The organism is Pseudomonas sp. DTU12.3 (genome assembly GCF_004124275.1).
GTDB classification, from domain to species: Bacteria; Pseudomonadota; Gammaproteobacteria; order Pseudomonadales; family Pseudomonadaceae; genus Aquipseudomonas; species Aquipseudomonas helmanticensis.
On sequence record NZ_CP027218.1, the window covers coordinates 932551 to 990221 of the forward strand.

General features: G+C 59.0%; 41 protein-coding genes and 1 pseudogene (2 of these 42 only partly in view). 20 read left to right on the forward strand and 22 right to left on the reverse strand.

The features are described 5' to 3' along the window. From C2E19_RS04175 to cbiE, 9 genes are all read right to left on the reverse strand, one after another. Nucleotides 1-1257, reverse strand: the 5' portion of a protein-coding gene (locus C2E19_RS04175) for a PepSY domain-containing protein (protein WP_129388459.1). It extends 111 nt beyond the left edge of the window; 1257 of the gene's 1368 nt are visible here — the first part of the coding sequence; it begins with the start codon at nucleotides 1255-1257; the stop codon falls past the left edge of the window. A gap of 101 nt (nucleotides 1258-1358) precedes the next feature. Continuing rightward, on the reverse strand, nucleotides 1359-3479 hold the full coding sequence (locus C2E19_RS04180; protein WP_129388462.1) for a TonB-dependent copper receptor: 2121 nt from the start codon (nucleotides 3477-3479) through the stop codon (nucleotides 1359-1361). An 84-nt stretch (nucleotides 3480-3563) separates the two neighbouring features. Continuing rightward, complete coding sequence (locus C2E19_RS04185; protein WP_129388465.1) at nucleotides 3564-4010, reverse strand: DUF2946 domain-containing protein; 447 nt, start codon at nucleotides 4008-4010, stop codon at nucleotides 3564-3566. A gap of 21 nt (nucleotides 4011-4031) precedes the next feature. Next, entirely contained in the window at nucleotides 4032-4511 is a 480-nt protein-coding gene (locus tag C2E19_RS04190; protein WP_129388468.1) for a copper chaperone PCu(A)C, read from the reverse strand. A 48-nt stretch (nucleotides 4512-4559) separates the two neighbouring features. Next, nucleotides 4560-4958, reverse strand: a complete 399-nt coding sequence (locus C2E19_RS04195) for a DUF2946 domain-containing protein (protein WP_129388471.1) — start codon at nucleotides 4956-4958, stop codon at nucleotides 4560-4562. Between the two features lie 97 nt (nucleotides 4959-5055). After that, nucleotides 5056-5346, reverse strand: coding sequence for an addiction module antidote protein (locus C2E19_RS04200; RefSeq protein ID WP_077570750.1), 291 nt, complete (start codon nucleotides 5344-5346; stop codon nucleotides 5056-5058). A gap of 340 nt (nucleotides 5347-5686) precedes the next feature. After that, on the reverse strand, nucleotides 5687-6415 hold the full coding sequence (locus tag C2E19_RS04205) for a cobalt-precorrin-6A reductase (RefSeq protein ID WP_129388474.1): 729 nt from the start codon (nucleotides 6413-6415) through the stop codon (nucleotides 5687-5689). Continuing rightward, nucleotides 6412-7509: a cobalt-precorrin-5B (C(1))-methyltransferase gene (locus tag C2E19_RS04210; protein WP_129388476.1), complete on the reverse strand. Its 1098-nt coding sequence runs from the start codon at nucleotides 7507-7509 to the stop codon at nucleotides 6412-6414. Before C2E19_RS04210 ends, C2E19_RS04205 begins: the two co-directional genes overlap by 4 nt. Then, entirely contained in the window at nucleotides 7502-8713 is a 1212-nt protein-coding gene (cbiE, locus tag C2E19_RS04215) for a precorrin-6y C5,15-methyltransferase (decarboxylating) subunit CbiE (RefSeq protein WP_129388479.1), read from the reverse strand. The genes C2E19_RS04210 and cbiE overlap by 8 nt, the downstream gene beginning before the upstream one ends. On the opposite strand from cbiE, the gene C2E19_RS04220 reads away from it, so the two are divergent. The 8 genes from C2E19_RS04220 to C2E19_RS04255 all read left to right on the forward strand — a co-directional run bounded on the left by C2E19_RS04220 (nucleotide 8712) and on the right by C2E19_RS04255 (nucleotide 28791). Beyond that, entirely contained in the window at nucleotides 8712-8927 is a 216-nt protein-coding gene (locus C2E19_RS04220; protein WP_129388481.1) for a hypothetical protein, read from the forward strand. The genes cbiE and C2E19_RS04220 overlap by 2 nt on opposite strands. A gap of 57 nt (nucleotides 8928-8984) precedes the next feature. Continuing rightward, complete coding sequence (locus tag C2E19_RS04225) at nucleotides 8985-9623, forward strand: hypothetical protein (protein WP_129388484.1); 639 nt, start codon at nucleotides 8985-8987, stop codon at nucleotides 9621-9623. A 159-nt stretch (nucleotides 9624-9782) separates the two neighbouring features. Then, complete coding sequence (cobG, locus tag C2E19_RS04230) at nucleotides 9783-11081, forward strand: precorrin-3B synthase (RefSeq protein ID WP_305955848.1); 1299 nt, start codon at nucleotides 9783-9785, stop codon at nucleotides 11079-11081. Then, nucleotides 11074-11700, forward strand: coding sequence for a precorrin-8X methylmutase (locus C2E19_RS04235; RefSeq protein ID WP_064388739.1), 627 nt, complete (start codon nucleotides 11074-11076; stop codon nucleotides 11698-11700). The genes cobG and C2E19_RS04235 overlap by 8 nt, the downstream gene beginning before the upstream one ends. After that, complete coding sequence (locus C2E19_RS04240) at nucleotides 11697-12431, forward strand: precorrin-2 C(20)-methyltransferase (RefSeq protein WP_372238459.1); 735 nt, start codon at nucleotides 11697-11699, stop codon at nucleotides 12429-12431. The genes C2E19_RS04235 and C2E19_RS04240 overlap by 4 nt, the downstream gene beginning before the upstream one ends. Next, nucleotides 12431-14131, forward strand: a complete 1701-nt coding sequence (gene cobJ, locus C2E19_RS04245; RefSeq protein WP_129388490.1) for a precorrin-3B C(17)-methyltransferase — start codon at nucleotides 12431-12433, stop codon at nucleotides 14129-14131. Before C2E19_RS04240 ends, cobJ begins: the two co-directional genes overlap by 1 nt. 407 nt (nucleotides 14132-14538) lie before the next feature. Further along, on the forward strand, nucleotides 14539-21615 hold the full coding sequence (locus tag C2E19_RS04250) for a TcdA/TcdB pore-forming domain-containing protein (protein ID WP_129388493.1): 7077 nt from the start codon (nucleotides 14539-14541) through the stop codon (nucleotides 21613-21615). A 171-nt stretch (nucleotides 21616-21786) separates the two neighbouring features. After that, nucleotides 21787-28791: a TcdA/TcdB pore-forming domain-containing protein gene (locus tag C2E19_RS04255; protein ID WP_129388496.1), complete on the forward strand. Its 7005-nt coding sequence runs from the start codon at nucleotides 21787-21789 to the stop codon at nucleotides 28789-28791. Between the two features lie 72 nt (nucleotides 28792-28863). On the opposite strand, the gene C2E19_RS04260 is transcribed toward C2E19_RS04255, so the two are convergent. Beyond that, a complete protein-coding gene (locus C2E19_RS04260; RefSeq protein ID WP_064388829.1) occupies nucleotides 28864-29460 on the reverse strand; it encodes a MarC family protein in 597 nt (198 codons plus the stop codon). 264 nt (nucleotides 29461-29724) lie between these two features. Here C2E19_RS04260 and C2E19_RS04265 point away from each other — a divergent pair, with 264 nt between their 5' ends. Together C2E19_RS04265 and C2E19_RS04270 are read left to right on the forward strand one after the other, a co-directional pair. Beyond that, entirely contained in the window at nucleotides 29725-30528 is an 804-nt protein-coding gene (locus tag C2E19_RS04265) for a hypothetical protein (RefSeq protein ID WP_129388498.1), read from the forward strand. 80 nt (nucleotides 30529-30608) lie between these two features. Then, complete coding sequence (locus tag C2E19_RS04270; protein WP_129388501.1) at nucleotides 30609-31328, forward strand: hypothetical protein; 720 nt, start codon at nucleotides 30609-30611, stop codon at nucleotides 31326-31328. Here C2E19_RS04270 and C2E19_RS04275 read toward each other — a convergent pair whose 3' ends face one another. From C2E19_RS04275 to gcbA, 12 genes and pseudogenes are all read right to left on the reverse strand, one after another. After that, nucleotides 31329-34106: a hybrid sensor histidine kinase/response regulator gene (locus C2E19_RS04275; protein ID WP_129388503.1), complete on the reverse strand. Its 2778-nt coding sequence runs from the start codon at nucleotides 34104-34106 to the stop codon at nucleotides 31329-31331. Between the two features lie 99 nt (nucleotides 34107-34205). Then, entirely contained in the window at nucleotides 34206-35501 is a 1296-nt protein-coding gene (gene purD / locus C2E19_RS04280) for a phosphoribosylamine--glycine ligase (protein ID WP_129388506.1), read from the reverse strand. Between the two features lie 154 nt (nucleotides 35502-35655). Beyond that, a complete protein-coding gene (purH, locus tag C2E19_RS04285) occupies nucleotides 35656-37263 on the reverse strand; it encodes a bifunctional phosphoribosylaminoimidazolecarboxamide formyltransferase/IMP cyclohydrolase (protein WP_129388509.1) in 1608 nt (535 codons plus the stop codon). Between the two features lie 83 nt (nucleotides 37264-37346). After that, entirely contained in the window at nucleotides 37347-37667 is a 321-nt protein-coding gene (gene fis / locus C2E19_RS04290) for a DNA-binding transcriptional regulator Fis (RefSeq protein WP_002555375.1), read from the reverse strand. Beyond that, nucleotides 37664-38674, reverse strand: a complete 1011-nt coding sequence (gene dusB, locus C2E19_RS04295) for a tRNA dihydrouridine synthase DusB (protein WP_129388513.1) — start codon at nucleotides 38672-38674, stop codon at nucleotides 37664-37666. Before dusB ends, fis begins: the two co-directional genes overlap by 4 nt. 185 nt (nucleotides 38675-38859) lie before the next feature. Further along, complete coding sequence (locus tag C2E19_RS04300; RefSeq protein WP_129388516.1) at nucleotides 38860-40137, reverse strand: DUF3426 domain-containing protein; 1278 nt, start codon at nucleotides 40135-40137, stop codon at nucleotides 38860-38862. A gap of 30 nt (nucleotides 40138-40167) precedes the next feature. Next, the gene (prmA, locus tag C2E19_RS04305) at nucleotides 40168-41046 is read right to left on the reverse strand and encodes a 50S ribosomal protein L11 methyltransferase (protein WP_129388519.1); all 879 of its coding nucleotides are present in this window, start codon (nucleotides 41044-41046) and stop codon (nucleotides 40168-40170) included. A 282-nt stretch (nucleotides 41047-41328) separates the two neighbouring features. Continuing rightward, nucleotides 41329-42687: an acetyl-CoA carboxylase biotin carboxylase subunit gene (gene accC / locus C2E19_RS04310; RefSeq protein WP_129388522.1), complete on the reverse strand. Its 1359-nt coding sequence runs from the start codon at nucleotides 42685-42687 to the stop codon at nucleotides 41329-41331. Nucleotides 42688-42704: 17 nt separating this feature from the next. Next, nucleotides 42705-43163, reverse strand: coding sequence for an acetyl-CoA carboxylase biotin carboxyl carrier protein (gene accB, locus C2E19_RS04315; RefSeq protein ID WP_129388525.1), 459 nt, complete (start codon nucleotides 43161-43163; stop codon nucleotides 42705-42707). 48 nt (nucleotides 43164-43211) lie between these two features. Then, nucleotides 43212-43664, reverse strand: coding sequence for a type II 3-dehydroquinate dehydratase (aroQ, locus tag C2E19_RS04320; RefSeq protein ID WP_129388528.1), 453 nt, complete (start codon nucleotides 43662-43664; stop codon nucleotides 43212-43214). Between the two features lie 261 nt (nucleotides 43665-43925). Next, a pseudogene (locus C2E19_RS29355) lies at nucleotides 43926-44432 on the reverse strand (methyl-accepting chemotaxis protein); the annotation flags it as partial. Nucleotides 44433-45923: 1491 nt separating this feature from the next. Further along, entirely contained in the window at nucleotides 45924-47594 is a 1671-nt protein-coding gene (gcbA, locus tag C2E19_RS04330) for a diguanylate cyclase GcbA (protein ID WP_129388534.1), read from the reverse strand. Between the two features lie 325 nt (nucleotides 47595-47919). On the opposite strand from gcbA, the gene C2E19_RS04335 reads away from it, so the two are divergent. The 10 genes from C2E19_RS04335 to C2E19_RS04380 form a co-directional block, all read left to right on the forward strand. Beyond that, nucleotides 47920-49068 (forward strand): DUF2515 family protein, encoded by a 1149-nt coding sequence (locus C2E19_RS04335; protein WP_129388537.1) that lies wholly within the window; start codon nucleotides 47920-47922, stop codon nucleotides 49066-49068. Beyond that, complete coding sequence (locus tag C2E19_RS04340) at nucleotides 49065-49829, forward strand: hypothetical protein (RefSeq protein ID WP_174823923.1); 765 nt, start codon at nucleotides 49065-49067, stop codon at nucleotides 49827-49829. The genes C2E19_RS04335 and C2E19_RS04340 overlap by 4 nt, the downstream gene beginning before the upstream one ends. Continuing rightward, a complete protein-coding gene (locus tag C2E19_RS04345) occupies nucleotides 49829-50632 on the forward strand; it encodes a hypothetical protein (RefSeq protein WP_174823924.1) in 804 nt (267 codons plus the stop codon). Before C2E19_RS04340 ends, C2E19_RS04345 begins: the two co-directional genes overlap by 1 nt. Then, entirely contained in the window at nucleotides 50526-51032 is a 507-nt protein-coding gene (locus tag C2E19_RS04350) for an Hcp family type VI secretion system effector (protein WP_129388540.1), read from the forward strand. Before C2E19_RS04345 ends, C2E19_RS04350 begins: the two co-directional genes overlap by 107 nt. Next, complete coding sequence (locus C2E19_RS04355; RefSeq protein WP_129388543.1) at nucleotides 51029-51505, forward strand: hypothetical protein; 477 nt, start codon at nucleotides 51029-51031, stop codon at nucleotides 51503-51505. The genes C2E19_RS04350 and C2E19_RS04355 overlap by 4 nt, the downstream gene beginning before the upstream one ends. Before the next feature lie 139 nt (nucleotides 51506-51644). After that, nucleotides 51645-52712: a DUF2333 family protein gene (locus C2E19_RS04360; RefSeq protein WP_064388778.1), complete on the forward strand. Its 1068-nt coding sequence runs from the start codon at nucleotides 51645-51647 to the stop codon at nucleotides 52710-52712. Between the two features lie 3 nt (nucleotides 52713-52715). Next, the gene (locus C2E19_RS04365; protein ID WP_129388546.1) at nucleotides 52716-53273 is read left to right on the forward strand and encodes an NUDIX hydrolase; all 558 of its coding nucleotides are present in this window, start codon (nucleotides 52716-52718) and stop codon (nucleotides 53271-53273) included. A gap of 331 nt (nucleotides 53274-53604) precedes the next feature. Further along, nucleotides 53605-53976, forward strand: coding sequence for a translation initiation factor Sui1 (locus tag C2E19_RS04370; protein WP_007914613.1), 372 nt, complete (start codon nucleotides 53605-53607; stop codon nucleotides 53974-53976). A 219-nt stretch (nucleotides 53977-54195) separates the two neighbouring features. Next, a complete protein-coding gene (speA, locus tag C2E19_RS04375) occupies nucleotides 54196-56109 on the forward strand; it encodes an arginine decarboxylase (protein ID WP_129388549.1) in 1914 nt (637 codons plus the stop codon). Between the two features lie 234 nt (nucleotides 56110-56343). Continuing rightward, nucleotides 56344-57671, forward strand: the 5' portion of a protein-coding gene (locus C2E19_RS04380; protein ID WP_129388552.1) for a type VI secretion system Vgr family protein. It continues 22 nt past the right edge of the window; the window shows 1328 of its 1350 coding nt (coding positions 1-1328); it begins with the start codon at nucleotides 56344-56346; its stop codon lies beyond the right edge, outside the window.

Here is a 57671-nt window from a genome sequence, read left to right on the forward strand (position 1 = left end):
GATCACCACGCCGGTTTTCCACTTCGGCAGATCATGGCGCAGCGGCGGCACGCCGAACTTGCCCTGTGGTCGGCGCTTCCACCAGATCACCACGCCGCTGACAGCACTGAGCAGAATCATCAGGCAGATCAGCAGCACGACGATCTGGTTGAAGGTGCCGAACATCTTGCCTTCGTGGAGCATCACGCCAATTTCCGTAGCGCGAGCAACGACACCGTACTGCTCGAAACGCACATCGGCGAGGACCTTGCCGGTGTACTGATCGACGTGCAGGGTCGCATCGTTGCGCGGGTCATCGGCGAACACGGCGATGGTGAACACACCGGTGGCGGTGGTCGGCAGGGTGATGCTGTAGCCGGGTTCGACCTTGCGCCCCGTAGCGATGTTCTGCACGTTTTGCAGGCTGATGATTGGTGCTGCCGGGCCTGCATTGGCGCCGCCGTGGGCCATGTGCTCGGCGTGATCGCCGGACATCGGCATCGGCGTGTTTTCCATCGCCCATGGCACGGTCTGGCGGGTGGCGCTGTTAAGGGTTCGCGCTTCGACGTCAGAGGTCGGTACGTTGTCCCACATCGCCGCCGGGAAGACGTTCCACACTTGCGCGTATTGCTTGCCCCAGAAACCGGTCCAGGTCATGCCGCTGAGCAACATCACCAGCAGCAATGTCGCGCCCCAGAACCCGGTGACTGCGTGCAGATCCCGCCACAGCACGCGGCCACGACTGTTCAGCCGCGGCCACAGAATGCCGGCGGCCTGGCCGCGCGGCCACCACAGGAACAGCCCGGACACCACCAGCACCACGCCCCAGCCGGCGGCCATTTCGATCAGACGGTCACCGACAGTGCCGATCATCAGTTCGCCGTGGATGGCGCGGGCGATGGCTTGCAGGTTCTGCTTGGCATCCTGCTCGCCGAGGATGTCGCCGTGGTACGGATCGACAAATACGTTGAGTTCGTGGCCGGCGTTTTTCACCACGAATTGCGCGCTGCGTTCCGCATTGACCGGCGGCAGGTATTGCGTGACCTGACCTTGTGGATAAGCGCTTTTTACCCGTTGCAGCAAGTCATCGGCCGAGACGGTGTGATGACCGGCGGGGACGTTGAGCAGGCTGCTGTACATCAGTGAATCGAGCTGCGGTTTGAACAGGTAAATGATGCCGGTCAGGGCCAGCATCACCATGAAGGGGGCGACGAATAGACCGGCGTAAAAATGCCAACGCCAGGCCAGGTTGTAGAAATTCGGTTTGGGCTGATTCATCACGTGTGCTCCGCTGGGCGAATTTTTTTAGATCAAGAGATCGCAGCCTTCGGCAGCTCCTACAGGGGTACATGCGGGCTGCGATCTTTTGACTTTTTTTGTTAGAAACTCATGTCTACCTTGGTCCAGAGCGTGCGCCCCGGTTCATTGATCGCTTGCGGGTCGTTGGCCGGGTAGCCGAATCCGGCGTTGCCCGCCAGGTTCAGGTGTTCGGCGTAAGCCTTGCCGAACAGGTTGTCGACGCCGCTGCTGACCTTCCAGTTCTTGTTGATCCGATAGGCACCGTTGAGGGAGAACACGCCGAAGCCCGAACTCTTGTCGTAATCCTTGCCGACCACGTTGCCCTTGTTCTGGTCAATACGGTTTTGCGCGGCAACCACCCTCCACAGTGCGCCGGCGCTCCAGTTGTCTTCGCTGTAGGTCAGGCCGAAACGCGCATCCAGCGGCGGCATCTGCGGCAGAGCCGAACCGTCGCTGCTGTTCTTGCCCCAGGCGTAGGCCAGGGTCGCGTCGGCTTTCCAGTTGTCGGTGAGTCTGTATGCGGCACCGAGTTCACCGCCCATGATTCGCGCGTCGATGTTCTCCGCGCGCGAGGTGCTCATGCCCATCATTGCGGGCGTGTAGTCGAAGAGGATGTAATCGCGCACCACACCGATGTAACCCGAGGCCCAGGCTTCGAGGTCGGCGTTCTTGTAGTTCACGCCGAAATCGAACTGGGTAGTCTTTTCCGGTTTGATCGAATCGAACGCATTGACCGATCCGGCCGGGCCGGACTTGGGCGAAAACAATTCCCAGTAATCGGGGAAGCGCTGCGCGTGACCCAAACCTGCATAGAGCGTGGTCGGGCTGTCGGCGAGGTCATGCTCGTAGCGGATGAAGCCGCTCGGCAGAGTGTCGGCGCGGGTGTCGTCGGCGGTCGGGTTGGGGCGGGACATCATTCCCGAGCCGGTGGTTTGCCGGTAATCCTTGGCTGAAGCGCGGTCGACGCGGGCACCAGTGATCAGCCGGTCACGGTCGGCGGCATACCAGGTCATTTCGCTGAACACGCCGTAGTTATGGAAATCGGCGTCCTTGTTGTACGGCTGATCCTTGTAGGTGTCGATGCCCATGCCGCTGCGTTGACGGTGTTCGTTGGTCTGCGCGTCGAGGCCGGTGATCAGTTGGATATCGGCCCAACGCCAGGTCGCTTTGATCCGCGCGCCGAGGGTGCGGCGGTCGACGTTGGAGGCCATGGGGCCGGCCATCATGCCGGTGCCCGATGGCGTGCGCAGGGTGTAGTTGTCCATCACGTGGTCGGCGTAGTTGTAGTAGACCTGCGCTTCGAGTTTTTCCAGCACGTCAGTGATGTTGGATTTTTCGAAACGCAGGCCGAGGCTTTCACGCAGGAATTGCGAGCCGTCCATACCGCGCCCAGCGTAGCGTGCTTCGCCGTCGCCCTTGCCTGCGGTGAGTTCGATCAGGGTGTCGGCATCCGGCGTCCAGCCGACGGCGACGTCGCCGTTCCACTTGTCGTAGCGTGAGGCAACGATGTCGTTGTTGCCGTCGCGGTAATCGTCGGAATGCGCGGTGTTGCCGATCACGCGCACGTAACCCAACGGGCCACCGGCAGCAGCATCGACGACTTTGTCGAAGCGTCCGTGAGAACCAGCCAGTACGCTGGCGTTCACTCGAGTACCGAGTTCGCCGAAGCTTTCCGGCTCGCGATCGAACAGCACCGTGCCAGCTGATGCGCCCGGGCCGTAAAGCACGGTTTGCGGGCCTTTGATCACCGTGAGTTTGTCGTAGGTTTCCGGCGAGATGTACGAGGTCGGTGCGTCCATGCGGCCGGGGCAGGCACCGAGCATCATGCTGCCGTTGGTAAGGATGTTCAGACGTGAGCCGAACATGCCGCGCAGTACCGGATCGCCGTTGGTGCCGCCATTGCGCACCAGCGCAAAGCCCGGAATGGTCTTCAGATAATCACCGCCGTCACTGGCCGGCACCGGTTGGCGTGGGTCCTTGGGATTGGTGACGATGGTCAGCGGCGAGCTCGGCGCAATCGCGGTGATCACCGTCGGACTGAGTTCATCATTGTGGCCGGCGTGATCATCGGCCAGCACCAGCGGGGACAGCAGGACGCCGCAAAGGACGGCGGTAGCGTGCCTGAAACGAATCCGCGATTCGTTCAAAGCGAAGGATGCCGGGGCACAGCCCGAGCGTGGAACAGCAGAAAACCTGGACATGACAATTTCCATCAAACAGTCGTAAACGACACGGCCGGCAGCCTGAAGCTGTCTTCTCAACCGTGTGCAATCAAAGATGCGTGTTTACGTTGCGATGGGTGGGGCGCGGGTGCGGGCGCCGGGGAAGAAGGTCCGCCGGGCGTGGCCCAGGCGCGGCGAGGGTGGGGTGAAGGTGTTGACGTGGGTGATGCTGAATGTGGCGAAGTCGCCACCACCGGTCAGCGCCGGGCAGTTGAACAGCAGGCTGCAATAGCCGCACTTTTCCCATAGCACGTGGTGCGAAGACTGCGGCGGACAGTGTTCGGCGCTCGGTTTCGCGTCATGCCCGGAATGATCCATGCCCGGCATGTCCATCGACATGTCCATGCTCATCGGCATCGATGTCGAGGCGTGTTGATCCATCGGCATCGACTGAGAAATCAGCGGGCCGATGAAGATCATCAACATGGCGAACAGGGCGATCCAGCTGCCGCGGGTCAGGTGTTGAGTCTGACGGCGTTGCACGGATGGCCTGGCGCTCAGCGGGCGCATGGGCGGATTCTGCCGGAAGGCTTACTGAGCGTGCGCGTGGGCCTGCGTGGTTTCCGGCGGTTTCTTCTGCACCGCGACTTCGACGGTGACGTCACCGGCCTTCTCGAAATGCATCGTCAGCGGGAAGCGTTTGCCGTCGCTGAGCAGGCTGCGATCGGTCGGGTTGAGCAGCATCACGTGATAGGCCATCGGCGCAAACGTCACGTTGCCGCCGGCCGGGATTTCCACGCTCGGCACTTGCTGCATCTTCATCAGATCGCCCTGCATCACGTGTTCGTGCAATTGCGCTTCGGGGGCAATCGGCGAGTCGACGCTGAGCAGGCGGTCGGCGGTTTGGCCGGCGTTGTGAATGACGAAATAGGCGGCGACGGTTGGCGCATTCGGCGGCAATTCTTGCGACCACGGGTGGGCGATCTCAAGTTCGCCCGCCTTGTATTCGTGGGCATGGGCAAAGCACGCCGGCAACAGCAGCGCAGCGACGACGATGAGTTTGTTCAACATGGCAGTTCTCCAGAACGATTTGAAACGCAGGTCAATTGCGCGAACAAATCAAACCAGAGGCGAGGCGCGGGGATTGAGGCTTGGCCATTGCTGGCGCGGAGTGGGTGTTTGCAACGAGGCGGGCGCGACGCTGCGATTGCTTTCGTAGCGGGCGAAATACAACTGCGGCGAATGCCCCGGCAGCGCCACCAATGGTGCCGAGCCCGAGCAGCACCAGCAATGCTGCATGTTCGAATGCGTGTCGTTGTTCGGGGCTTTTTGCTCGGTGGCGCCTATGTTGATCGCCACCATCTTCGTCCCGCTGCCGGTGCAGAAACTGCTCCAGAGCAATTGTTCGGCCGGTGAATTGGCCGCCTGCGCCATCGCCCCGGTCATCGGCATGGCGAGCATGTTGAACAGCACTGCAAAGCAGGCGATCCAGGCAAATGCTAACCGATGTCGGTTCATGGGACAGATCCATTGGGTGGGCGATCAGGCGCGGCTATTTAGCCTGATCAGGGCCGATAAGTAAAAAAGCGTCGTGCGGTTTGGTGTCGCAGCGCGTTCACAGCGTTACAGCATGCAATCTCAAACCCAGAGCCTTCATGACTTTCATGATAGTTGCGAATTCAGGATTGCCAGTGCTACTCAGCGCCTTATATAAACTTTCGCGACCCAAGCCGGCATCACGCGCCACTTGTGTCATGCCTTGGGCTCGGGCGATGTCATTGAGCGCTGCACGGATCAGGACGCCGTCGCCTTCATCATCGTCAAAACAGGCGTCCAGATATGCCGCCATGTCCTCGGGAGTTTTGAGGTACTCGGCGGCGTCAAAACGAGCGAATTCTTCTGACATTGGATGTGTACGCCCTTGGAATCAAAGACGTTGAACGTAGAGGTGGACGCTGACTGCCGATATCAGTGATTCGTTAAGTTGTTGTGGGCAGTGTCCGGCGCGGTTGTAGGATTCAGGTCAGATATCCGGCCGAGCCCGTGACATTGTGGGAGCGAGCCTGCTCGCGAAAGCGGTGGGTCAGGCAATGATGTGCAGGCTGTGTCGACGTCTTCGCGAGCAGGCTCACTCCCACAGTGGAAGGTGGCGAACACATAGCCTGTATACGTCGCGAACCTTGTGGGAACGGCAGTGCGATGATTCGACTTGCCCGCGAAGGCGTCCGTGAGAACTGCGCTTGTTTTTAGATCAGATTAAGAGGCGCGAGGGCCATGAGGATTTCGTCGACCGAGGCAAACTCCCGATCAACCCCCGGCAACCCCGGTCGCTTCAACACAAGCACCGGCACCCCACGCTCGCGGGCCACTTGCAGCTTCGGCTCGGTCGCGGTGCTGCCGCTGTTTTTGCTGATCAACACATCGATCTGCCGCCGCTCGAACAGTGCGCGCTCATCCTCCAGCACAAACGGCCCGCGTGCGCCGATGACTTCGCAGCGTTCGTTGCCGGGATAAACATCGAGGGCGCGCAGGGTCCAGAACTGGTCTTCAGGGATTTCGTCGAGGTGTTGCAGCGGTTCGCGGCCAAGGGTGAAAAGCGGCCGGCGGAAAGGTTTGAGGGCAGTGATCAGTTCGGCCCAGTCGCTGACTTCGCGCCAGTCATCACCGAGCTGTGGCTGCCACGCCGGACGACGCAAGGCCCAGCAAGGGATGCCGCTCAGTCGCGCCGCGTTGGCGGCGTTCTGGCTGATCTGTGCGGCATAGGGATGCGTGGCATCAAGCAGCAGATCAATGCGTTCGTCGCGAATAAACTGCGCCAGACCGCCGGCGCCACCGTAACCACCGACACGCACCTGACAGGTCAGGTCGGTCGGCACTCGGCCCACACCGGCGAGGCTGTAGACATGTTGCGGCCCAAGCGTACGGGCGATCGCCAGTGCTTCCGTGACGCCGCCCAGCAGTAAAATGCGCTTCATGCAAAACCTCCGGCCTGCCCGACAATCCCGCCCTGACGATCAATCGCAAACACCTCGACCTGCACCTGCGCGGGCACCACGCTGCGGGCGAAATTCAGGGCATGGCGACAGACTTCATCGCCGAGCGCGATTCCCGCCGCACTGGCCATCGCCAATGCCTGCTGACTGGTATTGGCCTGACGAATGCCTTGCTGCAACGCCTCATCCGCGCCAATCGCCGCCGCCCATTCGGCCAACTGCGGCAAGTCGATACTCGAGTGCCGTGAATGCAGATCCATGTGCCCGGCCGCCAGTTTGCTGATCTTGCCGAAGCCACCGCACAGACTGAGTTTATCCACAGGCACTTTGCGCAGATGCTTGAGCACTGCGCCGACGAAGTCGCCCATCTCGATCAGGGCGATTTCCGGCAGGTCGTAGACCCGGCGCATGGTGTCTTCGCTGGCGTTGCCGGTGCAGGCGGCGATGTGCAGGTAACCGTTGGTTTTTGCCACATCGATGCCCTGATGGATCGAGGCAATGTACGCCGCGCAGGAGAACGGCCGGACGATGCCGCTGGTGCCGAGGATCGACAGGCCACCAAGAATGCCCAGTCGCGGGTTCATGGTTTTCAGTGCCAGCGCTTCGCCGCCCTCGACGTTGATCGTGACGTCGAAGCCGCCGCCATAGCCGGTTTCCTCGGCGAGCAGGTTCAGGTGATCGCAGATCATCTTGCGCGGCACCGGGTTGATCGCCGGTTCACCCACACCCAGTACCAGCCCGGGCCGGGTCACGGTGCCAACACCGGCACCGGCATTGAACCGGATTCCCGGTTCGCTCACCAGCCGCACCCGCGAGTACAGCAGGGCGCCGTGGGTCACATCGGGGTCGTCGCCGGCATCCTTGATGGTTCCGGCTTCGGCACCGTCGTCGGTCAGGCGGCAGAACTCCAGACGCATCTGCACCTGCTTGCCTTTGGGCAGGACGATCTGCACGGCATCGGCCGACAGTCCGCCGAGCAACAGGCGCGCTGCCGCAAGGCTGGTGGCGGTGGCGCAACTGCCGGTGGTCAGGCCGCTACGCAGGGGCGCGGGTTGTTCGGCGGTTTCGTCACGCATCGAGAGGTTTGACCAGATCGAGCAAGGTGATCGGCAGCGCCTGGCGCCAGGTGTCGAAATCGCCCAGCGGCTGGGCCTGAGCGATATGAATACGGGTCAGTTCGCCGCCATGGCGTTCGCGCCAATGCATCAGGGCGAGTTCGCTTTGCAGGGTCACGGCGTTGGCAATCAGGCGGCCCCCGGGCTTGAGCTGCTCCCAGCAGGTTTCAAATACACCTTCACGGGTCACGCCGCCGCCGATGAAGATCGCGTCCGGGCGCTCCAGCCCGGCGAGGGCCTGTGGCGCACGACCGCGAACCAGTTGCAGGCCGGGTACGCCCAGCGCGTCGCGGTTGTATTCGATCAACTGCTGGCGGCCGTCATCAGCTTCGATTGCCAGCGCTCGGCAACTGGGATGCGCACGCATCCATTCGATGCCGATCGAGCCGCAACCGCCGCCCACATCCCACAGCAATTCACCGGGTGTCGGCGCGAGGCGGGCGAGGGTGATCGCGCGCACATCGCGTTTGGTCAACTGGCCGTCGTGCTTGAATGCCGAGTCGGGCAATCCGGCAAGTCGCGACAGGCGCGGCGCCTGCACATCGGCCAGGCATTCGATGGCGATCACATTCAGATCGGCAATTGGCGGGTCGTTCCAGTGATTTGCGGTGCTGTCGATACGCCGTTCGGCTGCGCCGCCCAAGTGCTCCAGAACGCTGATGCGACTGCCGCCAAAACCGCGCTCGCGCAACAACGCCGCGACCGCCGCCGGACTCTGCCCGTCATTGCTTAGCAGCAACAGGCGCGCACCGCTGAACAGTTGCGCATTGAGCGCCGACAGCGGTCGGGCTACCAGCGACAGAGTCACGACTTCTTGCAACGGCCAGCCGAGGCGGGCTGCCGCCAGCGAGCAGGAAGATGGCGTTGGCAGAATCAGCATCTGCGCGCTCGGCACTTGCCGCGCAAGGTTCGCACCGACGCCGTAAAACATCGGATCGCCGCTGGCGAGCACACAGACAGCTTCGCCGCGCCTCTCCAGTACCGGGGCAAGGGAAAACGGGCTCGGCCACAATTCGCGTTCACCGCGAATGCACACCGGCAGCAGGTCCAGTTGACGTTGGCCGCCGATGATCCGCGAAGCATTCATCAGGGCGCGCCGGGCATTTTTGCCCAGGCCCTTGAAGCCGTCTTCACCGATTCCCACAACCGTCAGCCAGGGTGTCATGCCGTTCCTCAATCTCGTGCGCCCGTTCAAGCGGCGCATGATAGCGCGGCTTCTGTTGTCTGGTGCTGCTGCCTTGTCGCAGACGCTGGCAACGGTTGACATGCCATGTGGTAGAAACATGATTGGCAGAGCAAGCGTTTTTGTTATTTTGATATTTGATCAAGTTGCCCGTTACAACCAAAGCAAACTTGGTCAACCGATAGATGATTATTAAATGGATTAATACTTTGCACGCCATACGGGCGTCGCTCACTAGGATGAAAAAATAAACATGGATGATATAAAACATAATGCGACACTGGTCGGCGATATATTGCTGACTGGAAGCCAGGGGCAGAGTCACGAGGATTATCAGTTCGCGTTGAATTGTGCTTATTTGGCAAAACGTCAGGCGGATACCACTTACAACAGTGTGATCCAGCCAGGACGCTGGACCGATTATTTTACTGATGTGCTTTGGTCGCATGGCTGGAACCGCGACCATCAGCCGATCGAGCATGTTCAGACGCAGTTCAATGGCAGCGTGCGACAGGTCTGGTTTCAAATTGCATCGCCGCTGCTCAGTCGAGAGCAGGTGACTGGGGTTGACCAAGGGTTGGCGAAAATGGAACGTGACGTGGAGTTGCTGAAAAAGATCAAGGGCACCAGTGGCAAGCCTTTCGATTTCAAGGTCATACCGCTCAGCTATAACGCCAACGGCGATCTGGAACTGGTGATCAGCAATATCCGCTTCATCAAGTCGAGTCTCAACACCAGTTACTTTTTCTGGGACGTGTCGCAATCCATGACTCAGCTGGATGTTGTGGCGCGAAAGGTGGTGATCAGCCGCCGGGTCATGGACGCTCGCCGCCTGAGCGTGCGCAAGGCGCTGGATGGGCTCAAATTCAATTTCGACGCTATCCCGATCTGACTTGCACGGGGTAAAGCGCTTTTTATCCTGCGCCGTGCACCCCGGCGCAGTTTCCGACCGGCAGGCATTTTCATGCACTTGGGCAAAGCAGGCATAATGGCGACCTTTCGCCCACCACAGCGCTGCCAGCCAGACGGCCATCCCTTGAACGAACGCCTGATGTCCACCGCTCTACGCCCCTCGGCTTGTCCGGGGTTGCTGCGTATTGTCCAGGCGCTGGACGGCGGTATCTGCCGGATCAAGCTCAATGGTGGGTCGATCACTGCCGATCAGGCTGACGCGGTAGCCGATGCCGCCGAGCGTTTCGCCGGGGGTTTGATCGAGGCGACCAACCGCGCCAATCTGCAGATCCGCGGTATCGGCGAGCAGTCTGAGGCATTGATCGACAGCTTGCTGGCCGCCGGCCTCGGGCCGCAAACCGCGCAGGGCGACGATGTACGCAATCTGATGCTCAGCCCCAGTGCCGGGATCGATCGGCAGCAGCAATTCGATACCTGGTCACTGGCCGAACAGATTCTTGCGACCCTGCAATCTCACCCGCGGTTTCACCAGTTGAGCGCCAAGTTCGCCGTGCAACTCGATGGCGGTGAGGCATTGGCGATGCTCGAGCATCCGCATGACTTGTGGCTGTCGGCGTTCGAACGTGACGGTGAAGTATTGTTGGCGTTTGGTCTGGCCGGATGCCCGACCGACCGTGCAACTGGCGCCGTGCCCTTGGAAAACGGCCATGCTCTGGTCGTCGCGGTGCTGGAATTGTTCCTTGAACTGGCACGGCCGGAGCAGGCGCGCATGCGCCACTTGCTCGATGAAATGTCGACGCCAACGTTCCTCGAACATTTGCACAAACGCCTGCCGATAACCGCTTTGTGCGATTGGCAACGAACGCCCGCAATCGATGCTCTGCACATCGGTGTTCACCCGCAAGGCACGGTGGATCGGGTGTACGTCGGCGCGGTGCCAGCGCTCGGCCGTCTTGATCCGGCGATGCTTCACGGGGTGGCCCGACTGGCCCGTGAGTTCGGCGATGGCAGCCTGCGCTTCACACCTTGGCAAAGTGTGTTGCTACCGAACGTGAAGCACACCGACGCCGCGCAAGTGCTGCAGAAACTGGGACAATTGCAGTTGCGCACCGATCCGGACGAGGCGCTATCGCGGCTGATCGCCTGCACCGGATCCAGCGGCTGCGGCAAAGGCCTTGCCGATACCAAACACGACGCCCGGCTGTTGGCGACACTGTTGCCACAAGCGCAGGGCGTGCACCTGTCCGCATGCCCGCGCTCTTGCGCCGCTGCCCATCGCACACCGGTGACGTTGCTGGCGGTCAGCCCGGGCCACTACGACCTCTATTTTCGCGATGCAGCACTGCCGGGTTTCGGCGCGCTGCACGCACGCAACCTTACTATTGAAGCGGCCGCGACCCTGCTCGACGCCCGCTCACGGAGCCCCCTTGATGCTTGATTACATTCGCGACGGTCAGGAGATCTATCGCAACTCCTTCGCGATCATTCGCAGCGAGGCCAATCTGGCGCGCATTCCGGCCGATCTGGAAAAACTCGCAGTGCGGGTGATCCACGCCTGCGGCATGGTCGAGGCGGTCGACGGCCTGCAATTTTCCGCAGGTGCCGGCAAAGCCGGGCGCGATGCACTGGCCGCCGGTGCGCCGATCCTCTGTGATGCGCGGATGGTCTCTGAGGGCGTGACCCGTGCGCGCCTGCCGGCGAACAACGAGGTGATCTGCACCCTGCGCGACGACAGCGTGCCGGAACTGGCACGAGAGTTGGGCAACACCCGTTCTGCGGCGGCGCTGGAGCTATGGCGTCCGCACCTGGAAGGCAGCGTCGTGGTGATCGGCAACGCGCCGACCGCACTGTTTTATCTGCTCGAAATGCTCGACGCCGGCGCACCGAAGCCTGCGCTGATCCTCGGTTTCCCAGTGGGCTTTGTCGGCGCCGCCGAGTCGAAAGCGGCGCTGGCGGCAGATAGCCGTGGCGTACCTTTTGTGATCATGCAAGGTCGCCTTGGCGGCAGCGCCATGGCCGCCGCCGCAGTGAATGCCCTCGCCACGGAGATCGAATGATGCAGGCAAGAGGACGTTTGATCGGCCTTGGCGTCGGCCCCGGTGATCCCGAGCTGATTACCGTAAAGGCCCTGCGCCTGCTGCGTGAATCGCCGGTGGTCGCGTACTTCGTCGCCAAAGGCAAAAAGGGTAATGCCTTCGGCATCATCGAGGCGCACTTGCAGGACGCGCAAAATCTGCTGCCGCTGGTGTACCCGGTGACCACTGAAGTGCTGCCGGCACCGTTGTCCTACGAGCAGGTGATCAGTGATTTCTACGACGCCGCCGCCGAAGAGGTCGCGGCACATCTGGACGCCGGGCGCGATGTCGCAGTGATCTGTGAAGGCGATCCGTTCTTCTACGGTTCCTACATGTATTTGCACGACCGCCTCGCCACGCGTTACGAAGCGCAAGTGGTGCCGGGTGTGTGTTCGATGCTCGGTGGCGCGTCGGTGCTCGGTGCGCCGCTGGTGTATCGCAATCAGAGCCTGTCGGTGCTCTCCGGCGTGTTGCCGCATGACGATCTGAAGCGACGTCTGGCCGATGCCGACGCGGCGGTGATCATGAAACTGGGGCGCAACTTTCCCAAGGTCCGTGCAGTGCTGGAAGAACTTGGCCTCGCTGAGCGCGCGCTGTATGTCGAGCGCGCGACGATGGCCAATCAGAAGATTGTGCCGCTGGATCAGGTCGAGCCGATGTCTTCGCCGTACTTCTCGCTGATTATCGTCCCGGGCGAACGGTGGCAAGGCTGATGACTCAATCGACACCGGCCATTGTCATCCTCGGACAGGGCGCGCTGGCCACTGCGCGCAATATTCAACTGCTGTATCCGGCAGCACAGATCCATGGTCTCGCTGGCCGTGTTGAGGGCGCCGATTGCACGTATCAGGAATTCGGCGCGACCCTGCGTGAGTTGTATCGGCAGGAAACGCCAATCATCGCCCTGTGCGCTGCCGGCATTATCATTCGAACCCTGGCGCCGCTGCTGCTGGAGAAAGGCGCCGAACCTGCGGTACTTGCCGTTGCTGAAGACGGCAGCGCCGTGGTGCCGCTGCTCGGCGGCCTCGGCGGGGTGAACGTCTTGGCCCGCCAGATCGCTGCCGGGCTGCAAGTGGCGGCGGCGATTACCACCAGTGGTGAGCTGCGCTTCGGCACCTGCCTGCTCAATCCTCCCGAAGGTTATGCGCTGGGAGATCTGGAACTGGGCAAGCGTTTTGTCTCGGATCTGCTGGCCGGGCATAGCGTGCGCATTGAAGGCGCGGCGCCGTGGCTGGATCAGGCGCAGTTGGCGGAAGATCCGCAGGCGCAGCGCTCGATCCATGTCGGCAGTGCCGAGCGTGCAGCAAGTGCCAATGAGTTGCTGATCTACCCGCAGAGTGTGGCGGTAGCAGTAGTTGCCGACGTGGCGGATCTGCCGAACGCCGTTCGTGCCGCTTTGCAACAGGCCAAAGTCGCCGTGCAATCGCTGGCGTGCCTGGTGGCGGCCGACAGCGAAATGGCTTCGGCGCATTTGCGTGAAGCGGCGCTTGAACTCGGTGTGCCGCTGCGCTTTGTCGCGGCGCCAGCTGACGTTGTCGCGCTGGCGCAGACTGCGCTGCCTCAGGCCCGGGTCGTCAACGCCAACCACCTGGCGATGGTGATTGGCGAACAGCCCTTGGATGTTTCGAGCATCGGCCACCCGCGCGGTCGTCTGGCCGTCATCGGCCTCGGCCCGGGCGCTGCCGAATTGATGGTGCCAGCGGTAAAAGCCGAACTGGCGCGAGCCACCGATGTACTCGGCTACGAAACCTATGTGCGTATGGCTGGACCATTCCGCGACGATCAGGTGCAACACTGCACCGACAACCGCGAAGAGATGCAGCGCGCACGACATGCCTTCCGGCTGGCGGCCGAGGGCCGTTCAGTGATCGTGGTGTCTTCGGGTGATCCCGGCGTGTTCGCCATGGCCGCGGCAGTGCTTGAGGCTCTGCACGAGTCGGACGACCCGGCGTGGCACAGCGTCGAGCTGGAAATCCTCCCGGGTGTCTCGGCCTCGCTCGCGACAGCGGCGCAGGCGGGTGCACCGCTGGGGCATGACTTCTGTGTGATGTCGCTGTCGGACAACCTCAAACCGTGGTCGATCATCGAAAAGCGCCTGGACCTCGCCGCCGAGGCCGATCTGGCGCTGGCCTTCTACAATCCGATTTCGCGAGCGCGTCCATGGCAACTGGGGCGTGCGCTGGAAATTGTCGCGCAACATCGCGTCGCTGCAACACCGGTGGTGCTGGGGCGCGACATCGGTCGGCCGGGGCAAACCCTGCGGGTGACGACGCTGGGGCAATTGACTCCGGATCAGGTCGACATGCGCACCATGGTGCTGATCGGCTCCTCGACCACTTGTACCTTCCCCAAGGCTGAAGGTGGCGAGTGGGTGTATACACCGCGCTGGTACGGCGAAAAACCGCTGTCCTGAGCAGTTGGCGAGGGAGTCGGCTCCCTCGCCACGCCCGCGTCCCGTGAGTATTGCTGCCTGTTCGCCCGTGTCGTATTCATCGACAGTCCCTGTACGATTTGCTCCGCCTGGTTGTAGGAGCTTTCCTGTTACTTATATTTTGTCCGACTTATCTTGTATCCAGATAGATAGACGTAAAGAGTCAGATTAGTTGGTTTTGTGTCTTGGTTGATTGTGTTGGGTTATATCTGGTTTTTAGGTAATGCCTGGTTACTTTTGCAAATGTAATTAGTTGTTTTAAAGTTGCCTGTCTTGACATGTATTGAAAGTCTTGGAGTTTGAGTGTTTATTCTCCATTCGTTAGTTTTGCCGATATGCAAGTGCCAGCGGGCACTCATCAAATCGATCAAGGTTAAAGAGGAACTTTCATGCAGGATCAAAGACCGCAAGATACTAGTGGCTATGTCAACTTTATCAGCTTGTTCAAACAGGCAGATCTGGAGCAGGCAATGCTGTCGCACAAAGACAGTGACTCTTATCAGTCTGTGTGGCGTTATTATTTTGCGTGTATCGGCTTGCTCGATTCCCCGCGCTTGCTCGAACCTCTGGCATTGCTCAAGCAGTCACTGGGCCAGTTGATCGGAATGCCCCGCGTACGTCGATCTATCGAGGGGCAGGTTGCACAACCGCCCGAAGCACACGCGAAGGGCTCTTTGCCGCGCATCTACGACAATATTCAGGCCTTCGAGACCCGCCTGAAAAACACCCTTGCCTATGAGACAAGCGCTGCAACGGCGGTTGCGAAGAATATGCACTTTGTCTGGCTCGGTGGTGGTCTTGGCGAGATCCAGCGTGACTATCTCAACCTGTGGAGACAGGTGTTGAGCGGACACGGCTACAGTCTCCATCTCTGGTATGACAGTGACGCACTACTGGCCTGGCAAACCACGAAGCTGATTGTCGAGGCTGCCAAGGCTGATGCGATGCAGCACGGCGGTAGCGCAAATATTTCCGAAATCGATCTGGGCACACTGTACGAGGAACGGGCCATCGCTTTGAAGCAGCAGATGTTCATGCACATCAATGCGGCGCGGAAACAGGGGATGTCTGCAGATGAAGCGCGGGTCGACCTGTTGGCTCGCGCCTACGGTCAGGATGCCGCGCATCTGGAAGGGCTGATCGAACAAAACCGGCGCAGCCTGCTGGATCTGGCGGGAAACGATCTGCAGTTGCGCGATCTGCAGGACCTCGACACGCCGCTGCAACTGCAGGATATCTACGATCGCGAGATCGGGCTTCGCGGCAATCTGGCTGCCGCCTCCGATGTGGTGCGTGCCGAGGTTTTGTACAACGAGGAGGGCAGATATGCCGATGTCGATAATCTGCCGCCGCTGGTCAAACACCTCGGAGGCGTTGACATCAGCTTGTTCGAAGGTAATGCGCGTCTAGGCGTCCTGCAGCTGCTGCTCGACCACAACCCGCACTGGATGCCAGGACGCCAGGCACTGCGCAAAGGATATACCGATTATCTGGGGCGAATTCCCGCGGAGCATCGCGTCGCACTTGAGGAATTTGCCAAAAAAAAACCGGCGCTGAACGAGGTGTTTCAGGCACCGGCCGAACTGCTCATGCGTCCGCAGGAAATGGGCGCCGTTGCCGTGCAGCAGACTCTGAATAACTCCTTCCTGGCGGCTCATGCGGGAGCACCGATGCTCAAAAGCGTGATCGACCGGTTTCACTTCAATTATGAACTCATCGACCAGACGGCCCTGTTGGCAGAGAAACGCGGCATTGCCCTGAGCGATATACACAACATGCTTGTGCTGGCGCGTGAGGTAGTCGAACAGGCCTACGGTTCTTTCGCCGAGCTGTCGATACGCGAAGAGTTGGCGGCCGACAATTTGGTTATGGCGATTGCGGGTTACTACAGTGACGGTATACGTGCGCAAAGCGAATCGACAATCTATTTGACCGGTCCGCGTGCAATGCGCGATGGCATGGCCGATTACCAGCGGCGCAACTTCGTCCCGCGAAAGGAAGACCTGTTGATTCTGGAGGCGTCCATCGAGCCGCTCTGGGTGATCAACGACAAGACCGAGGAGGAGCAGGATCACTCCTGGAAAGACAATGCCCGCGATTTCGAACAATGGGTGCTCGACGAGCAGCAGCGCTGGCGAGAAGGGCAATACAGTGCGCGTTACAACGGCGATATCACGGCGCTGCTCACACAGCAGACTGTACTGTTCGAGGAGGGCTGGCCAGTGATCGAGGGTCGGCCAGTGTTGTTGGTGGATGTGCTGCAACGGATGATGGACAGGCTCGGAGAGCCATTTGTGGCAGCGATGAGGCAAGGCCATAACGGCCCGCTGGTTTTTCCGTCAGGTCCCGGGCTCGGTTTCGATGATCGCGAGGCTATAAAGGCTCAGCCCACTGACCTGCGAGCACCTGCGTCGCTCGGCGATGCGCAGACTCAGGGGCTGGCGCTGGATGAAGTACTGAGCGCCATTGCCGAGGGGACACTGGAGTTTTTCCAGGTCAGTGCCTTGCAGCGGGCGCTGCTGGGCCAGCTGTTGGGTGTGCGTTCACTGGATAATCAAAGCTTGAAGTCGGTCGTTGCCGACCTCGATAACCTCGCCAACAATGTCGCTGAAGTTGGGGCTTCAGTGCGTTATGCGGCTATTGAGCGCCATCTTTACCAGCAACGTGCAGCGGCGTTCATGGCCGGCCTCGCCAGTCATGCCGATCAGCCGCCAGTATCCTCGGGCAGCGCGCTGACGTTGAAACGAGCGGCGCTGTCACAGGCGCACACGCTGTTTCAATGGGGGCGTCATGTCGCCCATATTCAAGAGGTGGCCACGCGAGAGCATCGTGATCAGGTGATCCTGCAGCTCGGTCAGGTGCTGGGTCAGATCGAGGCCAGTGAAGTCAAGCTTGTGCCTCAGGATCTGTTGCTTGCTGGGCCGGGCGATCCCGGTGCTCGCTGTTATCCGCTGGCACTGATCATGAGTGCGGCCCTGGAGCAGGGCGTAGAGGCGTCGCGAAGATTGCGCGAGCGCTTCTTCCTGGCGACCGCCGAGCCGCAACAAAATGATTCAGCGATGTTTCTGCGAGCGCTTGAGGAGTTGCGCGGCGTGCCGTTGCACGAAGTTGGCAGCCCCTTGGGGCGCGTTGATCTACAGCAGCTTGGCGCCACACTTGAAGCGTACGAGAGCACTCGGACGCTGATGCTCAACTCCGACAACCACGCCATGCTGGTGGCGAAAACCTTCGACGGCGATCAGGCCACCTATCATTTCTACGATCCCAATTTCGGTGTGTTCGAGTTCAATCACCCAGCCCTGTTCCAGCAGGCGTTGATCGACTTTTTCCAGACGCAGGGCCTGGCGAAATATTATGTGGCCTATGGTGATGAAGCGCGCCCGACGTTTGATCTGATTGAGCTGCAAGGGCAGAAGATATCGGCCCAGGAGCTGTCCGACGGGTTTCGTGTCAGGCAGTTGCTGGAGTCCGACAATGTACTGCCGGAGTATGCGGGACGCCCGATACGCCAGCGCCTGAACAGTGCGCGCGGTCAATCGCTGGTCAGCAATCCACATCTGGGACGCAGTCTGCGCGACCTCGACAGCCACTGGTGGGGGCAGCAGATCGCCCACGCGACTGATGCGTTGCAGGCGTTGCACACCTCGGTGACGCCGCTGGTGCCGTTGTTCGAAACCCTCACGATAACCCCCGACGGGAAGAACCGGATCTGGCTGATCGATCCTTTGCAAACAGAGCATGCAGTCGAGGTGACCAGCACGGATCATCGTCTGTTGAGAATCAAGAACTATCTGTCAGAGCTGTTTTCGACCCTTGGCACCAAGCCCGCGCCGGGATTGGTTGAAGCTGACGCCGTTCACACCCTCAATACCGGGTTCACGATTCAGGCATTGATGAATGCCTTGCGCGGGCGGGAAGGTGACGACCGCACATTGACCACCGCCGTGCGACTGCATGCCTACGTCAATTACGCACAGCTGGCGCACGGCAATATCATGGACGTTGCCGGCCTGATCAGCCTGATGAAAACAGCGCTGAATGAAGAGAAGGTTATCGCCCGCACTTGTGCGCCGGTGGTTGGCGAGGCGCTGGGACATGTTCTCAACGAAGGTGTGGGAGTGATCCTCGGGCTGGCGAATGTCGGTTTCGACATTTATCAATTGACGATGGCGGACAACGAAATCGAGCGGGCGCAGTACGGCACGCAACTGGCCTTTGACTACACCAGTCTGGCATTGACTGCCGGTGGCATCGGTGCGGCGGCTGCGGGCGCCGCGACTGCAGCTGCAGTGCTCGGCGGCGCCGGTGTGATTCTCGGCGGCCTGGCTGTCGGTGTCGCTGCACTGGCGCAGGGTTTCGCCAGCATCGCGCAACAGGCTCAGGCGGTGGGACTGTTTTTCGACAATCTGGAGAGTGCTTATCGGGGTGTGGGTTATCGCTACGATGATGCTCTGGGTGGCTGGACTGCAAATCCTGCGCTGATCGTGCAAACCCTGGATTTCAACCGCGCAACCCTGACGCTGGACAGCCCGAAGCTGTATCGGCTGCGTGATCATTTCGGGGTGCCGGATTTTGATCCGGACTACCAGAAAGCGCTCAATCTGCAACGCGAACTGGGATTACCTCGCACCATCAAGCTGGCGCTACCTGTGGGGCAACTCGTGGTGCTGCCATGCACACCGCAAACGTGTTACGGCTATCTATACAAGGCGTTGCCTTTCTCTACCATGCGCCACGACACTGGTTTCGACACAGCGCGGCGTCTGGAAAAAAAGGATCGGGAGGGGCAGTGGCAGTTTCTGTTTTCTTTCTACTCCTTTCCCACTCACTACATCGTTAATCGCCTGACGCCGGCGTATCGGACAACTGTGATCGAGATTCTTCTGGACGCAAACGAGCGTGCACTGGCAGTGCCGTTGGCGCCTGCGGACTGGCATGCGTTCCTGTCTTACCGGATTAAAGGAGGGGGGGCATCCTGCTCACTGATCCTCAATCGCGGAATCAATGTTGAGCTCGAGTCGCCTAGCCAGCAGTTGTGTAGCTGGAAGCTGGTGGCGACCTGGGCCACCGAGCGTGATGTCCAGGTATTGGCCGGCAGGGAAATTATTATCGGCGGCGTCAAGGTAACGTTGTCCGGCAAGGGTCGGCATGAAGTGCTGATCCGCCTGGCCGACCGGCAGTTGTTCAAGGTCGATCGCGCTCGTGGCCAGTTGCTGATTCTCGAACAGACCGCACCAGCCGGTGAGGATGAACAGAGCTTGCTCAAGCACTATCAGTCACTGGTACGCGAACACCGGCTGGTCCTGCCTTACACACCGCTGCACAACTACCTGATCCCGTTCGAGTCTGCACACCAGCCGCGTCACACCACCGCCTGGTACGACGCGGCCGGGGAGCGGTTTTTGTATATCCGCAATGAGCAAGTGTTGCAGGCCGATGAAGCATTACTGGCAGCTGTTGTCGACGGTTCGGCGTTCTTTTACGAACCTCAGAACTATGTGATCTGGCAGGTCGATGCCGTCAGCGGCCTGCTGCAATTCTGTTATCGAATGCTGGTGATGCACGGGCAGTGCAGCATCCGCAAAATCGACGTCGACGACCAAGGTGTGATTCATATCGAGCAACAGTGGACGGGCCCTGATCAGAGCACCACGCAATTCAACTACCTGTTGCACGACGGTCAACTGCAGCTCACTTCGGTCACCCGTGACATGGACCGCGATTTGGGTAAAAGGGTCTTCGCCCAGCAGGCGCTAAAGGACTGGTCGCAGGTGCTCGGCAACTATGTGTCGTTGTCGACGGTGCCCGAGCGCGATGGGGTCGCCACGCTTGACTGGCAACCGGCTACTTACGTTTCAGTCTGTTGGGCGTTCGACCCGGACAAACGCGATCTGGTCTGGATCCGCAGCCGTGATCGCCTGTGCATTCATCCGTTTATTGCGGCCGGGTACGTTCGTGGCTGGAAAGACTCGATCAGCAAATTTGCCGATCTGCTGTTGTTACCGGCAAATGATCAACAGAACCTGTATTTCATTTACGACAGGTCGGCGCAGAAGCTTTGCCGGGTACAGCGAAGCTTGTCCGGCGCCGATCAGCGCTGGCCGTCGCAGTGGAGTCATCAGTGGGTAGAGCCGGCCGGACTCAAAGACGTAGTGGCAGTCGAGGGCGGCTATCTGGCGCTGACCGACGAAGGGCTGTTCTTCAATCTGACCGCAGAAGGTGAAGTGCAGCTGGGTGGGCTGAGTGAGGGCTGGCTCAAAGGACGGACACAGTGGTGGTCGGCGCTGGAGGAGCTGGCGCAGAAGTATCCGGTCAACAGCTTCGCCATTCTCGGCGTGCGCAACACAAGCGGTGAGCGCAACCTGTGCGCCTGGTACCTGGACAATCGCTTGTTGCTGTGCGATCTGGGCCACGACAAAGAAGTGCGTTTGCTCGGCGTTACGCCGGACAACAAGGCAGCGTGGCTGCTGGACGTTACCAGCGGTGAAATCTGGAACCAAACGTTCTTCGATAGCCGACAACTCGAGCAAGCATTTGGCAACGGTCAACAATTATTGGCGGGCGACTGGTTGCCGGCACCGCAGGCCGAGTGGGACGAATGGCGGTTCAGTGGAGTGACCAATGAAGGCTCCGGCTTGCGCGGCATGTCGGTGGAAGGTGTGTCACTCCAATTGCGCTATCAGGAGACGGAGCGGGTCATTGGCGTCGACCAGCGCTGGGCAAGGGCACACGCGGAGCATTTGCTCGAGTCGCTGCAAGCGTTGCTGGAAACCGCCGAGCATGGTGAGTTCATCGCTGTGGAATCAGGGTCGGATGTTCTGCAATGGTATGACGTGGCCAACGCACGGATGATTCAAGTGGCCAGTCATGACCTGCCCGGCGACTGCGAATTGCTCGGCACCTGCCGTGGCAACGTGCTGTTGCATGAACCCCGGGCTCATCGCGTTTTTGTTTATCCCGGTCGCGACAGCATCGGTCCTTTTGACTATGTGCAGCGCAACGCCGAAGTGCTCGTGGTTGAGGGGCAGAACAAGGTCACCGACCTGCTGCCGCTGATCGCCGATGACGTAAGGCGTCTGGTTTTGCGCATGGGACAGGGCGGTGTGAGCTATCACCTGTCAAAAGCCAGCTGGTTGCGACTGGACTCTGTAATTGTCGATTGTCGGCCAGGCCCCGGCGAAAGTCCGGCGATTCCCGGCAAGTTGATCTGGGCCGTGGATGCGCCGGGGAAACTGCAACTGTCGGAGGTCGGCGAGCATTTGCTCATCGTTGATCCGGATCGCCAGCACAGCCTCATCCTGCGCGATGTGTGTTCGGTCGATCCAGCGTTGCGTGGCAACGTCTTCCTTGGGTTCGAAGGGCAAAATTCCTATCCGGTTTTCAGACTGGTGCAGTGGTTGCGGGGTGTTCCAAATGCCCAAGCCGGGGCGACGCTCGAGCAGTTATTGCCTGTAGTTACAGCCTGAGGCGCAAGTGAAAGTTTGCTGATGGTTTCTGTTCGTTTTTAAACTGTTGCAATTGAATGGCGCTTGAAAGTAGCGCGATTAATTAAGATTTTTTAGATATGTAATTGTTTCTGGATGTCGTGATGATAAAGACCGTCTCGATATATGTTCGCGTGAGAAAAGGATACTCAGTTGAATAGCAAGGATTATGGGTTGTTACCTGGCAGTGAGTTTTCAGCCGCTTTTAAACAGGCTGATCTGGAGTCCATTGCGGGGAATCTGCGCGATGACTTGGCGAGAGAACAGCTGCTGCGTTATTACAATGGCGCGGTTGCGGCCGCGGATTGGTCAGAACAACTGACAGCAATCAGATTGCTCAAGGAATTCGTCGAGTCGAATCTTTCTGATATTTCCGATGCTCATCTCAAAAAGCTCTGTGGAAACCTTACGGATTACCACGCCCGGTTAGCCACTACCGTGCACCTTCTGTATTCAGGCAAACCGGTTGCGCGAAAGTTACACTTTGTCTGGGTAGGCGGAGGCATCGGAGCTATTCAGGGGGATTACATCAATGTCTGGAAACAGATGACCGATGCGGATGGATACCGCCTGAATCTCTGGTACGACAGTGATGGGCTGCTCGCGCACGAAACCAACAGGATAATTGTTGAATCGGCCAAGGCTCAGGGGGCGATGCTCGCCTCTCAGGACGCATCGCTGAAGTCCGCGAGGCTTGGCAAGCTATACGTTGAGCGCGCCCGCGCTCTTCGTCAGCAGATGTTCGAATATGTCCAGAAGGCCGCCGCTACAGGTGTCAGTGCCGACCAGGCGAGAATCAATCTGTTGGTCAGTGCGTATGGACAGGATGAGGCCAGGCTCAATACGCTGAAGGCGCGCAATCTACAGTCGCTTGAAACTGTTGCAGCGAATGGCATTGCACTTCGGGATATCCGTAGCGAATTGTCCAATCAACCATTGTTCGAAATTTACGAACGAGAACTGTCTTGTCGCGGCAATCTGGCGGCGGCGTCGGATATCACCCGAATGCAGGTGGTGCATTTTGAAAGCGGTACTTATCTGGATGCGGATTTGTTGCCGTCGTTACATAAAAATATCGCTGGCATGGATCTTTCCGGTTTTGACATTCCAACCCGGATGGGAATCATGCAGATCCTGCTCGACTCTAACCCGCAAATACTTCCGAATCGAAGCGCGCCGTATGCGGATTTGCGCCAGAAAGTGCCTGATCAAATAAAGAACGCATTGATAGAGTTTTCCAGGACTGCCCCAACACTCAAGGATATTTTTGCACCGTTCAGCGATGTAGTGGTTTCGCAACACGGAGTGCGTGTAGGCAATAAAAATAGTGTTGATTCAAAAAGTATCCCTTTCAATGGTCTTTCCAACGCAATGTTGAGTGGACATGCGGGGGCCGCAGCAATTGTCGGAATGATCGATAAAACCCGCAGTAACTACGCGTTTCTGGATCGAGTGGAGGCGCTGGCTCTTCAGGGGAGTATCTCACTGACAGATTCCGCCGCATTCTCCGATCTGATCATTGGCGAAATGGAGAAAATGTATGGCCCACTATCAACCTGGAGTGACGAGTTAATTGCTCGAAACAGCTTTTTAAAGGCCGTCGCCGATTACGATGCCGATGGCATCAAATCTGGCGCTGAATCGGCAATAACCATGAGTGGCCCGACGGCCGTTTCTCAAGGTTTGAGTGATTACGTCAAGGAAAAAGCGCTTGCCGCTGCTCGTCAACAAATCAGTGACCGAGTCGATCTGCGTGACGGTTTCAATCTGGCTACCGAAGAGGAGACCCACCATAGCTGGAAGGACAACGCCAGGACCGAACCCGAATGGTTCGAACTGGAAAAAACCAGAATTGCCGATGGCGCTTACAAAAACCATTACCTGGGCAATGTGGATGAGTTGCTCAAAGGTCAGACACTGACCTTCAAGCAGGGCTGGCCGGTCATCGAAGGCAAGCCAGTGTTGCTGACGTCGGTGTTGCAGCAATTGCTGGACAGCCTGGGTGAACCGTTCGTGCGTGCAATGAATGACCGATTGTCCGGCGATATTGCGTTCACTGCTCCGTTCTCTATCGATTTCGAAACACGCCAGCAGATTCTGCGCCAACCGACGAGCGAACTGCCGCCATCGACAGGCGCCGAGTCGCTGGGCAATGTGAATGAAGCGTTAGCGCGTATTGCGGCGGGTAAATTACCCCTGGATCAGTTGAGCCCGCTGCACCGCGTGATGTTCGGTGGTCTGTTCGGCGCCGCGACGCTTGACCAGAACGGATTCGCCGACGCCTGGAAGACCACCGTTGATCTGGCCGAAAACACCCGTGATCGTGGGCTGTTCGCACGCTATGACGTAATCGAGCAAACGTTGCTCAAACTTGATACCGCGCCAACGGAGTTCAGCACTTCGAGAGTCGGCACGGGTGAGAGTAACTCTCGGGTTCTCAAGGCGCAGGCATTTGCCAAGCCAATGAGCGTTCGGCAATGGCGCGAGCACGTGAGCCAGGTCGAAACCGTGGCTAAAAAAGAACAACGGGCATCGATTCTCACGCGAGGCAATGCAGTACGCGAGCTGTTTTTCCAGGCGGGGGCCAGTTCGGCCAAACAGTTTCCGCAAGGGTTACTGGTGCAGGGCGCGGGGGACCCGGGGCGGCGCTGTTATCCGTTGGCGTTGGCCATGGCAGCGGCATTGGAAAAAGGCACCGCTGCAGAGCGCGCCCTGATCGGTAAACTGGCGCTTGCCAACATCGCCCCTGATACCGCTGAAACCCATGCGCTGCTGCATGTGCTGGATGAGTTGCGTGGCATCCCGATGGCGCAGTTCGGCGAGAAAAGGCCGGCGGCGAATCTGGACGCAGTGATACAGGCGCTGGATGCAAAAACCAGCGGCGGCAGCTTGCTGCTCAATACCGAAAATCATTCGATGCTGGTGAGCAAAGTCGCGGGGGCCGATGAAACATCTTATCGGTTCTACGATCCCAACTTCGGCCTGTATGCGTTCAGTCGAATAGATGAATTGCACAAGGCTATCCGGGGCTTTCTGCAGGATGAGGTGGTATCCAGACTCTATGGCGTCGCAGAGGGCTCCGGTGCCACTTTCGATGTGGTAGATCTCAACGGCGTGAACATTGCCGACACGGCTTTGCCATCTAAAGTCAGTGTTGGAAACCTGCTGGGCAACGAGCCCATTGCTGGCGGGACACCTGTCGAGCCCTGGCACCATCATGCGCAGTTGCGACTGCGATCGCTGTCGGAGAACGCGCGTCTTGGTCAGGCGTTCGCCATTGCGGACGCCGGCAAGTGGACACAGATCATCAAAGGTGCCACCGATCAGTTGCATGAGAAACATCAACTGAGCCGTGACTTCGTTCCGGTGTTCGAATCTCTGAAACCCGCCGCGCAAGGGCGCAGTGAAATCACCCTGGTCAACGCGAGAGACCCGCAGCAGACGCGCACGGTGTTGACCGATGACAAGCGCTTGTCCGGGATCAAATCCTATCTGAGCGATTCCTTTGAAGAGTTGTCCGGTAGAGGTGCGGGTTCATCCGTGGTCGATCCGACCGGTGTTGGTGCGGTGCACACACTCAATGCCGGTTTTGCCATTCAGGCGTTGTTGCTAGGGCTCAAAGAGGCGGAAAGCGCCGAGGGTTCGACGGCGTTGACGTCTGCGGTGCGCATTCATGGTTATCTCTCCTACGCGCAACTCGCTCACGGACTCGTGGCGGATGCGGTGCAATTGCTGGGACTGGTTCGTCATGCATTCACCGACAGTGTGCGTGTGGCCAATACCACCTCTGCCATTGTGGGCAATGCGCTGGGCAACGTATTGAACGAAGGTGTGGGGAATGCACTGCAACTGGCGAGTATCGGTTTCGACATCTATCTGTTGATCAACGCTGAGAATGATATCCAGCGCGCGGTGTTCGCCACCCAACTGGCTTTCGATACCGCCGGTCTGGCGCTGGGCGCCGCAGCGTTTGGCGCAGGTGTTGCCGGAGCGGCCACGGCGGCTGCGTTTCTTGGCGGGGCCAGCGTCATTCTGGGCGGACTGGCTATCGGTATCGGTGCATTGGTCGAAGGTTTCAGTGCCAGAACAGAGCGTGGGAAGCAGATCGGCAGGTATTTGAATCGGGTCAACGAGGCCTATCGTACCGAGGGCTACTCGGTAAGGGGTGATACCCTTTTTGCCAACCCTCACGCCGTTTATTCACAACTGAATCTGCGCAATGGAACGATTACCTTTGGCAGCCAGAAAATATTCGCGGCAGACAACTACACCAATTTGCATCCACCCAAAATCGACCCGGATCGCGAGCATGCATTCAGCATTCGAGAAGCGCTTGATCTGCCGGAAAAGTTTGCCATCAGTGACAGCATAAACGTTGAAAGTGTTGTGTTGCCGAGCCTGCCGGATTGCTTCCTGGCCTATGAGTTTGGCGGGTTGCCTTTCTCGACAACCCTGCGCGAGGATCTGGAGACGGCACTGGCTCTTGAGCATGACCGTTACGGCAAGCGGCAATTCTGGTTCTCCTTTTACAAAGTGCCCACCGAATACATCATTGAAAAAATGGTGCCGAACTACGTGGCAACTACGGTCAGCGTAGTACTGGGCACGCAACACCGTTTTCTGCATGTACCCACCTTGCCGGGAGAAGTGCACGGTTACCTTTCTTACGACATCGATGCATTGGGCGGGCACTGTTCGGTCACCTTGACCGAGGGCGTCAAGTCTGTGCGTTTGCGAGTCTCGACTGGTGAAGCGATGACCTGGTCATTACGCGCAGCCTGGTTAAATAAAAGTGGCGTGAAAATCGAGGGCGACGTCCTGCAACTGGGCACGATAAATGTGCAGGTGCCAGACAACAGCGTTGTGTTTGTGCAACTCGACGGACATTCGTACCAGGTGGACTGGGCAACTGGAACCCTGTTGCTCACTGAGCTGGAGGCCGGCCCGGATGAAGACGGCCCGATGACACGCCAGCGGGTGCGCGAACTTGCACGTTCCAGCCATCTGGCGGATGGCCCCACGGTCATTCGCAATTACCCGGATGCCCTGACCGGCGTGCGCACCAGCGCCTGGTATGACCGAGGTGAAGATTCTTTCCTGTTGGTTCGCGGGCTGGACCCGAAATATGCCGCGGATATTTGCATGGGCCCCAGGATTGGCCAGAACATTTACTACTACTGCCCCGCTGATGCATTGATCTGGCGCGTTGATGTAGTCACCGGAAACATCAGGCGTGTTTTCCAGCTGGTGCGTACGGAATTGAAAGCCTGGATTACCGCGATTCAGGAGATGCCAGGCGGTTTGTTGCAAGTGGTTCGGCGCATCGAACTCGACGAAGACCGGTTTGTGAAAATGACTTACCTGATCGAAGAAGATGAACTCTCGATCACTTCTGTGTCCGGCCATCTCAGCTATCAGGAAGGTCGTGACATTCGAAGTGGGTCCATCACCCCTGACGATTTACTCTCGTGGTACCAGTTGATTCCAGCCGAATCGGGCGGTGATGACGAAAGTGTCGTGAATGCCGGTTGGTCCAGGTTCATTACCGTTGATTACATGAACTTGAGCTTAAAAGCGTTCAGCAGGGTCTGGGTGCGTTGCGACGACGGAAGGGTCTTTGGACCAATGCTTGAAGGGGCGGACAACGAAGCCGAATCCTTCGATTGGGTTCTCCTTGATCCGCAGCAGTCAGAGCACGATACGGTTCTCTTCCATCATCTGCGCCAGGGCCTCCTTTATCGGCAGCGCATCGGTGCGCAAGATCAGTCACCCGTAATTTTTGCCCAATGCATCTTGCCGCTCGACGTGCAGCAAATCCATCGTCGGGGCCGGCAACACATTGCGTTCACTGAAAACGGCATGGTGTTTCGACTGAATGCAGCGGGTGATCCACATTTGGCAGGTTTGAGTAATGATTGGCTGTTCGCTCTCCAGCGGCGCTCAGGCAGCAATTTTCGCTGGTGGGATTCGGTCCTTGATACTGCCGCAATGTGGTCCGCCGGGGCGGTGGAGGTCGGCGTCATAAGCGCTGCTTCGAATCATTCGCCGCTCTATGTCGTGTGTCTGGATCAGCAACTTCTTATCGCCGACACAGCGGGGAAAAGCTTTGGGTTGCTGAGGCAGACCGTGGACAAGAAAGCCGTGCTAATGATCGATTGGACGACTGGGCGGATCTACCGACAAGCGTTCATGCCCCCCGAAAGTTTGTCCGCGGCATTTGGTGCGGGAACCCGTCTGTTACGGGCCGACTTGATCCCGCCAATGCAGAGAGTGCTGCCACAGCGCACGTTTGTCTGGGCGGTGCCCCATGCATCCGGCCTGCGCGCCAGGGCACATGACCACGTATTGTTCGACCTGTTCGAAGGCGAGCCTGCGCGTATTGTCGGTGTGGAAAACGAGTTCTTTGACGGCGTGGATTCGCTACAGGCGCGGGAGCGGAAACTGGAGAAGCTGCTGTCGGGTCAGCATTGTGCTCCGTATCTGACGGCAGGCAGGGTCGATGATCTTTGCAGTTGGTATGACGTCGACGCCGGTCGCTTGCTCAGTGCAACGGCGCCAGGTCAAGACTTGCCTGGCTACGTGGGCGTCGCCAACGGTCAAACCCTGGTGTTGCATGACTCGCAGAGCCGGCAGCTGTTCAGCAACCGTAGCGAAGATGGAAGGCTCAGTGACGTATGGATGACTGCGCAAACAGTCAGCCGGATAGCCAATACGCTGGTCATCGAAAGCGGTCAGTCATTGGGTCGGATTGCGCCGATTCCGGACGGCGTTGATACGTTGATCCTGAGATATGCGGCGGATGGAGCCGACTTTTTTATCGACCAGAGGACCTGGGCACGACTTGATTGCCTGATTGTCGATTTCGATTTTCCGGACGCGTTAGAAAGCTATCTGTCGTTCAAGTTGGAGCCGATGGAGCATTGGCTGGTCACGCAGCAGGATGGGCACTTGCTGCTGACGGACTCAGACACAGGGCGCAGTATCGTCTTGCGCAATGTCGGGGCTATCGGCGCAGAGTCTCGAAAGAAGGTGGCATTCAGTATCCCCTTGGCCGGAGAGCTCGCGCTGACGATCTACCTGGATCAGTTGATGACAGTCTTGCAGGAGGAAACGCCGAGTGAACTCGGTGAGCTGTTCTCTGGGGCCATCAATGCGTAACGCGGTGGTTCAGCGTCGGCGGGATTAGTTGTAAGGGCTGCGGATCAGATCATCCGCAGCCCTTTGTCGTTTTCAGGAAACCAGGTAGCCCTTCACCCCGGTAAAGATGATCTGCGCCGCCAAGGCGCAGACAAACAATCCCATCAACCGACTGACGATCTGCAAGCCCTGGTCGCCGAGAATCCGTTCGATGTGATTGGACAAGTACAGCACCACCCCAACGGTGAAACTGGCCAGGGCGATACTCATGATCGCGGTCAGTTTGTCATCCCAATGCGGTTGGCTGATACCCATTACCAGCAGTGCACCGATAGTCCCCGGGCCAACGGTCAAGGGGATGGTCAGCGGCACGATTGTCACATCCTGCTGCACGTTGTCACTTTGCACCACAGGCTTGCCTTGGGCCATGCCCAGAGCCGAGATGAACAGCACGCTGCCGGCACCGATGCGGAATGCGTCTGCGGTAATCCCGAACACGTCGAAAATCACCCGGCCAAACAGATACAGCAGAACGCTGGAGACCAGTGTGGCGATGGCCACTTTCCAGGCCAGGCGCCGCTGTTCCTTGCGCGAGTAGCCACGGGTCAGGCTGATAAAGCAGGACAACACGAAGAACGGGCTGTAGAGCACCAGCATCTTCAGGTAAACGCTGAATAACACGTGGAGCATGGGGAGACGTCCGTACCGGTGAAAGTTGAGCGAAGTCTATCAGGCAACGGGCAGTCTGTCGGACTCGATTGCTTGCCGTACGGCATAGTTCAACTGTTCGTTTTTTCAGCTGCTAGTTCTAAGAGGTTTTGACTTTTGAGTTGTAAGTTGCTGTTGTTGTTTATTGGTAATACTCATCAGCTTGTTGGGTGAAAGTTTTCTGCGTAAGTTTGCACTGCGGGCTTGGAAAGAAGCTCAATTAAAACAAACTAATGGAATTGAATCATGCAGGCTAATACCGTACTCAGTGTTGCAGAACGACTGGAACGCTTGAATAATTATAATATAAGTGCCGACCAGGTTGTTTTGGCCCCGCGCAGTTTTTCCGGTGTAACAGCTTTTGATGTCGAGCAGCCAGATCAGGCTGCGATCGTAGGCGAAGCTATTATTGCTTTCGTGTCGGGCATGTCCGAACAGAATCAGGCAGACGTTCGCAATACCTATCTTTTTTCGACCCTGGTGGCTAACAAGGAATATCCTTTGGAAAGCCAGGGCAAGGAGTGGTACAACACTTTTCTGACAGTCATGCAAGACTGTGGTTGGGCCAATCTCAAGGGATATTACGACTCTACCCAAGCATCCGGTAAAAGCTTCACGATGGACCAGCTTGCCCTGACCATTCTCGGCTCCGCCGCAGCTGCGGCCGCCCTGCCGGGTCCAACTTCGGCGCTGTTGCTGAAAGTGGCAACCGATGCAATGGCGTCTCTGCAAAACTCCGAGAAACCTCTTCAGGTTTTCGACAAGAATGTCAAAAACAAGGCTAACGGTGGTTTCGCGGTTGGTTCGTGCATTGAAACACCGGATAAGGAAGTCATCCTGACAATGGGCGCTGTACGCTTTATTAATCGGGTTAATCAAACCAAAGTGCTGTTCGTCAACTGGGATAGCAGTTCGGTAGATCTATATAAAGGTGAGTCTCATATGACGATGGTTCCATTTCTCATCGCCAAGACGCGCGATCTCATTTCCGGTGCGTTGGGTGATCGTGCAGTGACTAATGTAAGTAGGTGGGCTCTGAAGTTAAAGTAAGTCAGTAAGTTCTTAAGATCTAATCAAAGCATGTGGTGGCTGTTTTCAGTCGCCGCGTGCTCAATTCGAGGAGTTGTCCAATGCAGGAAAAGTATGCAATTTATCGAAATGCCGGCGCATTGGTTCTGCTGTCGTCAAGAATGACCGAGCAGGAAAAACAGGATGTACAACATTCCCTCCTGTTTGCCCAACTGGTTGCCACCAAAATGTTCCCGCTAGACAGTGAGCAGAATAACTGGTACGCGACCTGGCAGCAGGTTTTGAAGGACAACTGGCTGGAGAAAAGCTGGAAATCGTTCGAGCTCACTCCGCCACGCAAATCCAGTGACACAGCCATGACGAGGCTGGTGGACTATATGGAGGGTGGTCTCGAAAGTGCCGACAAGGGCACGTTGGTGCCAGTCCTGAAAGACATTGTCGGGCGGTCGGCTGCAGACCCGCTCATCGAGTCTCTGCACGAGCGGGTTCAGCAGTCGATCGAACAGGACCCGGCGGACGAACCAGGCTTCGGCCGATTTCGTTTCTTGCTCATCGTCGCGCAACCTGGCCCCCGGATTAACGCGACATACATGACATTGAAGTCTTCGGTAGCCGGCGCAATCAATCCGTACTCTCAGATTTTTACTGCTGCCAATGTTTCAGGGTTGGTAGAGCAATACTTCCTGCAACTGGATCTTGCTCCGCCACTCTTCGATCCGATCCGCGAAATTCTCGCGGGGCACGTGCTGCCATACATGGACTTGATCGAAATGGTTACTGACGGTCAGGTGGATGAAAAGCTGTTGGCACGCGCAGGCTGATCAGGATGTTTGCGCAGTACTTCGGTTCTGCTGATCGCGCTGGGCCACCCAGTGTTCGATCAGCTCGCGCAGTTGCGACAGCTCCACCGGTTTCGCCATGTGCCCGTCCATGCCGGCCTGGCGTGCGCGCTCTTTGTGCTCGGCGAGGATGTGCGCGGTCAACGCTACGATCGGTGTGCGGATGCGCTGATTGCTGACTTCCCACGCGCGCAATTGCTGCGTCGCCGAGAAACCATCGAGAATCGGCATTTCGCAGTCCATCAACACCAGGTCGTAACGCTGGGCTTTCATTGCTTGGAGCGCTTCTTCGCCGTTGCTGGCGGTGTCGGGTTGCAGGTTGAGCTTGCCGAGCATGCCGCGAATCACTTTGGTCGAAATCGTGTTGTCCTCGGCGACGAGAATGCGGAAGTCGCTCGGTACCTTGGCCGCCGTGGCGGGCGTGACCACTTGCGGCTGGAACACCACCTGGCCCTTGTTGCGCTGGTTCAGTTCATCCGCCAGCGTGGTCTTGAGTGTATAGCCGGCCACCGGTTTGGCGAGGATGCGCTTGATCCCCGAGTTGCGCGCGATGATCTTGCTCGGCGCATTGCTGATGCCGGTGAGCATGATCAGCAGGATGTCGTGGTTCAGGCTCGGATCTTCCTTGATCTTGGCGGCGAGTTGCATGCCGGTCATGCCGGGCATGTTCTGATCGAGCAGCACCACATCGAAGTAATCGCGCAGGTGTGCCTTGGTGCGCAGCAGTGCCAGCGCTTCCTTGCCGGATGGCACGGCGCTGACGTTCAAGCCCCAGGCACTGCATTGCTGGACCAGGACCTTGCGGCAGGTATCGTTGTCATCGACCACCAGTACGCGTGCACCTTGCAGCGGACTGTCGAGATCGGACGTCGGATGCTCGAGGCGATCCGGATCCAGCGGCAGCGTCAGCCACAAGGTACTGCCCTGACTGGCACCACTCTTGATGCCGAATTCGCCCTGCATCAAACGGATCAGTTGGCGGGCGATCACCAGGCCGAGGTTACCGCCCAGACGGTTGGCCGAGAGGAAGTGCTTGCTGTGCAGTTCGGCGTGCATCAGCGCATCGCGTTCTTCCTGCTCCATCGGTGCGCCGCTGTCCTGCACGGCGATGCGCAGGCGCGGTTTGCTGCTGCGTTCGTCGAGGGCGACCACAATCAGCACTTCGCCTTCTTCGGTCTTCTTCAGGGCATTTTCCAACAGGCTCAGCAGTGTCTGGCGCAGGCGCGTCGGATCACCGCTGATCACCCGTGGCACTTGCGGCTGGATGAAGCTGATCAGTTCGACGTTCTGTTGTTCGGCCTTGGCCCGGTAGATGCTCAGGCAATCGTCGATCAAGGCGTTGAGGTCGAACTGCACGTCATCCAGTTCGATTTGCCCGGATTCGAGCTTGGAGATGTCGAGGATCTCGTTGATCAGTGTCAGCAGTTCGTTGCCGGCACTGTAGATGGTTTGCACATAGTCGCGTTGCTTGACCGACAGCGGCGTGCCCAGCAGCAGTTCGGTCATGCCCAGCACGCCGTTCATCGGTGTGCGGATTTCGTGGCTGATCTTGGCGAGGAATTCGGCTTTGGCGTTGATCTCGGCATTGCTCGCGGCGAGGTCGCGGCTGATGCTGAAACGGCTCTCGGTGATACTGCGCTGGCGCTCGCCCAAGGCAATGCTCATCAGCAGACCACTGATGCAGATGAACACCATCAGGGTCATGATCAGGCCTTGCGGTGCAACCAGTGTCAGCCCGAGCAGCGCCGGCAAAATGATCAGCGTGCCAATGTTGAACACCACCATCGCTGCAACGAACAGCCGTGCCGGGCGGTAACCCTTCTGCCAGTGATAGAAACTCACCAGCAGCATGCTCAACCCGGCCAGCGCCACCAATGCATAGGTGATGATGTTCAGCGGCAGCGTGTTGACGAACAGCAGCAACAGACTGCAAGTGACGATGAACAGGATATCGCCCAGCAGCAGTTTGTTCAGCGGGTGCGGGCCGAGCGGCGCGAAGAAGCGCAAGGCAAACATCAGCCCGGCCGGCGCGGTCAGCAGCAGCGCCAGATAGGCGCCGGGGGTCTGGATCGCATGCCAGTTCGGCAACCATGGGCCGGCGAGGTTGAGCAGCAGCAACAGGCTCAAGCCCAGCAGCCCTTCGCATACCGCCAGCCACAAGCTGCTGCGCGACCGGGAATAGGCGTAGCGCACAAGGTTGTGCAACAGCAGCATGCCGAGACAGCCGAAGAGCAGGCCGAAGATCAGTGTCTGGTTTTGATTGGCCGCGCTCATAACTGCCGATTGCAGGGTGATGTGCGGACGCAACTGATGGTCGGACACCATCCGTAGATAGACATCGAGGGGTTTGTCGCTCTGCGGCAGCGGCAACATGAAGTCGCTGCTCGGCAGGGGCCGCTCAGCCTGCGGCTGGTCAGTACCGGTGTTGCGTTGCTCGAGCAGCTTGTCGCCGTCCAGCACGTAGAGATTGAGGTGTGACAGGTCGGGAGCGAAGATGCGCAGCACTTGTTCGTGCTTGCCCGGCGCCAGTCGAAAGCGCAGCCACAAGGCTCCTTCGGGCTCGGACGCGGTGAGGCGGTCAAGGTCGATGGGGCTGAATTGATTGGTGTAGCGAGCGGAGCGGATATCGCTCAGTTGCAGATTGCCCTGATCGTCAAGCAATACCGACCAGCCACTGCCTTGCGCGGCCTGGGCCGGGAGCATGCAGAGCAAGGTCAGCAACGTGACGGTGAAGCTTATGGCAATCCTGAGCCAGCGCACGGCGAAATCCCTTCGTAGATTGGTGCCAGAATATAACGATGCGCGGCGGCGGAACAGCCCGGCGAGGAATGGCTCACCTCGCCGGACTTGAAGGACCGCTTATTCCTGGTTTTCGCCACGTTCACGGGCAATGGCACGGTAGCCAATGTCCTTGCGGAAGAAGCAGCCTTCCCAGTCGATGGCCGCTGCCAGCTTGTACGCTTGCTGCTGGGCTTCACCCACCGAAGCACCCATTGCGGTGGCGCACAGTACGCGACCGCCGGCGGTAACGACGTTGCCGTCTTTCAGTGCAGTGCCGGCGTGGAAGACTTTGCCTTCCAGTTTCGCCGCAGCATCCAGACCGTTGATCGCTGCGCCCTTGGCGTAGTCGCCGGGGTAGCCGCCAGCGGCCAGCACGATACCGACGCTCGGGCGTGGATCCCACTGTGCTTCGACCTTGTCCAGCGCTTGCGCCAGCGCCGCTTCAACCAGCAGCACGAGGCTCGATTGCAGACGCAGCATCACCGGTTGGGTTTCCGGATCGCCGAAGCGGCAGTTGAATTCGATAACCTTTGGATTGCCAGCCTTGTCGATCATCAGACCGGCATAGAGGAAACCGGTGTAGACGTTGCCTTCTTCGGCCATGCCGCGCACGGTCGGCCAGATCACCAGATCCATCACGCGCTTGTGCACGTCGGCGGTGACCACCGGGGCAGGGGAGTAGGCACCCATGCCGCCAGTGTTCGGGCCGCTGTCGCCGTCGCCAACACGTTTGTGGTCCTGGCTGGTGGCCATCGGCAGCACGTTCTTGCCGTCGACCATGACGATGAACGACGCTTCTTCGCCGTCGAGGAACTCTTCGATCACCACGCGCGAACCGGCGTCACCGAAAGCATTGCCGGCGAGCATGTCGCGTACGGCGTCTTCGGCTTCAGCCAGGGTCATGGCGACGATCACGCCTTTACCGGCGGCCAGGCCGTCGGCCTTGATCACGATCGGGGCGCCTTTTTCACGCAGATAAGCCAGGGCCGGCTCGATCTCGGTGAAGTTCTGGTAGTCGGCAGTCGGGATCTTGTGGCGAGCGAGGAAGTCCTTGGTGAAGGCTTTCGAGCCTTCCAGCTGTGCAGCGCCGGCGGTCGGACCAAAGCAGTCCAGGCCACGCGAGCGGAACAGGTCAACGACGCCAGCCACCAAAGGCACTTCCGGGCCGACAATGGTCAGGAAAACGTTTTTCTCGGCGAAGTCGGCCAGTTGCTCAAGGGCCAGCACGTCGATAGCGACGTTTTCGCACTTGGCTTCAATTGCCGTACCGGCGTTGCCCGGCGCGACAAAAACCTTTTGCACACGTGGATCCTGAGCCACTTTCCAGGCCAGGGCGTGTTCACGGCCACCGCTGCCAATGATCAAAACATTCATTTCAAAAAACCTCAAATTCTGTGGGGCGCTACCAAACCGCTGTGTTCAAACCCTGTAGGAGCTGCCGAAGGCTGCGATCTTTTGATGTTGACCTTCAAGAGCAAGATCAAAAGATCGCAGCCTGCGGCAGCTCCTACACAGAGGGGGCGAAAAATCAGTGACGGAAGTGGCGCATGCCGGTGAACACCATCGCAATACCAGCCTCATCGGCTGCAGCAATCACTTCAGCATCACGCATCGAGCCGCCCGGCTGGATCACCGCAGTGATACCGACCTTGGCCGCATTGTCCAGGCCGTCGCGGAACGGGAAGAACGCGTCCGATGCCATCACCGAACCGGCAACTTGCAGGCCGGCATGCTCAGCCTTGATCGCGGCGATACGCGCCGAGTTTACGCGGCTCATCTGGCCAGCGCCGACACCGATGGTCTGACGGTTCTTGGCGTAGACGATAGCGTTGGACTTAACGTACTTGGCGACTTTCCAGGCGAAGATCAGGTCGTGGATTTCCTGTTCGGTCGGGGCGCGCTTGGTCACGACTTTCAGGTCATCGGCGCTGATCATGCCGATATCACGGCTCTGTACCAGCAGGCCACCGTTGACGCGCTTGTAGTCCCAGGCAGCAGCGCGGTCAGCCGACCACTCGCCGCAGGCCAGCAGGCGCACGTTGGCTTTCGCCGCAACAATCGCGCGAGCTTCTTCGCTGACGCTTGGGGCGATGATCACTTCGACGAACTGACGCTCGACGATCGCTTTGGCGGTCTCGGCATCCAGTTCACGGTTGAAGGCGATGATGCCGCCGAACGCCGACTCGGTGTCGGTGGCGTAAGCCAGTTCGTAGGCCTGACGAATGCCGCCTTCAGCGTCCGGGCTAACGGCAACGCCGCACGGGTTGGCGTGCTTGACGATGACGCAGGCTGGTTTGACGAAGCTCTTCACGCACTCCAGCGCGGCGTCGGTGTCGGCCACGTTGTTGTACGACAGCTCTTTGCCTTGCAGTTGGGTCGCGGTGGCGATGCCGACTTCGGCTGGCTTGGCCTCAACGTAGAACGCCGCGCTCTGGTGCGGGTTCTCGCCGTAGCGCATTTCCTGCGCCTTGATGAACTGACTGTTGAAGGTGCGCGGGAATTCGCTGCGGCCTTCGGTGCTCAGGGTTTCAGCGGACTGATTCACGGTGCCCATGTAGTTGGCGATCATGCCGTCGTAGGCAGCTGTGTGTTCGAAGGCCTTGAGCATCAGGTCGAAACGTTGCGCGTAGGTCAGGCCGCCGGCCTTGAGGCCTTCGAGCACGCTGGCGTAATCGCTGGCATTCACCACGATGGCCACGTCTTTATGGTTTTTCGCTGCCGAACGGACCATGGTCGGGCCGCCGATGTCGATGTTTTCGATGGCGGTCGGCAGGTCGCAGCCTGGCTTGTTGATGGTGGCTTCGAACGGGTACAGGTTAACGGCAACCAGATCGATCGGCTTGATGCCGTGCTCGTTCATGATCGCGTCATCGATACCGCGACGACCGAGGATGCCGCCGTGGATTTTCGGGTGCAGGGTTTTCACCCGACCGTCCATCATCTCGGCGAAACCGGTGTAATCCGCGACTTCCACTGCGGCAACACCGTTGTCGCGCAGCAGCTTGAACGTTCCGCCGGTGGAGAGGATCTCGACGCCCAGGGCTTCAAGCTCCTTGGCGAATTCGAGGATCCCGGTCTTGTCGGAAACGCTGATCAAGGCGCGGCGGATCGGCAGGCGGGTAGTCTGGTCGGTCATCTCAATTTCCATCAAAAGCAAAGGAAGTCAGCAAAAAAGGCGACCGTTTTTTACGCGGGCGCCTTTCTGGTTTGATTGAATGCTTACAGCAGATCGTACTGCTTGAGTTTCTTGCGCAGCGTGCCTCGGTTGAGACCGAGCAGCTCGCTGGCCTTGGTCTGGTTGCCCTTGACGTAGTTCATCACGCTTTCGAGCAGGGGCGCCTCGACTTCGGAGAGCACCAGGTTGTACACATCCGTGACGGACGCGCCCTCAAGGTGGGCGAAATAATTGTGCAGCGCCTTCTCGACACTCCCGCGAAGGGTCTGGCCTTCTTCGCTCGGGGTATTGAGGTGCTGTTTCAAATTCACGTTGTCGCTCACGGGTGTTGTTCCACTCACTAAAGTCTCGGTCATCATCGTCATGCGGCCACCCCTTCTTCGTCCCCTGTCAGGCTCTTGTAACGCTCGGCGAAGAACTCCCGAACGTTGGCGCATTGTGTTTCCGTACCATCCAAACGATTGAAGTGGGCGCGAAACTCCCTGGCGCCCGGCAAGGTTGCGAGATACCAGCCCACATGCTTCCGGGCAATGCGCACGCCCATCACGTCCCCATAGAAAGCGTGAAGTGCGGCCAGATGCTCCAGCAGAATGTGTTCCACCTCGACCAGCTCCGGCGCCGGCAATTTCTCGCCGGTGCGCAGGAAGTGTTCGATCTCGCGAAAAATCCATGGCTGCCCTTGGGCAGCACGGCCTATCAACAGGCCATCGGCACCGGTTGCGTCGAGGACGTAACGGGCCTTTTCCGGCGAATCGATATCGCCATTGGCAAACACCGGGATCGACACCGCCTGCTTGATCGCGGCAATCGTGTCGTATTCGGCTTCACCCTTGTACAGATCGGCGCGAGTGCGGCCATGCACTGCCAACGCGGTGATCCCGGCCTGCTCGGCGATCTTCGCCACAGTCAGGCCGTTCTTGTTGTCGCGATCCCAGCCCGTGCGGATCTTCAGGGTGACCGGCACATCAACCGCAGCCACAACGGCCTGCAGGATCTCGGTCACCAGTGCTTCATCTTTCAACAACGCGGAACCGGCGGCCTTGTTACAGACCTTCTTGGCCGGGCAACCCATGTTGATATCAATAATCTGTGCGCCCAGTTCGACGTTGGCCCGGGCTGCATCCGCGAGCATCTGCGCATCGCCACCGGCAATCTGTACCGAGCGTGGCTCGGGATCGCCTTCGTGGATCATGCGCATGCGTGACTTGCGGGTGTTCCACAAACTCATGTCGCTGGTGACCATTTCCGAGACAACAAGCCCTGCGCCCAGACGCTTGCACAGCTGACGAAAGGGCTGATCGGTGACCCCCGCCATCGGGGCGAGAATCAAGCCGTTCTGCAATGTGTATGGGCCGATGCGTACCGCCGACATAGGACTTCCCTGAAGTGGGGCCGGATCATGAGAGTTCGAAAAAGGGTTGGCATGATACCCGCTCTCGATGACTGGATAAAGGCTGAATTGAACAAAATCTGAACAGTTATTCTGTTATTGCCAGCGGTTTGGTTGCGCCGGGTAAAGTCAGAAAACCGCCGTCAATTCAGAAACGGTGAGGCGTTTCACTCGGGGGAGTGAAAGTTCAGGCTGTAATTCACCGCTTTCGGGCCTGGATCGAGAATATCCAGCGCAATGTGGATCGGCGTCTGCGGCGGCATTTCCGCCAGACCTTCGAGATCGCCGCTGAGGTATTCGCCGGGTTTGAAGCGACGACTGGCGATCAGGTGACCATTGAGATCGGCAAAACGCAGTTCAAGCAACGGAAAGGGCTGGGAGAACGTTGCGCGGTTGTAGATGATCGCATCGACCACCAGGGCGCCGCTGAATTCAGGGTGGCTGCGTACCACCAGATTACTGCTCTTGATCCGCGCGATATCGACCTTGGATGGCACCGTGCAGCCGATCTGAGGGCAGATTTGCTGGAACCAGGGACGGTATTGATCCTGTCGCGCCAGTTCATCGAAATGGTAAGAGACGTATTGGGCGACGAGACCGCCGGCCGCCAACAGCACCAGCAATAGCCACAGCAGGCGTCGGCCCCACGGCGAGCGGCGTTTCTGCCAGTCGAGTTGCAGCGGGTCGTCGGTCAGGTCCTGGAGGACTTCGGCGCGCACGCCGGGTTCGCCACGCTCGCGTTTTTTGCGCAGCGGTTCGATCACTGGCAGGTCGTCGTCATCGCCTTCGTCACTGGCAGTGAAGCGTTCGCGACGGGCCTTCGGATCAATCGGATCGTGCAGGCGCAATTGCGGAATGGCTGGCTCGTCGTCCAGATCTACCGGTTCCAGCGACAACGAAGGCTCGGTGCGTGCTGTTTTGACCGGCTCGATGTCGACGGTTTCTGGCTCGTCTTCCTCGGGCTCGGCAGTGTGCTCATCGGAACGTTCGCTGAACAAGGTGTCGCGCCAGAGTGTTTCATCCGGTTCAGGGCTGTCGCGACGAGCGCTCAGGGAGTCTTCACGTTGACGACCGAATTCGGTGGTTGGCTGGATTTCGCGCTGTTCGAGGCGAGCGAGTTCTTCATCCAGATCGAGGCTGTCGAGATCAAGCTCCGACGCGCTCCACTGCTTTTGGCTGATGGCGCGCGGTGCTGGCGGTTCGACGATGGTTGACGGTTCGATGGTCGGCGCTGGCTGCGTAATCGCTGGCGGCTCGGCAATGGGCGGCGCGACAGGAGTCACCGCATCCTTGCCGGCGTGTTGTTCCAGCAGCTGTTTGGCCGCGTTGAACACTTGCAGGCAGGAGCCGCAGCGAACCACCCCGCGGGCCACGCTCAATTGAGCATGGCTGACACGGAAACTGGTTTGGCAATGCGGGCACTGGGTGACGAAACTGTCGGTCATGCGGCGATCCGGATTATGCAGGCGGTCATTCTAGCGCCGACGGCCGGTGATGCGCACCCAGCCATCGCGATTGGCGATCGGGTCAAGATCGAAATCCTGCGCATAAGCGGCGGCGACTTCATCGCCTTGCTCGGCAAGAATGCCCGACAGCGCCAGACGGCCACCGGATTTCACCAGGCTGGACAACTGCGGCGCCAGCGAAACCAGTGGGCCAGCGAGAATATTGGCGACCAGTACGTCGGCTTGCACTTGCGGCAAATCTTCCGGCAGGTACAGCGGGAACAGCTCTTCGGCAATGTTGTTGCGCCCGGCGTTGTCGCGCGACGCTTCCAGCGCCTGCACGTCGATGTCGGTACCGACCGCTTCTTTCGCGCCGAGTAGCAGGGCGGCGATGGCCAGAATCCCCGAGCCGCAACCAAAATCGAGCACGTTGCAGTCTTTCAGGTCCTGACCGTCGAGCCATTCCAGGCACAGCGCGGTAGTCGGGTGAGTGCCGGTGCCGAACGCGAGGCCCGGGTCCAGCAGCAGATTGACCGCGTCCGGCTCAGGCGCGGCGTGCCAGCTCGGCACGATCCACAGACGCTGGCCGAAACGCATCGGCTGGAAACCGTCCATCCAGCTGCGTTCCCAATCCTGGTCTTCGATGACTTCGCTGTGATGCTCGGGCAGCGGGCTGCCGGTCAGCAGTTCCAGATGCGCCAGAACCGGTGCCGGTTCGGTGCCGCCCTCGAACAGCGCCAGCAGGTGCGTGTGCGCCCACAGCGGGGTGGTATTGAGTTCCGGCTCGAAGATCGGCTGATCTTCGGCGTCCATGAAGGTCACCGACACGGCGCCCACTTCAAGGAAAGCGTCTTCGTAGGTTTCGGCTTGTTCCGGGCTGATGGCGAGACGTACTTGCAGCCAAGGCATGGCGGGCACCTTTGAAAAATATTGATTGCAGCCTAGCGGCCGGCGAGAAGCGCGCAAGTTTACGCGAGCGCGCGTGGTTTGTGGGAGGAGCATTTGTAGCGCAGATGTTGTGTGGCTTGAAACCTGTGGGAGCGAGCCTGCTCGCGAATGCGGTGGGTCAGCAATGAAGATGGAGACTGTTACGGCCTCTTCGCGAGCAGGCTCGCTCCCACAAGGGATTTGTGAAACCTGCAGAAACAACAAAGCCGCCCGAAGGCGGCTTTGTCTGGTGCGGCTCGAAGCTTAGTGCTTCTCGGCAGCCAGCTTGTGCTCGAGGTAGTGAATGTTCACACCCCCTTTGCAGAAGCCTTCGTCACGAACCAGATCACGGTGCAGCGGGATGTTGGTCTTGATCCCGTCAACCACGATTTCGTCCAGGGCATTGCGCATGCGTGCCATGGCTTCGTCGCGGGTCGCGCCGTAAGTGATCAGCTTGCCGATCAGCGAGTCGTAGTTCGGCGGAACGGCATAACCGCTGTACAGGTGCGAATCGACGCGAACGCCGTTGCCGCCTGGAGCGTGGAAATGCTTGACCGTGCCCGGGCTCGGCATGAAGGTTTTCGGGTCTTCAGCGTTGATCCGGCATTCCAGCGAGTGACCGCGGATTACCACGTCGTCCTGGGTGAACGACAGCTTGTTGCCAGCGGCGATGCTGAGCATCTCTTTGACGATGTCGATACCGGTGACCATTTCCGAAACCGGGTGCTCCACCTGAACACGCGTGTTCATTTCGATGAAGTAGAAACGACCGTTCTCGTAGAGGAACTCGAAAGTGCCCGCGCCACGGTAACCGATGTCGATGCACGCCTTGACGCAGCGCGCCAGAACTTCTTCGCGAGCCTTCTCGTCGATGCCCGGTGCCGGCGCTTCTTCGAGAACCTTCTGGTGACGGCGTTGCAGCGAGCAATCGCGGTCGCCCAGATGGATGGCGTGACCCTGGCCGTCAGAAAGAACCTGGACTTCCACGTGACGTGGATTGGTCAGGAATTTTTCCAGATAGACCATCGGGTTGCCGAACGCCGCGCCAGCTTCGGTGCGGGTCAGTTTGGCGAAGGCGATCAGGTCTTCTTCCTTGTGCACCACGCGCATGCCGCGACCACCACCGCCGCCAGCGGCTTTGATGATCACCGGGTAGCCGACTTCACGACCGATGCGCAGTGCCGTTTCTTCGTCTTCCGGCAGTGGGCCGTCAGAACCTGGAACGGTCGGTACGCCCGCTTCGATCATCGCGTGCTTGGCCGATACCTTGTCGCCCATCAGGCGAATGGTGTCGGCTTTCGGGCCGATGAAAGCGAAGCCAGAGTTCTCGACCTGCTCGGCGAAATCAGCGTTTTCCGCAAGGAAACCGTAGCCTGGGTGAATGGCGGTAGCGCCAGTCACTTCAGCGGCCGCGATGATTGCCGGGATGTGCAGGTAAGAGTGCGCGGCAGAAGCCGGGCCGATGCAGACGGATTCGTCTGCCAGACCCAGGTGCATCAGCTCTTTGTCGGCCTTGGAGTAAACGGCGACGGTCTTGATGCCCATCTCTTTGCAGGCACGCAGAATCCGCAGGGCGATCTCACCGCGGTTAGCGATCAGAACTTTTTCCAACTTCGCAGTCATCAAAGGCTCTCCGCAGTTCAAACGATGGTGAACAGCGGTTGGTCGTACTCAACCGGCTGGCCGTCTTCGACGAGGATGGACTCGATCACACCGCTGGTTTCAGCTTCGATGTGGTTCATCATCTTCATGGCTTCGACGATGCACAGAGTGTCGCCTTTCTTCACGGTCTGGCCGACTTCAACGAAGGACGGCGAGGTTGGCGAAGATTTACGGTAGAACGTGCCGACCATCGGCGAACGGGCAACAGTGCCGTTCAGCGCTGGAGCAGCAGCGGCAACCGGGGCTGCAGCAGCAACCGGAGCAGCAGCAGGCGCAGCGGCCGGTGCTTGCATCGGAGCCGGCGCGTAGTACTGCTGAGCCGGGGTCTTGCTGTGACGGCTGATGCGTACGGACTCTTCGCCTTCCTTGATCTCGAGCTCGTCGATGCCGGACTCTTCCAGCAATTCGATCAATTTCTTAACTTTACGGATATCCATGAATCATCAACTCCCAAGGGTCGGTCAGGGGCGCTTAACGCTTGTATTTCAAGTCGTTGCCGGTGTTTCAAGCTGTTCTAGTGCAGCCTCCAGGGCCAGTCGGTAACCGCTGGCGCCAAGGCCGCAGATCACTCCCACCGCTACGTCGGAGAAGTAAGAGTGATGGCGGAAAGGTTCGCGTTTGTGCACGTTGGACAAATGCACTTCGATGAATGGGATGCTCACTCCCAGCAACGCGTCACGTAATGCGACACTTGTGTGTGTAAAAGCTGCTGGATTGATCAGAATGAAATCCACACCTTCGCCGCGCGCGGAGTGGATACGGTCGATCAATTCGTACTCGGCATTACTTTGCAGATAGAGCAGATGATGGCCGGCTTCACGGGCGCGGCGCTCCAGATCCTGATTGATCTGCGCCAGGGTCGTTGAACCGTAGGTGCCGGGTTCGCGGGTGCCGAGCAGGTTCAGGTTGGGGCCGTGGAGCACCAGGAGGGTTGCCATCTGCGTAGTCCTTGTTATCAATGAGCATTCGTCAGAACCCGGCGACTATGCCGCAAAGACTTTGTGACTGTCCAGTTCTATGCAATAGCCAGCACGATGGCCGATGTTTGCGCAAAATATGTGACCAAGTGATTTGATCCGGTCATTTGCGGCAATCCCTGTAGGAGCTGTCGAGTAAAACGAGGCTGCGATCTTTTGATCTTGTTTTTAAGATCAGGATCAAAAGATCGCAGCCTTCGGCAGCTCCTACAGGGGTTTTCGTCAGACGCGGAAGGCTTGTACGGCGGTATGCAGTTGACCGCCGAGAACCAGCAAGTTCTCGCCCTGTTCGCGACCTTGGCCGATCCGCAGCAAGTTATCCCCACCCAACTGATGAATCCGCTCGCTGTGGTCACGAATCTCGCTGACCGCGCTACTCTGCTGTGCCGTCACGTCGGCAATGCGAATCGCCGTGTCGGAAATGGTCTGGATCGCCCCGACGATCTTATCCAGTGCGCCATCCGCCGCTTGCGCCTGATTGGCCGTGGCTTCGGCGTGTTCGACCTGCGCGCGCATGCCTTCAACCGATTGCCGCGCGGCGGTTTGCAGGCCGGCGATCAGGGTCTGAATTTCGGCAGTCGCGCCGGCGGTGCGTTGCGCCAGCGAACGAACTTCCTCGGCGACCACGGCGAATCCGCGACCCATTTCCCCGGCGCGCGCCGCTTCGATTGCGGCGTTCAACGCCAGCAGGTTGGTCTGGTCGGCAATCGAGCGAATCACCGTCAGTACACCACCGATGGTTGCCGACTCTTCAGCCAGATGCTCGATCATCTGCGCATTGCCCTGCACTTCACCGACCAACGCATGCAGCCCGGTCAGGCTTTGGCCAATCACGGTCTGACCATGTTCCACGGCCAGTCCGGCATGACGGCTGGCGTCTGCGGCCTGCCGGGCATCCCCAGCCACTTGTTGAATCGTCGCTTCAAGTTCACCGAGAGAGTCGCGAATCAGCGCAGTGTCGCCGGCCTGATGTTCAGCGCCACTGTGCAAGTCGTTACTCAGCTCTGCGAGGGTGCGACTGCTGCCGGCGACTTGTTCGGCGTTGCCGCGAATGGTCCCGACCAGATCCACCAGATAGGCGCGCAAGCGATTGAGCGAAGCCTCAATGTCATGCAGTTCGCGATTAGTCTTGCCCAGATGAATGTCGCGGCTGAAGTCGCCTTCGGCCCAGGTCGAAAGCGCCGGGGCGAGATTGCTCAGGGTGCGCGAGAGGCGGCGCTGCAAGGTGTCGATCAGCAGCGCGATCAGCAGAATCAGGCCGATCATCACGCCCTGCATCAGCCGCACTTCGCCTTGAATCTGTCCATGTTGCGCACGCACCACCGGCTCAAGTCCGGCGATGGCTTGCTGCACGGCGGCGATTTTCTGGTGAGTGGCGGTGCTGAGTTCGGTGCGTTTCTGGATTTGCTCGCGGGTACGCGCCAGTTCTGCCGGATAGCGTCCGAGCAGGCTGGCGAGTTCGCGTTTGAACCCGACGCCAGCGTCTTCGGCGACAGCTTTTTCGCTGTTCTCGATGCCCATCATTGCTGCGAAATCGTCACTGCCGGACTCGCTCTTGGCCACCACGCCGAGCAAGGGCAGGGCATCAATCAATTGCGCCTGAGAGCGAATGTTGCCGACCTCGCGCTCAACGTCCGCCGCCAGTTCGCTGCGGCCGCTGCTGACCAGCTTGTCCCGCGCTAGCGACAGTTTGCCCAGATGTTGCGAGGCCGCCAGCAACGGCGCCAGATAGCTCGCGTTGCCGTTCGCATAAGTGCTGAGCTGATCGAGGCTGGCGCTCAATTCACGCTCGGCCTGCAACAGCAAGGCCTGCGGATCACCGGCCAGTTTGCCGGCCGCGAGCAAGTCGGTTTTGCTGAACTCATCCAGCTCCGCCAGGCTCGGACGCAGCGTATCGGCCAGCGCCGGCGGCAGTTCGCCGAGTTCTTTGCGCAAGCCGTCGATGGCCTGACTGGCGCTACTCAGACGCAAGGCGTCGCCGCTGGCGAGGTAGTCCTCGACGTTGCGCGCGACTTCGTTCTGAAATTGCTGCGACAGGCGCAGATAGCGCTCCATCAACAGATACGGGCGTTCGAGGGCTTTTTGCGACCACCACAGCGTGGCGCCGAGTGCGAGGCACACGGCGACCAGCAGCAGCGTATTGAGATTGGTGAGCAACTTCAGGCGCATGACGGCTACCAACGGCAGAAATGGTAAGCGCCTGAATTTATTGCGGTTCTGTTACAGGGTTATGACCGAATCGGTGGAATCCGATGAAAAAGTGGCACTTTGCTTTGATTCCCGCGCAGCTTGCACGCGATTGCGCCCGGCCCCCTTGGCGCGGTACAGCGCCTCATCGGCCTGACTGGCCATCATCAGGCTGTCGCAGTCGTCGTGCATTTCCACCACGCCGGCGCTGAAGGTGCACCACAAGTCCTGCGGCTGCGCCGGGTAATGGATCTCGGCGAAACGCTGGCGGATCTCGTCGAGCACTTTGTGCGCAGCTTCTATATCGGTGTCGGGCATGACGATGGCGAACTCTTCACCGCCATAGCGGCCGATGAAGTCGGTCTTGCGCAAACGCTGCTTGAGAAACAGTGCGAGGCTCTTGATCACGCGATCGCCCATCGGGTGACCATGGCTGTCATTGACCCGTTTGAAGTGGTCGATGTCGAGCATCGCAAAGCTCAACGGCTTGCTCTCGCGGCGGGCGCGGAACGAGCAGTCTTCGAGCAATTGCAGAATGTGCGTGTGGTTGTACAGGCCTGTTAGGCTGTCGCGGACCATCCGTGCTTTCAGATTGCGCGCGCGGGCGGCGCGGTTGCGCACGGTAGTGATCAGATGACGCGGCTTGATCGGTTTGGTCAGGAAGTCGTCGCCGCCTTCGCTCATCGCATCGAGCTGCTTGTCCAGATCATCCTCGGCCGACAGATAGATGATCGGCACGCTGACATAACGGTCGTTGTGACGAATCACCTTTGCCAGTTCCGTGCCGGTGCAGGCCGGCATGTACATGTCGAGGATGATCAGGTCGGGCTGGAAATCGGCCAGTTCGGCCATCGCCTGAATCGGTTCGATCAAGGTGCGGGTGACGATGCCGGCACTGTTGAGCAGACGCTCGGTGTGCAGGGCCTGCGCACGCGAGTCGTCGATGATCAACACTTTATAAGGTTCGTACTGGGCGACGCAGGTGAGGACTTCGATCTTTTCCAGCAGGCTCGACGCTTCGAGGGTGCCGGTGAGGAACTCCTGGCCACCGGCGCGCACGGCGGCGAGACGGGTCGGGGTGTCGGTTTCGTGCAGGCTGAAGAACAGCAATGGCAGCGGTTCATCCAGACCGACCTGGGCTTCGGCGGCGAGTTTCAGGCCAACGCCGGCGCCGCTGAAATCCACGTCCATGACAATCGCGGCGGGCAAGCGCTCGACCATCGATGAGCGAAACGCCGCGACACTGTCGAGTGCCTGCGCGGTGAGGCCGAAGAACTCCAGTTGCTTGGCCAGCCGTTCGGCACGGTCATGATCTTGCAGCATCACGTAGATCGGTTTGCGCAGCGGTGGCAGGAAAGTCTGGTCGAGTTGATCGCCATGCCGCAGGCCGGTGCGCGACAAACGCTGCATCAAGCGATTGAGGTCGGTGATCAGGCCGCTGCTGAGACGGCCGCGATTGGCGTCCACCGCTTCCAGCGATTGACTGATGTGATGCGCGAGCTGGGTGTGTTCGGGCTGTTCGAAACGCTCGGCAAAACGCAGCAGGCGCAGGTTGGCCTCGCTCAGTTCGGCGAGGTCGACGGTGGACCATTCACTGCGTTGCAGGCGCTGCCATATCTCAAGAATCTGACGTGCCTGATGAATTACCCGCTGGGCAAAGTGGTGCTTGAGACGCTCACGGCTGGGGTCTTCTGGCTCGGTCATATCCTGACTACTAGTTAGGCTGCATGCTGAGATCGACTGGTGGCTCTATGCTAGCACCTCTTTTCCCTTAGACGAGTGTCGTACGTCAATAATCTGCAGTGCGACACAATTCAGTTTCTGACCGATTGGTTTTGTTTTTGACCTGTTCGTCGGTGAAGTCCCCGGCCTTCGGGGGCTTTGGGATGTTTCCTGTCATTTGAGAGGAAGCTTCGCAGTCATTGAGAGACATCGTCTGACAGGGCTTTCTGATTTTTCGTCGAGGCGGCTTCACAGCGGGTTTTGCTTGGTAGGGTTCAGGGATTCCCCTAGAGGCTTTGCGCCCGACATGAGCCAGTGTTTCAACGAACATGCCAGCGATGAACAACGCCTTAACCACAGCACCGTGCCCGTAGCCGATTGTGAATGCAGTGAAGAGTTGCTGTATGGCGAGAAAGTGCGCGTGACCGAGGTACCGGTGCTCACGTGCCAGTGCCTGTGGCGCGAGTATCAGCGCCAGGCCGAGGAAATCGTTGCGCCCCAGGGCGTCTTTATAGCCGACCCGGTCAAACGCAACCGGGCGATCAACGCTGCTTATGCCCGACTCTGGCAACACGACAAACGTTTTCAGTGGGCCGGTTTGGCGGCGTTCGCTTCCAAGCAGGTGGGCTGTGGATTGCTCCATGCCGCTGAAAGCATCGAACGTATCCGCGAAGAGTACGAAGCGCGCCAGCGAATGCGGGAAGGGCGGCGTGAGTCCGGATTGCTGACACCGGGAAAAATGCCCGAGCAGGCCGAAGACTTGCGGGAATACGAAAAGGCGCAGGCACGTAATCCCGTGCCGTCCGTGGATTTTCGCGCCAGCGGCGAACAGCTGTCATTGGTGCAGCAACAGTTCCAGCATGTGTACGAGATGATGGCGATGGGTAATACCACGCTGTTTCTGGATGTTTATCCGTTGCATCAGTTTTATGCGGTGCGTGGGTTGGGGGAGTTGAAGAAGTGTCTTGAGAATCGGCAAAAAATCTATGGGCATGCAAAATTTCCATTGCTATGGCCAGTGGGGCAGAAGCAACTTCGCTTCGGTTTGAGATTCCCGGAAGTCGTGAAAGCCTTCGAGGCTATAGAGGCAGGAAGTATTGCCGAAAGCGTGGAGAGTTTGGCTTGGCATGAGCAGCAAAACATTCTCCAACCAACTATCTACGAAAATCGTCATCTTGTGATGTTGTTGCGCAGCAATCATTTTTCCTACGTTACCGGCTTCCCTTCTGGTGTTGCTCAGGCCATCGAATTGACCCTCACCAGCCAATGTCAGCGGGTTGATGATGGTCGTACCATCGATTTTGGTCGCAATCCGCTAGCGGACTTGTCGGATATCGAACAGCGAATGGAGTTCGTGCTTCGGGCGGCCGATCGTTTTGACAAGATGCTCAATGACGAAAATAGAGATCCATTAGCGCATTCCATTGCTGAAATTGCCGCCATGGAGGGTGTTTGAAGACCTCTGGTATCGCTCTGCTCAGCTGGCACAGTTGGTCATGGCTGTTGCTTTTGTTTGTTTTGGGACTGGCCGTCGCGCACCAGTTGACGCAGCCATTATGGGATGAGCCTGTGATGGTCTTGGAGATTGGGCAGACCTTGGAACACATGGAAGCGCACTCAACTGCCCCATTCAGTGCATGGGGGCGAGGCCGCAGCGGTGTTTCGGGCGGTATTCCAAAGACGGATGCGCGCCTGCGATTTGTCGATCCGACATACAGTTTCGAGACGCCTCTGGCGCGTTTTTTCGCGGTTACTTTTAAAGATAACGTAATCGAATCCCTGCGCATGTCCCCGCAAATCGAGCCATTGCTCATCGACGATGTCATGCGAGTGGTTCTCGACCTACAGGCCCAATGGTGCGCGAAAGGCTGGAGACCGATTGGCACACGGCGCAACCCGACCATTGCGGATACTCCCGCGTGGCGGGCTTATATCCGGCCGGGTGAGCTCGCTGGCCAGTTCTATTGGCAGGCTGGCGACAAGTATCAGGCAATGCTGGTTCTCGGGCGGTTCAGGGACTCCAGGCACCCTGATCAGGAACGCTACCTCATTACCCTCGCTATCGCGGAGCCGTGGCTCCAATTCGAAGAAGACGAACGTCGTTTCGAACCTCATCCTTCCCCGCCGCCACAGCCCGAAGTAGGGGCCGTTCCATGCCCGGCTTCGAATGCATTAGAACGATCCATTGATGAAATCGCTGCCATGGAGGGCGCTTGATGATCAAGCGTTTTTCTTTGTCCAACGGGCGCAGTTGGGTGTGGCTGGTGCTTTGTGTAATTTTGGCAATGGTCGCTGGACGTCAACTCATGCAGCCGTTGTGGGGCGATCCCGTGATTGCTCTGCAGATGGGAGGGCCGTATGAATATATGGAAGCGCACTCGACAGCCCCTTTCAGTGCATGGGGGCGCGGCCGTAAAGGCGTTTCGGGTGGTATTCCAAAAGTCGACGCCCGTCTTCGTTTTGTCGATTCGCAATACGGTTTCGAGACGCCGCTGGCTCGTTTCTTCACGGTGACTTTCATCCGCAATTTGGTCACTGACATCCGTATGTCTCCGCAAATAGAGCCGTTGCTGATCGACGATGCCATGAAAGTTGTTCTCGACCTGCAAGCCCAATGGTGCGCAAAAGGCTGGAGGCCGGTGGGAACCCGGCGCTATCCCACCATTGCTGATACGCCCGAGTGGCGGGCCTATCTCAGACCAGGGGTGCTCCAAGGACATGCCTATTGGCAGGCCGGTGACAAGTATCAAGTGATGCTGATATTGGCGCGATTCAGAGACTCCCGGCATCTCGACCAGGAGCGCTATCTCATCACTCTTGATATCGGTGAAGCGTGGCGGCTGTTTGAAGAAGACGAACGTCGCCTCGAACCCCACCATTCCCCCCACCCCAACCCAAAAAAGGAGCCACCCCATGCCCATCCCAGCCTTCATGACCCTCCACGGCAGCCGACAGGGCCTGATCAGTGCCGGCGCTTTTACCGAGGCTTCAGTGGGCAACAGCTACCAGAGCGGGCGTGAAGACAAGATCATGATTCAGGCCTTGAGCCACGGGATTTTTGTGCCGAAGAACGCCGGGGCGGGGCGGCGGATGCATAAGCCGCTGATCGTCACCAAGACCATCGACAAGGCCTCACCGCTGATCAATACCGCGCTGTGTTCCGGCGAGCTGCTGAGCCAATGCCGGGTGGAGTGGTTTCGTACCTCGGCTCAGGGTGTTCAGGAACACTTCTACACGATGGAACTGGAAGACGCGGTGATCGTTGGTGCTGAAATACTGATGCCGCACTGCCAGGACCCCGACACTGCTCATCTCACGCAATTGGAGAAAATCCATTTCCGCTATCGGCGCATCTATTGGCGCCACGAAGTCAGCCGGACGATGGGTTCCGACGAATGGCAAGGCGAGGGCCAGGGATGAGGCTGGTTTGTCACGCGCACCTGAGCGAGGCCGATCGTCAGCATGTCTATCCGCAGGATCAGGCGTTGGAGCGGGTCTATCAGGCTCTGCTGGAGCGCTGCCCCCTCGACGGGCTGGATGAGTTGCGATCGGGCTTGATGATCAATCTGGACAGCGAAGTGCTGGGCGAAGTCGAGCGTGGCGACTGGCTGCTGCTCAGATCGCGAGCCGAATTCGGCCAATGGCCGGTCGCTGCGTCGATCTTCGATCAGGCCGTGCTGGAACTGATGAATAATCCCCCGGCGCAGCCCATCCGAACCCCGCAGATCTTCCGTCTGGTCGACAGCATGACCGGCGAGCCGCTGCCACAGCAGGCGTACACCGCAACGGTCGACGGCGTCCCCAGCCAGCGCAAGACTGGCGCAGCGGGCATTGCATATCTATTTACACCGGAAGATGTCCGGCAGATTTCCCTGAAAATTTTCAACGTCTGAATCGCGCGTCTATCCTTTCGCTCTCGGGCAGCAGCTACTTGTTTTCCCTCAGCCTCCCAATACCGGGTGCCCGGCCTTGGCACGTTGTTGTATGGTTGTGGTCGAACCGTTGAACCCAAGTGATTGAAAGGATATCGCCATGCTGGACTGGAAAAACCGCGCGGGCAGCGCGCCTGAACGTGCCGCCGAGCCCAAGTCGGCCACCCGCAGCTATGTCGGTGGGGTGCTGTTCAGCCGCGCTTTGGCCACGCTGATCGGCCTCTATCTGCTGGTGACCATCGGCCTTGGCTGGTACTGGAGCCAAGAGCCGGCGCTGTTTCCGGTCGCACAAAACGCGCAAGTGGCTGCCGAGAAAGAAGGCAAGCAGATGGTCATCGGCTACACCACGGTCGAAACCCTGAAGACCGTTGCCGGCACCTTGCTCAACAAACCGGGCGGCTACATTTCCAACGACCGCTTCCCGCCAGGCTTGTGGATGGACAACACGCCGAGCTGGGAATACGGCGTGCTGGTGCAGGTGCGTGACCTGACCCGCGCCTTGCGCAAAGACTTTGCCCGTTCGCAGTCGCAGTCGGCGGAAGATGCCGATCTGGCCAAAGCCGAACCGCGTTTCAACTTCGACAACAAGAGCTGGATCCTGCCGTCGAGTGAGTCGGAGTACCAGGAAGGCATCAACTCCCTGAGCCGTTATCAGGCACGCCTGTCCGACCCTACTCAAAAGAACGCGCTGTTTTATGCCCGCGCCGACAACCTGAACAACTGGCTCGGCGATGTGGGCACACGTCTCGGTTCGCTGTCGCAACGTTTGTCGGCCAGTGTTGGCCGGGTCAAACTCAACACCGCACTGAAAACCGAAGTACCGGCCATCGGCGAAGTGCCGCAGGTTGACGAAGAAGTCGTCGAGACTCCGTGGATGCAGATCGACAACGTCTTCTACGAAGCACGCGGTCAGGCCTGGGCGCTGTCGCATCTGCTGCGCGCCATCGAAGTCGACTTCGCCGATGTACTGGCGAAGAAGAACGCCACGGTCAGCGTGCGTCAGATCATCCGCGAACTGGAAGCCTCGCAGGAACCGGTCTGGAGTCCGATGATTCTTAACGGCAGCGGCTTCGGCGTGTTGGCCAACCATTCGCTGGTCATGGCCAACTATATTTCCCGGGCCAACGCTGCTGTGATCGATTTGCGTCAACTGCTCAATCAGGGCTGATTCATGAGTCAGAACGCCAAAGAGGCGGCCCATCGCGCCGCCTCCGATGCTGAACAGATCGCTTGGGTCGACGAACAGGACAACCTGCTCGGCGCCTTGGTGCGTTCAGACTTGCGTGAGCGCGGGCTGATCGGACGCGGCACCTACATCATGCTGTTCAATTCTGCGGGTGAGCTTTGCGTGCATCGGCGCACGTTGAGCAAGGCCATCTACCCGGGTTTCTGGGATGTAGCGGCTGGCGGCATGGTGCTCGCCAGTGAAACCTACGCTGAATCCGCTGCCCGCGAGCTGGAAGAAGAGTTGGGGGTCAGTGGCGTGGAACTCACTGCGCACGACCATTTCTTCTTTGAAGATACCGGCAACCGTTTGTGGTGTTCGGCGTTTTCCGCTGTGTGGGACGGGCCGCTCAAACTGCAGCCGGAAGAGGTGCTGGAAGCGCGGTTCATCCCGGTCGAGCAGGTCATGAAGGAAATCCAACAAAAGCCCTATTGCCCGGACTCTTTGGCCGCGTTGAAGCGCTATCTCAAGGCGCAGCAAAGCGACGTCGCAAAGAACACATGAATTGGCGCCGATTGGCACTTAGCAATCGGGTTTTTTGCCGTTACACTGCGCGACCTTTTTTTCAAACTGCACCGGATAGTTTGAGGTTGGCCTGATTGACTGCTGGCCTGTGGGGAACCTGTAGGAGCTGCCGAAGGCTGCGATCTTTTGATCTTGGCTTTTAAAAAAGATCAAAAGATCGCAGCCTTCGGCAGCTCCTACATTTCAGCAATTGAGCAGTCCAGGAATCGATATCCGGTGCAGTAGCGCTGCCCCTGCCTGAGTGGGGCTTCGCGGTCGCTGACCTTGCCCAAGGTTGCGATCAGTCTTTGTCCTCCCGAGAGGATTGCCGGTGGCCAAAAAAGCCGCATCCTTCGCCGCCTTAGGTGGCCTGGTATTTTCCACCGACGCAGGTCGTCATTGCCCGGAATGCAGTAAGCCGGTGGACGCCTGTATCTGCAAACAAACCGTGATCCCGGCCGGCGACGGCATTGCCCGCGTGCGCCGCGAGAGCAAGGGCCGTGGCGGCAAGACGGTGACTACTATCACCGGCGTGCCGCTGGCCGAAGACGCGCTCAAGGAGCTGGCGACAACGTTGAAGAAACGTTGTGGCACCGGCGGCGCGTTGAAAGACGGCATCATCGAAATCCAGGGCGATCATGTCGAGCTACTCTTGGCTGAGCTGATCAAGCACGGTTTCAAAGCGAAGAAGTCCGGCGGCTAGCAGCCTCTGTGAAATCCATCTGCGGCTTGATCCGGCGCTGAAATACTTCAGATCCGGCGTCGTCTCCATGGTTTTCACAGAGCCTGTTCATGACCGGTTTCTAAACTCCACGCAGTCAGTGCGGTCTACCGCCGCGCTGACGAACCGTCATTTTCATTCTTTAGACTGCGCCGGCCTGAGATCAGGCGACGCACTATGACTTCTTTATAGGGGACTTCGATGTCCGTACGACGCACACGTAAAGACGATGGCAGCCAATGGACAGTTGCGGACAGCCGCAGTGTTTACGGGATTCGCCATTGGGGGGCCGGGTATTTCGCGATCAATGAAGCCGGTCGCGTCGAAGTTCGTCCGAACGGCCCGAGCAGCTCGCCGATTGACCTGTTCGAGCAAGTCGACCAACTGCGCAAAAGCGGTTTGTCCTTGCCGTTGCTGGTTCGTTTCCCCGACATCCTGCAAGACCGTGTCCGCCAGCTGACCGGCGCCTTCGATGCCAACATCGAGCGTCTGGAATACCAGAGCAAGTACACCGCGCTGTACCCGATCAAGGTTAACCAGCAAGAAGCGGTGATCGAGAACATCATCGCCACCCAGGATGTTTCCATCGGCCTGGAAGCCGGCTCCAAGCCTGAATTGCTGGCCGTACTGGCGCTGGCGCCGAAGGGCGGTACCATCGTCTGTAACGGCTACAAGGACCGCGAGTTCATTCGTCTCGCGCTGATCGGTCAGAAACTTGGTCACAACGTGTTCATCGTGATCGAGAAAGAATCCGAAGTCGCTCTGGTGATCGAAGAAGCCGCCTCGCTGAAGGTCAAGCCACAGGTTGGCCTGCGCGTGCGCCTGTCGTCGCTGGCGTCGTCGAAGTGGGCGGACACTGGTGGCGAGAAATCCAAATTCGGTCTGTCGGCGGCACAACTGCTGTCGGTGGTCGAGCGCTTCCGCGCGGCCGGTCTCGATCAGGGCATTCGCCTGCTGCACTTCCATATGGGTTCGCAGATTGCCAACCTGGCTGACTATCAGCACGGTTTCAAGGAAGCGATCCGTTACTACGGCGAGTTGCGCAACCTCGGTCTGCCGGTCGATCACATCGACGTTGGCGGCGGTCTCGGTGTCGACTATGACGGCACCCACTCGCGCAACGCCAGTTCGATCAACTACGACATGGACGATTACGCCGGTGTCGTGGTCGGCATGCTCAAGGAGTTCTGCGATGCGCAGGCCCTGCCGCATCCGCACATCTTCTCCGAGAGCGGCCGCTCGCTGACCGCGCACCACGCGATGCTGGTTGTGCAGGTGACTGACGTCGAGAAGCACAACGACGAAATCCCGCAGATCGAAAACAAGGAATCGCTGCCGGAAACCGTGCAGTGGCTGGTTGACCTGCTCGGCCCGACCGACATCGAAATGGTCACCGAAACCTACTGGCGCGCCACGCACTACATGAGCGACGTGGCTGCGCAGTACGCTGACGGCAAACTGACCCTGGCCGAAAAAGCCCTGGCCGAGCAGTGCTACTTCGCGGTCTGCCGTCGCCTGCACAACTCGCTGAAAGCGCGTCAGCGTTCGCACCGTCAGGTGCTCGACGAGCTCAACGACAAGCTGGCCGACAAGTACATCTGCAACTTCTCGGTGTTCCAGAGCCTGCCGGACACCTGGGCGATCGATCAGGTCCTGCCGATCATCCCGCTGCACCGTCTCGACGAAGAGCCGCTGCGCCGCGCGGTGCTGCAGGACTTGACCTGCGACTCCGACGGCAAGATCAACCAGTACGTCGACGAGCAGAGCATCGAAACCAGCTTGCCGGTGCACGGTTTGAACGAAGGTGAAGACTACTTGCTGGGCGTGTTCCTGGTCGGCGCCTATCAGGAAATCCTCGGTGACATGCACAACCTGTTCGGTGACACCGACTCGGTGAACATCTACCAGAATGCCGATGGCAGCGTGTACCACGCCGGTATCGAGACCCACGACACCATCGAAGACATGCTGCGTTACGTGCACTTGTCGCCGGAAGAACTGATGACGCACTACCGCGACAAGTGCGCCAGTGCGCGCATCAGTGCCGGCGAGCGCACGCAATTCCTCGATGCCTTGCGTCTGGGTCTGACCCGTTCCTCCTACCTGTCTTCCTGACGGCAGGTTGTCGTTTCACCGGGTTGTCTGAAGTTTCCCCCGCTAGCCGGGGAAAATTCGGATATCCCGGTGGGACATATCCCAAGTTCCGCGTGAAATCCTTGTCTATCCGGGTCAGCAAAGTCATCCGGTCTGCTTTTCGCGTAGGTCATTTCCTAAGTTGTACTTCGGCACTCTACTCGGCCATGCCTCTCGGCGAGAATCCTCGGCCGCCCCTCCTGTAGAGATCCGCCAATGTTCGATCCATTCAACGAGTCGTTGTTTCGTCTCGATGTAGCGGGTCTGTCCGACCCCCTCGAAGTCCTGGCCTTTACCGGTAACGAAGCGCTCAGTGAGCCGTTTGCGTTCGAGATCGATGTGTTGATCGACGATGCGCAACTGGACCTTGCCGGTTTGCTCTACCGGTCAGCGTTTCTTTGTTTCGGCGCGCTGGGGGAGGGTGTGCATGGGCAATTGCAAAGCCTTGTCCAGCACGAGTACGGCCATGCTGCGAGGTTGTGCCGAGTGCGTCTGGGGCCGAGGTTGAGTTGCCTGGGCCTGCGCTTCAGCCAGCGCATATTCAGTGGCCGCTCGGTGCCGCAGATCCTTGATCAAGTGCTCAGGGAGCACGGCATCGTTGGCGCGCAGCGCCGCTTCGAGTGCCGCGTCGATCATCCGGTCCGGACCTTCTGCACCCAGTACCACGAATCGGATCTGCAACTGCTCCAGCGCTTGTGCCGGCAGGCGCGCATTCACTATCACTTCGAGCATCGTCCCGACGGACATTGCCTGGTGTTCGGCGATGATCCGACGCAACTGCCGCAAGCCGTCGCGGCGGTGTTTTGCGGCGAGGGTGACGGGCAAAGTGAGCCGCAGGCGATCCACCAATGGCGGTTGCAGGGCCAACGTCAGAGCATGGCCAGCGGCGCGCAGTCGACGCGCACGGCAGAAGGCTGCAGTGAGCTGGCGCGATTGCGCAGCGGCCGCTGGCTGGCACTGAGCGGCCATCCGCTGGGTGAATGTAACCGGCGCTGGTTGTTGAACCGAATCGAGCATCACGCCGATCAACTTCAGGTGCCGGCCTACAGCAACCGGATCTTTGCGCTGGAGCAGTCCTGGGTTGCTGCGTCGGCGACGGTCGCTGTTCGCCAGCGTATGCACAGTCTGCAACGGGCCTGGGTGGTGGCCGTCGATGAACCGCGTCCTGATCAATCGCGTCCGGTGGCGGTGCAGTTCGACTGGTCGTATCAGGGCGAGGGTGCCGCCGACAGCCATTGTTGGCTGCCTATGTCGCCAACCCTGGCCGAGGCGCCAATGAATGCACTGGCCGAGGGTGTCGAAGTGGTGGTGAGTTTCTTCGAGGGTGATCCGGATCAACCGATGATCACTGGTGTATTGCAAGTCGCTGCGGCGCCGGTCGCAGACCAGCCCTTGCCATTACCGCCGCAAACCCGACTCGATGACGGGCTGCAACGCCTGCTGCAATCGGCGGAACCCTTGATGCTGCTGTGCCTGATGCCGGGTGGCGGCAGCTTCGTGCATTGTTCGCAGGCGGTGTGTACCTGTCGGCTGGTGACGTCCCT

Coding starts and splice junctions, on each gene's coding strand:
- C2E19_RS04180 (WP_129388462.1), bottom strand. CDS start 3,479: ATGTCCAGGTTTTCTGCTGTTCCACGCTCGGGCTGTGCCCCGGCATCC.
- C2E19_RS04185 (WP_129388465.1), bottom strand. CDS start 4,010: ATGCGCCCGCTGAGCGCCAGGCCATCCGTGCAACGCCGTCAGACTCAA.
- C2E19_RS04190 (WP_129388468.1), bottom strand. CDS start 4,511: ATGTTGAACAAACTCATCGTCGTCGCTGCGCTGCTGTTGCCGGCGTGC.
- C2E19_RS04195 (WP_129388471.1), bottom strand. CDS start 4,958: ATGAACCGACATCGGTTAGCATTTGCCTGGATCGCCTGCTTTGCAGTG.
- C2E19_RS04200 (WP_077570750.1), bottom strand. CDS start 5,346: ATGTCAGAAGAATTCGCTCGTTTTGACGCCGCCGAGTACCTCAAAACT.
- C2E19_RS04205 (WP_129388474.1), bottom strand. CDS start 6,415: ATGAAGCGCATTTTACTGCTGGGCGGCGTCACGGAAGCACTGGCGATC.
- C2E19_RS04210 (WP_129388476.1), bottom strand. CDS start 7,509: ATGCGTGACGAAACCGCCGAACAACCCGCGCCCCTGCGTAGCGGCCTG.
- C2E19_RS04220 (WP_129388481.1), top strand. CDS start 8,712: ATGCCGTTCCTCAATCTCGTGCGCCCGTTCAAGCGGCGCATGATAGCG.
- cbiE (WP_129388479.1), bottom strand. CDS start 8,713: ATGACACCCTGGCTGACGGTTGTGGGAATCGGTGAAGACGGCTTCAAG.
- C2E19_RS04225 (WP_129388484.1), top strand. CDS start 8,985: ATGGATGATATAAAACATAATGCGACACTGGTCGGCGATATATTGCTG.
- cobG (WP_305955848.1), top strand. CDS start 9,783: ATGTCCACCGCTCTACGCCCCTCGGCTTGTCCGGGGTTGCTGCGTATT.
- C2E19_RS04235 (WP_064388739.1), top strand. CDS start 11,074: ATGCTTGATTACATTCGCGACGGTCAGGAGATCTATCGCAACTCCTTC.
- C2E19_RS04240 (WP_372238459.1), top strand. CDS start 11,697: ATGATGCAGGCAAGAGGACGTTTGATCGGCCTTGGCGTCGGCCCCGGT.
- cobJ (WP_129388490.1), top strand. CDS start 12,431: ATGACTCAATCGACACCGGCCATTGTCATCCTCGGACAGGGCGCGCTG.
- C2E19_RS04250 (WP_129388493.1), top strand. CDS start 14,539: ATGCAGGATCAAAGACCGCAAGATACTAGTGGCTATGTCAACTTTATC.
- C2E19_RS04260 (WP_064388829.1), bottom strand. CDS start 29,460: ATGCTCCACGTGTTATTCAGCGTTTACCTGAAGATGCTGGTGCTCTAC.
- C2E19_RS04265 (WP_129388498.1), top strand. CDS start 29,725: ATGCAGGCTAATACCGTACTCAGTGTTGCAGAACGACTGGAACGCTTG.
- C2E19_RS04270 (WP_129388501.1), top strand. CDS start 30,609: ATGCAGGAAAAGTATGCAATTTATCGAAATGCCGGCGCATTGGTTCTG.
- purD (WP_129388506.1), bottom strand. CDS start 35,501: ATGAATGTTTTGATCATTGGCAGCGGTGGCCGTGAACACGCCCTGGCC.
- purH (WP_129388509.1), bottom strand. CDS start 37,263: ATGACCGACCAGACTACCCGCCTGCCGATCCGCCGCGCCTTGATCAGC.
- fis (WP_002555375.1), bottom strand. CDS start 37,667: ATGACGATGATGACCGAGACTTTAGTGAGTGGAACAACACCCGTGAGC.
- dusB (WP_129388513.1), bottom strand. CDS start 38,674: ATGTCGGCGGTACGCATCGGCCCATACACATTGCAGAACGGCTTGATT.
- C2E19_RS04300 (WP_129388516.1), bottom strand. CDS start 40,137: ATGACCGACAGTTTCGTCACCCAGTGCCCGCATTGCCAAACCAGTTTC.
- prmA (WP_129388519.1), bottom strand. CDS start 41,046: ATGCCTTGGCTGCAAGTACGTCTCGCCATCAGCCCGGAACAAGCCGAA.
- accC (WP_129388522.1), bottom strand. CDS start 42,687: ATGACTGCGAAGTTGGAAAAAGTTCTGATCGCTAACCGCGGTGAGATC.
- accB (WP_129388525.1), bottom strand. CDS start 43,163: ATGGATATCCGTAAAGTTAAGAAATTGATCGAATTGCTGGAAGAGTCC.
- aroQ (WP_129388528.1), bottom strand. CDS start 43,664: ATGGCAACCCTCCTGGTGCTCCACGGCCCCAACCTGAACCTGCTCGGC.
- gcbA (WP_129388534.1), bottom strand. CDS start 47,594: ATGACCGAGCCAGAAGACCCCAGCCGTGAGCGTCTCAAGCACCACTTT.
- C2E19_RS04335 (WP_129388537.1), top strand. CDS start 47,920: ATGAGCCAGTGTTTCAACGAACATGCCAGCGATGAACAACGCCTTAAC.
- C2E19_RS04345 (WP_174823924.1), top strand. CDS start 49,829: ATGATCAAGCGTTTTTCTTTGTCCAACGGGCGCAGTTGGGTGTGGCTG.
- C2E19_RS04350 (WP_129388540.1), top strand. CDS start 50,526: ATGCCCATCCCAGCCTTCATGACCCTCCACGGCAGCCGACAGGGCCTG.
- C2E19_RS04355 (WP_129388543.1), top strand. CDS start 51,029: ATGAGGCTGGTTTGTCACGCGCACCTGAGCGAGGCCGATCGTCAGCAT.
- C2E19_RS04360 (WP_064388778.1), top strand. CDS start 51,645: ATGCTGGACTGGAAAAACCGCGCGGGCAGCGCGCCTGAACGTGCCGCC.
- C2E19_RS04365 (WP_129388546.1), top strand. CDS start 52,716: ATGAGTCAGAACGCCAAAGAGGCGGCCCATCGCGCCGCCTCCGATGCT.
- speA (WP_129388549.1), top strand. CDS start 54,196: ATGTCCGTACGACGCACACGTAAAGACGATGGCAGCCAATGGACAGTT.